The organism is Bradyrhizobium sp. USDA 241 (genome assembly GCF_049739505.1).
Lineage (GTDB): Bacteria > Pseudomonadota > Alphaproteobacteria > Rhizobiales > Xanthobacteraceae > Bradyrhizobium > Bradyrhizobium liaoningense.
The window spans coordinates 675,165-732,835 of the sequence record NZ_JBMGPZ010000004.1; the positions used below are offsets into that span (position 1 = coordinate 675,165).

A 57,671-nucleotide genomic window follows, 5' to 3' on the forward strand; every position below is an offset into this window, starting at 1 on the left:
CGTAGGACGCGCCAACCATCAGCGCGACCACGCCGCCGCAGATCGAGGCGACCAGCGCGTCGCGGCCGAGGCCACTGAAACCCAGGCCACGGAGACGGCCCTTCGTGGCCGTCCGGTTTTGATCCCGCGATATGGTCGGTTCGTGATCCATGCTACCTACATCGGCCGCACTAGCACTGCCGGTCCCTTGACCATGGTGACGGCGAAGAACAGCACCACGAGCACGCCGAGCGCGAGCGCGATTGCGATCGAACGCTGACGACGGCTCTTCTTCTGCGCCTCGGTGAGGACGATTCCATCTGGCTCGGGTTTGTCAGCCATTCCTGCCTCATGCGCCCCCAACCATCGGAGCAAGCGCCCGGTACACGACCTCGGCCAGCAGGGTCGCGAACAGCGCGAACAGATACAGGATCGAGAAGGCAAACAGCTTGCGGGTCGCGCGCAGCGACTGGCTGCGTTCGCGGCGCATATAGACGTTGATCGCGAGCACCAGCATGCCGGCGCCCAGGATCAGCGAGACGATGCCGTAGACGGCATCGAAATAGCCGAGCGCCCAGGGCGCCGCGGCGACCGCGATCAGCACGATGGTGTAGAGCAGGATCTGGAGGCGGGTCGCGTCGGGGCCGGCGACGTTGGGCAGCATCGGAATGCCGGCCCGCGCGTAGTCGTCGGAGCGGAACAGCGCCAGCGCCCAGAAATGCGGCGGGGTCCAGAAGAAGATGATGGCGAACAGCAGCAGCGGCTCGACGTCGACCGTGCCCGTTACCGCAGCCCAGGCCACCACCGGCGGCAGCGCGCCGGCGGCGCCGCCGATCACGATGTTCTGCGCGGTCCAGCGCTTCAGGCCCATCGTATAGATCACGACGTAGAAGAAGATGGTGAAGGCAAGCAGCGCGCCGGCGATCCAGTTGACGAGGATGCCGAGCGTCATCACCGAGAAGAAGGCGAGCGTCATGCCGAACGCCATGGCTTCGGGACGGGTAATGCGGCCGCGCGGGATCGGCCGGTTCGCCGTGCGCGACATCTTGGCGTCGATGTCGCCTTCGAGCGCCATGTTGAGCGCTCCGGAGGCGCCGGCACCAACCGCGATGCAGAGCAGCGAGGTGATCGCCAGCACGGGGTGGAAGTGCCCCGGCGCCATCGCCATCCCGACCAGCGCGGTGAAGATCACCAGCGACATCACCCGCGGCTTGAGCAGTGCCAGATAATCGCCAACCTCCGCTTCGGAGATGCGGGGATTGATGTCGATGGCGTTTTGGTCGAGGACGGACACTTAGATCTACTCGCTTCGTTTCTAGCGCCGCGGCGCCCGTCTCGGGCGCCGCGGGGGATTGCTTACTGCACGCGCGGCAGCACTTCGAACTGGTGGAAGGGCGGGGGCGAGGACAGCGTCCACTCCAGCGTGGTCGCGCCGGCACCCCAGGGATTGTCGCCCGCCGGCACCTTCTTCATGAAGGCGTCGATCACGCAGTAGAGGAAGATCAGGACGCCGAAGCCGGAGATGTAGGAGCCGAGCGACGAGATCAGGTTCCAGCCCGCGAACGCGTCGGGATAGTCGATATAGCGGCGCGGCATGCCCGACAGGCCGAGGAAGTGCTGCGGGAAGAACACCAGGTTGACGCCGATGAAGGTGACCCAGAAGTGCGCTTTCGCGAGCCCCTCATTGTACATGTAGCCCGACATCTTCGGGAACCAGTAGTACCAGCCCGCGAAGATCGCGAACACCGCGCCGAGCGACAGCACGTAATGGAAGTGCGCAACGACGTAGTAGGTCTCCTGAAGCACGCGATCGACACCGGCGTTCGCCAGCACGACGCCGGTGACGCCGCCGATCGTGAACAGGAAGATGAAGCCGACCGCCCAGATCATCGGCGCCCGGAATTCGATCGAGCCGCCCCACATCGTGGCGATCCAGGAGAAGATCTTCACGCCGGTCGGAACCGCGATGACCATCGTGGCTGCGACGAAGTAGGCCTGCGTCGCCGAGGACATGCCGACCGTGTACATGTGGTGCGCCCAGACCACGAAGCCGATGCCGCCGATCGCGACCATGGCGTAGGCCATGCCGAGATAGCCGAACACGGGCTTGCGCGAGAAGGTCGAGACGATCTGGCTGATCATGCCGAAGCCGGGCAGGATCAGGATGTACACCTCGGGGTGACCGAAGAACCAGAACAGATGCTGGAACAGCACGGGGTCGCCGCCGCCGTCGGGCGCGAAGAACGTCGTGCCGAAGTTGCGGTCGGTGAGCAGCATGGTGATCGCACCGGCGAGCACCGGCAGCGACAGCAGCAGCAGGAACACAGTCACCAGGATCGACCACACGAACAGCGGCATCTTGTGCAGGGTCATGCCCGGCGCGCGCATGTTGAAGATCGTGGTGATGAAATTGATGGCACCGAGGATCGACGAAGCGCCGGCCAGATGCAGCGACAGGATCGCGAAGTCGACGGCGGGGCCCGGATGGCCGGAGCTCGACAGCGGCACGTACATGGTCCAGCCGGCACCGACGCCGTTGGCGCCCGGCTCGCCCTCCACGAAGGTCGACATCAGGAGCAGCGCGAACGACGCCGGCAGCAGCCAGAACGAGATGTTGTTCATGCGCGGGAACGCCATGTCGGGCGCGCCGATCATCAGCGGCACGAACCAATTGCCGAAGCCGCCGATCATCGCGGGCATGACCATGAAGAAGATCATGATCAGGCCGTGCGAGGTCACGAACACATTGTAGGTATGTGCCTCGTGGAAGATCTGCACGCCCGGGTACATCAGCTCGGCACGGATCGCGATCGACATCGCGGCGCCGATGACGCCGGCGATGACCGCGAAGACGAGGTACATCGTGCCGATGTCCTTGTGGTTGGTCGAGTAGACGTAGCGCCGCCACCCGGTCGGATGGGCGTGCTCGTCATGTCCGTGGTTTTGCGCGTGATCGCCGTGTGCCGCTGCGCTCGTTGCCATATTCAAATCCTGCCTTGCGTCCCATTCGGACCTTTGGAGGTCCCGCCCTTTTATCGCTTTCAGTCCCTCAAGCCGTCACCCGACGCTCACTGCGTCGGGCCGGCCGCGGAGGCGTAGGTGCTGGTGCCGCCGCTCGCAAACTTCTTCTTCGCCGTCTCGACCCAGGAGGCGAACTCCTGGTCGTCGACCACGCGGATCGCAATCGGCATGAAGGCGTGATCCTTGCCGCACAATTCCGAGCACTGGCCGTAATACATGCCGGTCTTGGTGGCCTTGAACCAGGTCTCGTTCAGTCGGCCCGGAATGGCGTCGATCTTGACGCCGAACGCCGGCAGCGCGAAGGCGTGGATGACGTCCGCGCCCGTGGTCTGGACCCGAATCACCTTGTTGACCGGCACCACCATCTCGTTGTCGACGCCGAGCAGGCGGGGCTGCTTGTCCTGCGCCATCAGCGAGTCGAACTCGAACTTGCCGTTATCGGGATAGGCATAGGACCAGTACCACTGCTTGCCGGTCGCCTTGACGGTCAGGTCCGCCTTCGGAATGTCGAGCTGCAGGAACAGAAGCCGGAACGAGGGCACCGAGATGCCGACCAGGATCAGCACCGGAACCAGCGTCCAGGCCACCTCGATCAGCGTGTTGTGAGTGGTCCGCGACGGCACCGGATTGGCCTTCGCGTTGAACTTGACGACCACGATCACGAGCAGCGCCAGAACGAACAGCGTGATCAGGGTGATCAGCACGAACAGGAAATTGTGGAACCAGACGATATTGTCCATCACCGGGGAACCGGACTGCTGAAGCGTCCACTCCCACGGCGCCGGCTGTCCGAGCTCGGCCAATGCCGCACCACCCGTCCCCAGCGGGACGCCAGCCGCCACCAAGGCGATGGTGGCCAATCCCAGCAATTGCCGGCCCACCCGACCCATCGACATCCTCATGCCGTTCGCGCTCCCCTTACGAAATCACCCCAAGTGCATTCCCCTATTTCCGGGAAACGCTTATTCGATCCGCCAGTCCGACAAACCGCCACGCAAGAATACCTCTAAGAGGAATTGGGGCCAGATCGCTAGAACGCGAAATCAAGCCTCTCAAACCATAATTCTTGATCTATCGCAATGCAGTCTTGAGCTCGGGAGCTATGCGGGATTTTGGGTGACGAGGCGATCAGGCGGCGTGGTTTTCCGGCACTTGGATGACCTCGATGCCGTTTTCGAATCTGACACCTGCGCTGACCTTCGGCAACTGATTTGTGCCTTTCAGCCGCCGCCAGGTCTTTGATGCGGCGCAGAGCAGCTTGAACACCATCAACTTGGCAGTCGTTGACGATAACGAACCTTTCGTGCGCACCGTTCTGTGCCGGACCGTCGCGAACACGCTTTCGATGGGATTCGTCGTCCGCAAGTGGTCCCAATGCTCGGCGGGGAATTCGTAGAACGCAAGCATTGCGTCGCGATCTTTCGTCAGGCACTCGACCGCCTTGTCGTACTTCGCTCCGTATTTCTCGGCAAAGACATCGATCGCCACTTCGGCCGAAGCTCGGTTGGACGCCAAATAGACCTCGCGCAGATCCTTCTTCATGCTGGCCTGTACCGACACTGCGACTTTGTTCAAGATATTCGCGGTTTTGTGCACCCAGCACCGCTGATGTCGCGTGGCGGGAAAGACCTCGTCGAGCGCCTTCCAGAAGCCGAGCGCGCCGTCACCGACGGCGATTTCCGGGGCGATCTTCAGCCCTCGGGTTTTCGCCTCGACGAGCAGTTCGTGCCAGCTCTGCGTGCTCTCGCGCACGCCGACCTGGAAGCCGATGAGTTCCTTCTTGCCTTCCGGCGTCGCGCCGATCAGCACCAGCATGCATTCGCTGTGGTCTTCCATGCGAGCCTGCAGGAAGACGCCGTCCGCCCACACGTATACGTACCGGCGCGCCGACAGATCGCGCTTCTGCCAACGCTCGTACTCGAGCTGCCACTCCGTCGTCAGTCTGGAAACCACCGCCGGAGAAAGATTCGGCGCATCCTTGCCCAAGAGCGCCGCCAGCGCCTCCTGGAAGTCGCCCGTCGAGATGCCTCGCAGGTACAGAACCGGCAAAAGTGCATCCAAGCTCTTCGTGCGCCGTGCCCACAACGGCAGGATCGCCGAGGTGAAGCGGATCCGCTCGCCATCGCTGGTCACCGCGCGATCGCGAATCTTTACCCGGGCGACTTCGACGGCGCCGATCCCCGTCTGGATCGTCCGCACTGGACCATGGCCGTGTCGCACGAGGCGGTCGCGGCCATCGGGAAGCTTCAAGCCCTTCATCGCGGCGAGAAACGCCTCGGCTTCCATCTCGACAGCCTGCGCAAGCAGCTGCCGAGCTCCAGATCGCAAAATATTCGTCAGTGGATCGTCGATCTCATCGGGCTGACGCAGTGGGACAATGTTGCTATGCTCGTTCATGGCGTATCGCTCTCCTTGAGGTTCTGGCAGGCTCGACACCCGCCTCGATACGCCGCCTATCTCATTCCGTCATCACCCAGTTTCCCGCATAGCTCTGAGCTCGGTCTGTCAGCCATCACCGGCAAGATATTTCCTAGCAACATCAAACAAAAATACCGTTTCCCGGGATGCCGCGGCTTGACAGCGGAATTGCCCGCGGTAGGCACTGGCGGATGGCTGCGCAGGAGCCTGATTCGTGGCGGCGGCGCGAGGCGGCGCGGAATTTGCTTGGGAATCGCCTTCAAGACGCCGTCATTCCCGTATCAGTCCGCCAGATTGGCCTGCCAAGCGCGAGCGACCCAGGCGAGCAGAGGGACCGACCCGATGGGGCTTTCGAGATCGATGGCAAAGCCGGCTAGCGGCCTCCCGGCGCTGACCGCCCTCCTGACCGCGATCGTCCTCCTGGCGCTCCCCGGCCTCGCCCATGCGCAGGGCGCGGTGCGCTCCGTCCATGGCGACTGGCAGATCCGCTGCGATACCCCGCCTGGCGCCCAGACCGAGCAATGCGCGCTGATCCAGAGCGTGGTGGCGGAAGACCGCTCCAATGCCGGCCTGACCGTGATCGTACTGAAAACCGCCGACCAGAAGAGCCGCCTGATGCGCGTGGTGGCGCCGCTGGGTGTGCTGCTGCCCTCCGGCCTCGGCCTCAAGCTCGACAACCAGGACGTCGGCCGCGCCGGTTTCGTCAGATGCCTGCCCAACGGCTGCGTGGCGGAAGTGGTGATGGACGACAAGCTGCTCGGCCAGCTGCGCAGCGCCAAGACCGCGACCTTCATCATCTTCGAGACCCCCGAAGAAGGCATCGGCTTCCCGCTCAGCCTGAACGGGCTCGGCGAGGGCTACGACAAGCTGCCGTAGCGGCCCATCGGGCACCGGTGAGCGATCCTATTGTTTCCGTAATGTGAGGCTTGGCGCCCTCGCGGAACCGGTCCGAAACCATTATCTTGCCCCACAGCCACCGATAATGGACGGACGCATGACCAACCCTGCAACAACCTCCCTGCTCGACCGTGCCAATCTCGACCGCGACCAGGTTCGCAGCGAGGTCGCGCGCGGGCTTTCGGGCGCCGACGACGGCGAATTGTTCCTGGAATACAGCCAGACCGAAGCGCTGATGTTCGACAATGGGCGGCTGAAGCAGGCGACCTACGACACCTCGCAAGGCTTTGGCCTACGCGCCGTCAAGGACGACGCGGTTGGCTACGCCCATTCCTCCGACGTGTCGTTGCCGGCGCTGATTCGCGCCGCCGACGCGGTCGCCGCCGTGCGCGGCGGCTACTCCGGCAGCTTCGCCGCGCCGCCCCCGCACACCAATGTGCGGCTCTATGGCGATGACAATCCACTCGATGCGCCCGGCTTCGAGACCAAGGTCAAGCTGCTCGCCGAGATCGACGCTTATCTGCGCGACAAGGATCCGCGGGTGCGGCAGGTCAGCGTCAGCCTGGGCGCGACCTGGCAGGTCATCGAGATCCTGCGGCCCGATGGCGAGAGCTATCGCGACATCCGTCCGCTGGTGCGCGTGAACGTTTCCGTCGTCGCCGGCCAGGGTGACCGCCAGGAGAGCGGCAGCAAGGGCTATGGCGGCCGTGCCGGCTATGCCGAATTCATCGAGAGCAGATCCTGGCGCGAGGCCGCCGACGGCGCGCTGCGCGAGGCGCTGGTCAATCTGGAATCGATTCCAGCGCCGGCCGGCGAGATGGACGTCGTGCTGGGCGCCGGCTGGCCCGGCGTGATGCTGCATGAAGCAGTCGGCCATGGCCTGGAGGGCGACTTCAACCGCAAGAAGACCTCCGCCTTTGCCGGCCTGATGGGTAAGCAGGTCGCGGCCAAGGGCGTCACGGTCGTCGACGACGGCACCATCGCCTCGCGGCGCGGCTCGCTGTCGACTGACGACGAGGGCACGCCGACCAACCGCACCGTGCTGATCGAGGATGGTATCCTCGTCGGTTACATGCAGGACCGCCAGAACGCGCGACTGATGAACATGAAGCCGACCGGCAACGGCCGTCGCCAGGGCTACGCCCATGTGCCGATGCCGCGCATGACCAACACCTACATGCTCGCGGGCGACCGCGATCCCGCCGAGATCCTCGCCTCGGTCAAGAACGGCGTGTTCGCCGCGAATTTCGGTGGCGGCCAGGTCGACATCACCTCGGGCAAATACGTGTTCCAGTGCACGGAGGCCTACAAGATCGAAAACGGCAAGATCGGCGCACCGCTGAAGGGCGCCATGCTGATCGGCAACGGGCCGACCGATCTGCATCGCATCCGCATGATCGGCAACGACCTTGAGCTCGATACCGGCATCGGGACCTGCGGCAAAAACGGTCAGGGCGTGCCGGTCGGCGTCGGCCAACCATCGCTGCTGATGGAACGCATCACGGTGGGTGGAACGGGCGCATGAGCGTGGAAGACAAAGTGACTGTCACCCCCAAGCGGAAAAGCAGCGGCTGGGGTGGCCAACTCGTGCAGCTCGCCGGCATCGTCGCCGCGGTCTTCATCGCCAAGGGCGCGCTCGCCGAGCCGTTCTACGTGCCGTCGGGCTCGATGGAGCCGACGCTGCTGATCGGCGATGCGCTGCTCGCCTCGAAATTCCCCTATGGCTACGGCACCTCGTCGCTGCCGATCCAGATCAGCCTGCCCGAGAGCGGCCGGGTGTTCGCGGAGACGCCAAAGCTCGGCGACGTCGTCGTATTCCGCTGGCCCGGCGATCGCTCGCAGGCCTGGGTGAAACGCGTCGTGGGGCTCCCCGGCGATCGCATCCAGATGCGGCAGGGCCAGCTCTTCATCAACGACCGCCCCGCCGAGCTGAAGCCCGACGGCGTCGGCGCCGCCGAGGACGACCGTGGCGGCAGCGAACCTGCCTATCGCTATGTCGAGACGCTGCCGAACGGCGTCTCGCATCTGATCTTCAAGATGCGCGAGAACGGCCCGCTCGACAACACGCCCGAAGTGACGGTGCCGGCCGGGCATCTCTTCGTGCTCGGCGACAACCGCGACAATTCCGCCGACAGCCGCGTGCCGCTGGGTGCCGGCGGCGTCGGCCTATTGCCGATCGACAACCTGATCGGCCGTGCCGATGCCGTGCTCGGCTCCTGGGATCTCGGCATGCGCGGTCAGCCGGTGTGGACCTGGCTGTCCGGATTCAGGCTTGCCCGGTTCTTCACCGCCGTGCATTGAGCGGAAGTCTCTCCCCTTCACGGATGAACCGTGACGAATTTCTCAGGCTTGCCCTGAGAAATCCCGTCAACGTCGCGATTGCCGACGCCCTCGCGCAGCTTGCGCTGCCGGATGCCTGGCTGGTCGCGGGTTGCCTGGTGCAGACGGTGTGGAACGTGCTCACCGGCCGTGCGATCAGTCACGGCATCGCCGACTACGACGTGTTCTACTTCGATCCCGATACGTCGTGGGAGGCGGAAGACGCAGTGATCCGCAGACTGCATGCGCGGCTCGCGCATCTCGGCGCCAAGATCGAGATCCGCAACCAGGCGCGGGTGCATCTGTGGTACCCCGGCAAGCATGGCCTGCCCTATCCGCCGCTGACGCGCTCGACGGACGGCATCGACCGTTTCCTCACCGAGAATACGCAACTGGGTATCCGACCCGCCGGTGGGAATTTCGACGTCTATGCGCCCCACGGGTTCGATGACGTCGCAAGACTGATCGTAAGGCCCAACCGGGCGCCGAACTTCTCCGCCGCCAATTACGAGGCGAAAGCCGCGCGATGGAAGGCACTGTGGCCCGAGCTCACGGTGATTGCGGCAGAGTGAGCAAGACTCTCCTGTCCCGGACAAGATGCGTCGCGAAGCGGCGCAGAGCCGGCGATTGCAGGACCGCAACGGCCCCGGTTCAGCGGCGCATCACCCCGTGCTGCGCTACGCCCGGGGCACGACTACGAGCATCACCGCACCACGCCCGACGTGAATCCGGCCTTGCGGCGCGGCGGCTTGATCTCCTTCTTCAGGAAACAGCGCGCCTCGCGCCCAGTGTAGCCGGGGCGGGCATAGGTGAAGGCACGGCATTTGTTGTCGGCGGTGCAGGCGGCCTTGCAGGCCTCTACGCTTTCGCCGTCCTTGAGCTCGAAATTGCGCAAATCACCACCCGGGCGGTCGATCGACGTCTCGACGCCCTCGACGCGCGGCTCGATCACGCCGGCGCCGCGCACCCCGGAGATGCAGCAACTTCCCGGCACGCGCAGCGGCACGGTGTTCTTCAGCCAGCAGACCGCCGAGCCGCCTTCGACGTCGGGATAGCTGAAGCTCCAGGAGCGGCAGCGGCGATCACGCTCGCAGAGCAACGCGCAATCTTCGGGATCGCCCGACGTGACCGGCGTGCTGAAGTAGTCGCCGCCGGGGCGATCGAACGCCGTCTGGGCAGGCGCCGGCACGCTCGCAAATGCAAGCGAAAGCAGCATCACACATGCCGCGACGCTGGCCATGACGGCCCCAGACAGGCGGCCCTTCCTCATCGGAACAGCTTTCGAGTTATTGACGACGCTCAGGTTTTTTCGGCCGGCCATTTGATCGCCGCAAACCTGTATGGGCGATGAACGGCTCAAATCCCGATCGTTGGCTTAAGGTCTAGAACGCATACTCCGCGTAGACCGGTTCCACGGAGCCCTTCCAGGGACCGTTGAACTTCTCCAGCATCTCCTCGGCCGGCGTCCGGCCGGAATCGATGATGCGATCGAGCGGCTCGAGGTGTCGGGTCTCGTCGCGGCCAAGCTGGTCGATCCGGCCGCGCCGGCGCAGGCCGGCATGTGCCAGAACAAGGCACTCCTTGGCGATCTCGAACAGATAGCGGTCCTTGATCCGCGCCTTGAAGCCGAAGCGCGGCACGTCATCGCGCAAGGCCTGACGCTCATGCGCGGTCCAGTGCTTCACCATGTCCCAGGCGGCGTCGAGCGAAACGTCGTCGTAGAGCAGCCCCACCCAGAACGCCGGCAGCGCCGGCAAGCGGCCCCACGGACCGCCGTCGGAGCCGCGCATCTCGAGATAGCGCTTGAGCCGCACTTCCGGGAAGATCGTCGAAAGATGGTTGGCCCAGTCCGACAGCGTCGGACGCTCGCCGGGAAGATTGTTGTTGCGGCCCTCGAAGAACGCGCGGAACGAGGAGCCCGACACGTCGATGTATTCCTCGCCGCGCTTGACGAAATACATGGGCACGTCGAGTGCGTAGTCGACATAGCGCTCGAATCCCATGCCGTCCTCGAAGGCCCACGGCATCATGCCCGCGCGCGCGTTGTCGGTGTCGCGCCAGATCTCGGACCGGAAAGAGAGAAAGCCATTCGGCTTGCCCTCGGTGAACGGCGAATTGGCGAACAGCGCCGTCGCCACCGGCTGGAGCGCGAGCGAGACGCGCAGCTTCTTGACCATGTCGGCTTCGGAGGAGAAGTCGAGATTGGTCTGCACGGTACAGGTCCGGTACATCATGTCGAGGCCGTACTGACCGACCTTCGGCATGTAATTGGTCATGATCTTGTAGCGGCCCTTGGGCATCATCGGGATTTCGGCGCGCGACCAGGACGGCGTCATGCCGAGCCCGAGGAAGCCGATACCGAGCGGCGTTGCGATCTCGCGCACCTGTGCCAGATGCGCCATCAACTCGCCCTGGGTCTGGTGCACGTTCTCGACCGGCGCACCGGACAGCTCGAACTGTCCGCCGGGCTCGAGCGAGATCGCGCCGCCACCGGTGACGTCGTAGAGGCCGATGATGTTGCCCTTCTCCATGATCGGCTCCCAGCCGAGCAGGAGCTTCATGCCTTCGAGCAGCGCGCCGATGCCACGCGCACCTTCGTACGGCACCGGACGGTGGCCTTCGAGCGTGAACGGCGTCTTCTCGTGCTCGGTGCCCATGCGGAATTCGGACGGGTCCTTGCAGCCGGCCTCGAACCACGCGACGAGTTCGTCGCGTGACTGCAGCGGCGTCATATCGATCTGGTCTCGCGCCATATCAAACTCTAATCAAAAGGCGCTTCGACCGAACGCGCGCGGTGACAGGGATGGCCCGCGAACCCACCGGTTGCGCGGACGAGCGGTTTGCCGCGCGATCATCGCGACGGCATGCTTTCGTTGACGCCCGCGGGCGGCAGTTTCACCTCGCCGCACGAGCAGCCCAGGCGATCGAGCAGATTGCTGAGCTTGACGGCGTCGGCATCGGACAGTTTCGAGCCGACATACTTCTCGATCGCAGCCGAATAGGCGCCCCACATCCGCTTCTGCAACTCGCGGCCGGCTTCCGTGATCTCGACGAACTGGCCGCGCTTGTCGACCTTGCATTCGCGCCGCGAGGCAAGGCCCTCGTCGACCAGGCGGTCGATCAGCCGCGAGGTGGAATATTGCGGGATCAGCATCTGCCGCTCGAGCTCGACCGGCCGCAGCTCGCCCGAGGGCGCCCGCGACAATTCGAGCAGCGCATCATACCAGGCCAGCGGTGGGAAGCCGGCCTTCTTCAAGTCCTGCTCGACGCAATCGAGCACGCGGCTCTGCACCCGCATCAGGCGGATCCAGGCAGCCGTTGCCTCGGTCGATGGTTTGCGTTTCATGGTCCCGCTCAAGTTCGTCGCCCGTCTCTTACTCCATTTGATGCACCTGCATCAATCTTGACTATTTCAAGCAGATGCATGTAGTTGCTCTTTCGGCCGAACCAAGCATCAGGCGGAATTCCGCGAAACCGCAGGATTCGACCGGTGCCTGCTCGCCGTCCCCCCATGGCCCTCCTGTCAGCCGGCCTGCCCTATGAGATGGTCGAGGTCGAATCGGCGCCAAGAAGCTCAAAAATGGGCGAGGACTGTCTGAAGCTGACCCCCTGGGGCCAGGTCCTGCGCCGGGCCTCGACAGCGGCGAGATCGTGACCGAAGGCCCGGTGATTGTCCAGAAGATCGCCGTCAGGCCTCGGCCGAGGCGCTGGCGCCGGCCCGCGACAGTTCCGAGCACCACAAGCTGAAATTCCTCACCTCCGAGCCGCGCAGGAGCATTGGTCCGCTGTTCGCAGTGCAGGACAGGCGAGGCGACGAAGACTGGGATCGATGATCCGGTTCTCTGCTTGCGCCATTCGCTGAATCCGAAGATTCGCGATGTACTGACTTCAATTTTACGAGCATTGTCTGGGTTAACAATAACTCTTGGTTGTGCACTCAGCGGCCCTCGCCATCCTTGTGAGAGCACGCCACTTGGCTCAGCTTCAGCGCGGGAACACGACGCGGACCACTGGACCGGAAAGCAATTGTGACGGCTGTACTCCTTCTCCTGCTTGCGAGCGCAATCACTGGCCTGGCGACGGGGCTCATCTTCCGAGTCTGGACTCTGCTGCTGGTCTCGCCGGCGACCGCGATCGTTGCAGCAACGGTCCTTCAGAGCTCAGGCTTTGGATTTTGGACGGGCGTTCCAATCGTCGTCGGCTGCCTGATTGCCGGCCAGCTCGCCTATTTGGCGGCGACGTTCTACGTGTACAGAGGCGAGCTCTCAATGCAGGACGACATCGACGGCGAGCCAGGCGAGCACGGCCATCGCGATATCAAGAAGGAGAACGAGTAGGACCAGGCCGAACCACGAGGGAATTTTCCTGCGCCGCCGGAGGAGCCCGCGGCGTCGCCACGACCGACCCAGAAGCAGCAGGGGGGCGTATCTTACCGCAACGCCGGCTGCGCTGTCTTGAGACACAGTGGGGATCATTGCGGGACACCTTCAATGCCAATGGGCCATCCGGGGAAACATCAGCAAGAGCGGTGCCAGGGCGGAGCGTGGCTGCGGCAGGAATTTGGCGTGGATGATCCAGCCCTTCTTCATCGTGAACCATGCGATCGGCGACGACGTCGACATCTCCAGGAGACAGTTGCCTCATGAATATGATCGTCCTCATGACCGCCGGTGCGCCGCTCGCGATTCTCGGCTTGTCGACGCCGGTCGCACCGCAGCGCGATTGCATCTTCATAATCCATCCACAGACCACCTCGGCCGTGTTCGAGAGCAAGGAAGGAAAGATCGTCTTTCCGGACCGGCCGACCGAATATCGGTGCAGCTACGCCAAGACGAAGCGCGGCGCAGACATCGCTTTCATCAACCAGAATGACTGGCGTTTCGAAGTGCGCATCGGCCGCGGCGACGAAGGCAGCTGGACGGCCAGTCTCGCCGGCGAGACCGTATCGGGGCGCGCATTCTCGCCGTTCGGCGACGGAAAATAAAAAGGCCGGATCAATGATCCGGCCTTTGCGTGTCCGGATTTCGCTCACGCTCCATCCGGGCTACAGGTCTCTCTCAGGCCGCCGCCTTCTTCGGCGCGAAGCGGCCGTAGAAGGTCTCGCCCTTCGCAGCCATCTCCTCGAGCAGCTTCGGCGGGGTGAAGCGCGAGCCGTATTTCGCCTCGAGCTTGCGGCAGAGCTCGACGAACTTCTTCGTGCCCATGAAGTCGATGTAGGACAGCGTGCCGCCGGTGAACGGCGCAAAGCCGAAACCGAGGATCGAGCCGACATCCGCCTCGCGCGGATCGGTGATGACGTGGTCCTCCACCGTGCGCGCCGCTTCCACCGCCTGCACCACTAGGAAGCGCTGCTTCAGCTCCTCAATGTCGATCGTATCAGGGTCGAGCTGCTTCGGCTGCAGCGCTGACAAGCCCGACCACAGGCTCTTCTGGCCTTTGCCCTTCTCGGGGTAATCGTAGAAGCCCTTGCTGTTCTTGCGGCCGAGGCGGCCCTGCTTCTCGACCATCTCCACCATCAGCTTCTTCTGATCGGGATTGATGGCGTTGGGGCCGAGATCGGCCTCCGTCGCCTTCATGATCTTGAGGCCGAGGTCGAGCGCGACTTCGTCCGACAACGAGAGCGGGCCGACCGGCATGCCGGCCATCTTGGCGCAGTTCTCGATCATCGCCGGCGGCACGCCTTCCAAGAACATCTCGTTGCCTTCGGCGACGTAGCGGCCGACGCAGCGGTTGGCGAAGAAGCCGCGAGAGTCGTTCACGACGATCGGCGTCTTGCCGATCTGCCGGACGTAGTCGAGCGCGGTCGCAAGCGCGACATCGCCGGTGTTCTTGCCGAGGATGATCTCGACCAGCATCATCTTCTCGACCGGTGAGAAGAAGTGGATGCCGATGAACTTGCCCTGGTCCTTGAAGCCCTCGGCCAGCGAGGTGATCGGCAGCGTCGAGGTGTTCGACGCGAAGATCACGTCCGGCTTCAGATATTGCTGCGCCTTGGCGAAGGTGTCCGCCTTCACCTTGCGGTCCTCGAACACGGCCTCGATGACGAGGTCGACATCCTTCAGCGCGGCATAGTCCGCGGTCGGCGTGATGCGCGCGAGCAGCGCCTCTGCGTCACCAGGCTTGGCGCGGCCCTTCTTGATCTGATCCTCGATCACCTTCTGCGCATGCGCCTTGCCCTTGTCGGCGCTCTCCTGGTCGCGGTCGATCAGGACGACATCGAGACCGGCGCGGGCCGAGACATAGCCGACGCTGGCGCCCATGAAGCCCGCGCCGATCACCGCGATCTTCTTCACCTTGGTCGGCGGCACGTCCTTGGGACGGCGGGCGCCCTTGTTGAGCTCCTGCATCGACAGGAACAGGCTGCGGATCATCGCCGCCGCTTCCTTCGAGCGCAGCACCGAGGCGAAGTAGCGCGACTCCACCCGCAGCGCGGCGTCGATCGGCAGCTGCAGGCCCTCATAGACGCAGCTCATGATGGCGCGCGCGGCGGGATAATTGTCGTAGGTCTCGCGGCGGTAGATCGCGTTGCCGGCCGGGAACATCATCATGCCGGCCTTGGAGAACACCGGACCACCTGGAAGCTTGAAGCCTTTCTCGTCCCAGGGCGCGACGGCCTTGCCGCCGCCCTTGATCCAGTCCTTGGCGGCCTTGATGAGGTCAGCGGCGGGAACGACGGCATGGATCAGGTTCAGCGCCTTGGCCTTCTCGACCGTGACGGGATCGCCCTTGAGCAGGAGCGTCATCGCGTCCTGCGGCGGCACCAGGCGCGGCACGCGCTGCGTGCCGCCGGCCCCGGGGAACAGGCCGACCTTGACCTCGGGCAGGCCGAGGCGGGTCTTGGGATTCTCCGCCGCGACGCGATAGTGGCAGCACAGCGTGATCTCGAAGCCGCCGCCGAGCGCGAGGCCGTTGATCGCGGCCGCCCACGGCTTGCCCGACGTCTCGATCGAGCGCAGCACCAGCGAGAAGCGGCGGCTCTGGTCGAACAGCATCTGGTTCGCCGCGGTCTCGCCCTGCTCCTTGAAGACCTTCGCATAGGCTTGGTTCATGCCTTCGAGCATGGAGAGGTCGGCGCCCGCACAGAACGCCTCTTTCGCGGAGGTGATGACGACGCCCTTCACAGCAGCGTCTGCCGTGGTCGCCTTGACGATCGCCTCGAGCTCGTTGGTCGAGGTTTCGTCGAGCACGTTCATCGAACGGCCCGGGATATCCCAGGTGACGAGCGCGATGCCGTCTGCGTCGGTCTCAACCTTGAAATTCTTGTACGACATGTTGTTGCTCCTCGGTGCCGCAGCCGACCTCAGGCGCGGCGGTTGACGGTGATCTCGTAGGGTGGGCAAAGGCGCCCTTGCGCCGTGCCCACCATCATTCGCGAAGACAGCAGCGGTGGGCACGCTTCGCTTTGCCCACCCTACGGCAGCTCGTCACACCCGCTCGATGATGGTCGCGGTGCCCATGCCGCCGCCGATGCACAGCGTGACCAGGGCGGTGGACTTGTTGGTGCGCTCGAGCTCGTCGAGCACGGTGCCGAGGATCATCGCACCGGTCGCGCCGAGCGGATGGCCGAGCGCGATCGCGCCGCCATTGACGTTGATCTTGGCGTTGTCGATGTCGAAGGCCTGGATGTAGCGCAGCACGACGGAGGCGAAGGCCTCGTTGAGCTCGAACAGGTCGATGTCAGACTTCTTCATGCCCGAGCGCGCGAACAGCTTTTCGGTGACGTCGACCGGACCGGTCAGCATCATCGCCGGCTCGGAGCCGATATTGGCAAACGCGCGGATTTTCGCACGCGGCTTCATGCCGTACTTCGCGCCCGCTTCCTTGCTGCCGAGCAGCACGGCGCCGGCGCCGTCGACGATGCCCGAGGAGTTTCCGGCGTGGTGCACGTAGTTGACGCGCTCGATCTCGGGATGCGACTGCACCGCGACACCGTCAAAGCCGCCCATCTGCGCCATCATGGTGAACGACGGCTGCAGCTGCGCCAGCGACTGCATCGTGGTCGAGGGACGCATATGCTCGTCCTTGGCGAGGATGGTGAGGCCGTTGATGTCCTTCACCGGCACCACCGACTTGTCGAAGCGACCCTCGTCCCAGGCCTTGGCCGCGCGCTGCTGGCTCTGCACGGCGTAGGCGTCGACGTCATCACGCGAGAAGCCGTATTTGGTCGCGATCAAATCGGCCGAGACGCCCTGCGGCATGAAATAGGCCGGCACCGCGATCGAGGGATCCATCGGCCATGCGCCGCCGGAGGCGCCGATGCCGATGCGGCTCATGGATTCGGCGCCGCCGCCGATCACCAGCTCATGCTGACCGCTCATGATCTGCGCGGCGGCGAAGTTCACGGCATCGAGGCCGGAGGCGCAGAAGCGGCTGATCTGCACGCCGGGCACGGCATCGCCGAGACCGGCCTTGAGCGCGGCGAAGCGCGCGATGTCGGATCCGGCTTCACCGACGGGATCGACCACGCCGAGCACGACGTCGTCGACCGAATCTTCCGGAAGGTTGTTGCGGTCCTTCAGTGCCTTCAGCGGCACGGTGGCGAGCGCAAGCGCCGTGACCTCGTGCAGCGCGCCGTCCGCCTTGCCGCGGCCGCGCGGGGTGCGAACGTGGTCGTAGATGAATGCCTCAGGCATGACGCCCTCCTGATGTGATGTTTGAAAGCTATTGGGAAACGGCGGCGGGAGCAGGCCTCAGAAGGCTTCCGCCGGCAATTCCATGATGGTGGCGCAGCCGGCCTGGATGCGCGCGAGATTGGCCGCAGTCTCCGGCAGCATCCGCTCCATGAAGAAGCGGCCGGTGACGAGCTTGGTCGAGAGATAGGGCGTCGCCCCGCTCTCGGCAATCTTCGCCTGCGTCACCTTGGCCATCTTCGCCCACATATAGCCGAGCGCGACGAAGCCGAAGAGGTGCAGGTAGTCGGTTGCGGCAGCACCCGCATTGTCCGGCTTCGCCATCGCATTCTGCATCAGCCAGGTGGTGGCCTGCTGGAGGTGGCCGAGCGAGGTCGAGAGCGGCGTGATGAAGGGCTTGAGTGCCTCGTCGCCGCCATTCTCCTTGGCGAAGGCCATGACCTCGCCGAAGAAGGCCATGATGGCGCGGCCGCCGTCGCGCGGGAGCTTGCGTCCGACGAGGTCGAGCGCCTGGATGCCGTTGGCGCCCTCATAGATCATCGCGATACGCGCATCGCGCACGAACTGCTCCATGCCCTGCTCGGCGATGTAGCCGTGGCCGCCATACATCTGCTGCGCCTGCACCGCGTTGGCGAAGCCGTAGTCGGTGAGGAAGCCCTTCAGCACCGGCGTCATCAGGCCCATATGGTCGTCGGCGGCCTGGCGGTCCTTGGGATCCTCGGAGCGGTGGGCGACGTCGCTCTTCAGCGCGGTCCAGATCACGAAGGCACGCGCGGCCTCGTTGAAGGCGCGGATCGACAGCAGCGTGCGGCGCACATCGGGATGCACGATGATCGGATCGGCCGGCTTGTCCGGCGCCTTGGCGCCCGTGAGGGAACGGCCCTGGATGCGCTCGCGGGCATAGGCGACGGCGTTCTGATAGGCGACCTCGGACTGCGCGAGGCCCTGCACGGCGACGCCGAGGCGGGCCTCGTTCATCATCACGAACATGCCCTGCATGCCCTTGTTCTCTTCGCCGATCAGCCAGCCGGTGGCGTTGTCGTAGTTCATCACGCAGGTGGAGTTGCCGTGGATGCCCATCTTGTGCTCGATCGAGCCGCAGACGACGCCGTTGCGGGCGCCCACCGAGCCATCGGCGTTCACCAGGAATTTCGGCACCACGAACAGCGACACGCCCTTGATGCCGGCGGGTGCACCCTCGATGCGGGCGAGCACGAGGTGGATGATGTTGTCGGCGAGATCGTGCTCGCCGGCCGAGATGAAGATCTTGGTGCCGGTGATCCTGAAGCTGCCGTCGGGCTGGCGCACCGCCTTGGTGCGGAGCATGCCGAGGTCGGTGCCGCAATGCGGCTCGGTGAGGTTCATGGTGCCGGTCCATTCGCCGGCCACCATCTTCGGGACGTAGGTCTTCTTCTGCTCGGGCGTGCCGTGCACCAGCAGCGCCGCGGTCGCGCCCATGGTCAGGCCGCCATACATCGAGAACGCCATGTTGGCGGAAATCTGGAATTCGTTGACCGCCTGGCTCAGCGTCACCGGCAGGCCCTGGCCGCCATATTCGGTCGGCGCCGACAGGCCGAGCCAGCCGCCCTCGACGACCTGCTTGAACGCTTCCTTGAAGCCTTTCGGCGTGGTGACGCTGCCGTCGTCGGCGCGCTTGCAGCCTTCGAGATCGCCGATTCGATTGAGCGGCTGCAGCACCTCCTCGGCGAGCTTGGCGGCTTCGCCGAGGATGGCTTCGCGCACATCGCTCGACGCATCGGAGAAGCCCGGCAGATTGTCGTAGCGGTCGATCTGGAAGACGTCGTTGAGCAGGAAGTTCACGTCTTCGACGGGGGCTTTATAGATCGGCATGGGGTTCTCCCGGCATGGGCCTTGAAATGATGTTCGTGCGGTTCCTGCGGCGCGTTTGCCCGCGAGCTTAGCGGGTTCGGCAACTCAGGGCAGTATCATGATTGGGCAGCCAGCTGCTCCGCCATCAGACGGTGCAGCATGTTGATCGCCTTGAGCGGACGCACCATCACCTTGAAGTGCGTGATGCGTCCCTCGCCGTCGAAGCTGATGATGTCGACGCCGTTGATCTCGATGCCGTCGATCATGGTCTTGAATTCGAGCACGGCGCCGCGCTCGTCCTCCACTCACCCACATAGGTGAAGGTCGGACCGCCGAGCACCTGTTCGGCACTGGAGAGATATTTGAAGGTGATGTCGCGGCCGCGCTGCGGCGTGTGAACGACGGGGCTTTCGAACACGGCATCGGGGTGCAGAAGATCCCAGAGCGCGGTGCGGTCATGGGACTTCATGTAGGCGTACCAGGAATCGAGGCCGGTCATTCTCGGGTGCCTCCCTAAAGGGCTTTCCAGGAGCCTTGGCAAAAAACGCGAAAACAACCCCATGCACAGTAGCGAGAAGGTTGATTCCGCTGGGTTTTCGGGACGAGTCTTTCGCCCGGCCCTTCAGCCGCCTCATATGCACATTGACGCATATGCGCCGATGCGCATAAAGTCAAGCCACAAGGTCGAGAACAGGAGACCGGTCATGGCACTGGGCGACGCAATCCTCGCATGCCTGACGGAACGTCCGATGACGGGCTACGAGCTCGCCAAGACGTTCGATTCCTCGATCGGCTTCTTCTGGAAGGCCGACCACCAGCAGATCTACCGCGAACTCTCCAAGCTGCGCGACCGCGGCTACATCCAGGGCCGCGAGGTCGTGCAATCGGGCAAGCCCAACAAGCTGGTTTATACGCTCACTCCGGAGGGCCGAACAGCGCTGCGGCACTGGGCCGCGCGGCCAAGTACACCGGCCTCGACCAAGGACGACCTCCTGGTCCGCCTCCACGCGCTCGACAGCATCGACATCGAGCCGCTGCGCGCCGACTTGATGGCCCGGCTCGAGCACCACCGCGACCGCCACGCCAATTACGAGCGCATCCTGAAGAAGCGTTTTCCGGACGGCACGGCAGAGGGCAAGCTCGACTTGGGAAACCTGCTCCTGCTCCGCCTGGGGGCCCGGCACGAGCAGATGGTGGCCGACTTCTGCGAGGAAGCGCTCGAGGCGCTGTCGGCGATGAGCGGCAAGGCCACCGTGGTGCCGATGGAGGATGGCAAGCGCGAAAAGGGCTGAGGAATTCCGGCAGGCTGCCCGATCAGGCCGGCTGGAGCGCCTGTCCCGTCAGCGCGCTAGAGCATGATGTATTTACACGGAAACATAGCCTGAGTTTTTGAAGTAGTTGGTGCACTCCTCCTGGGAGAAGAGATCGAGGAGTTCACCAACCTTCCGCCAGGTTGCCTCCACGTCACGAGGTTCTGCGGATCGCATGAGGTGTTTGAGTTTGGCGAAGACCTGCTCGATCGGGTTGAGGTCAGGGCTGTAGGGCGGCAAGAAGATAAGGTGGGCTCCTCTGGCGCGGATAGCTTGGCGAGCCGCTTTGCCCTTGTGGCTGCCAAGATTGTCGAGAACGACGATCTCGCCCGGTGCGAGGGTGGGTGCCAACACCTTCTCGACGTACAGCGTGAAGAGTTCACCATTGATGGGACCATCAATCACCCAAGGCGCACTGATCCGATCATGACGCAGCGCCGCGATGAAGGTCATGGTCTTCCAATGGCCGAAAGGTGCAGATGCTTGGAGGCGCTGCCCACAAGGCCCCCAGCCGCGTAGCGGCGCCATATTGGTCTTGATCCACGTCTCGTCGATGAAAACCAACCGCGTGACGTCAATCCTGCCTTGATGCGCTTTCCATCGGGTCCGCTTACGGGCGACGTCTGGGCGATCCTGCTCGGCTGGTAGAAGCGTTTTTTTTGAAGCTGAGCCCCTCGGCGTGAACAAAAGTCCACACCGCCCGCACGTCTGTCTTGATCCCCCGTGCAGCCAGCTCCTGCGTCAGCTTGCGCAAGGTGAATGGCCCCGAGCGAATGCGTTTGCGCAGCCAGTCGGCGTTGGCATCCGACAGAACCCGCTTCTTGTGGCCGCCGATCTGGCCGGGCGCCAGGCCTCCGGTATCACGCCTTAGGTTCTTCCACTTCGTCACGCACGAGGGGCTGATCTGTAGCGCCTCTGCGATCGAACGAACCGTCTCGCCCGCGTCAGCGCGAGCCAAGGCGCGTTCACGGATGTCTTCCGAATAGGGGCGCGTCATCCATGCTGGCCTCCGCACTCCAGCATGGAGCTTGAATCAGAAATCGCCCGCTCTGGGAACCCCGATTCCAGTCAAAAACATCACGCTCTAGCTGGCTGACGTATTTCAGCGTCTGGAATTCCTGCAAGCCCTCGATCCCGCCCTCGCAGCCGATGCCGCTGTCCTTGTGTCCGCCGAACGGGGTTTCCGGCAAGGACGCCTGCCAGTGGTTGACGATCACATTGCCGCTCTGGATCGCCTCGGACATCGCGGCGGCGTTGCGCATGTCGTTGGTCATCACGTAGGACGCCAGCCCGAACGGCAGGCGATTGGCGAGATGAACGGCCTCGTCCATGGTCCGGAACGGCGCCGTCGCGGCCAGCGGACCGAACGGCTCGACGTTGGACGCCAGGCATTCCTGATCGACATGGGACAGCACCGTGGGCCGGTAGAAATAGCCCCGGTTGCCGCAGCTCCTGCCGCCTGCGGCGACGCGGATCTGGCGCGTCCGCGCATCCGCGACGAAGCGCTCCATGCTCTCCACGCGCCGTTCATGTGCCAGCGGCCCCATCCCGGTCGCGGCATCAAAGCCGTCGCCGACGACGATCGCCTCCGCGAGCTCGGCCAGCTTGGCCGCGAATCGATCATGGATCGATTCATGAACGAAGAAGCGGGTCGGCGACGTACAGACCTGGCCGGCGTTGCGGAACTTGGCAGTCACCGCCGAGACGGCCGCGGCTTCCGGATCGGCGTCATCGAAGATCAGGACCGGCGCGTGGCCGCCGAGCTCGAGCGTCATTCGTTTCAGCGTCTGGACGGCCAGCGCGCCGAGCTGCTTGCCGACCTCGGTCGAGCCCGTGAAGGTCAGGCCTCGGATGACGGGTGATTGCAGCAGCGCCTGCGAGACCAGCCCCGGATTGCCGAACACGACATTGAGCACACCGGCCGGAAGCCCGGCATCCTCCAGCGCCGCGGCGATCGCGAGCGCGGTGGCCGGCGTTTCCTCGGCCGGCTTGATGATCACCGAGCAGCCAGCAGCCAGCGCGCTGGAGATCTTGCGCGCGGGCGTGATCGCCGGCGCATTCCAGGGTGCGAAGGCCGCGATCGGCCCGAGCGGCTCGCGGATCGCAATCTGCTGAACGCCGCGCTGACGGGCGGGAATCACCCGCCCATAGGCGCGGCGGCCCTCCTCCGCATTCCAGGCGAACAGCCCGGCGGCCGTCTCGACCTCGGCACGGGCCTCGGCGATCGGCTTGCCGAGCTCCAGCGTGATCAGGCCTGCGATCCGCTCCCGGCGCTCGATGATCAGCGCCGCCGCCTGCTGCAGGATGCGGCCACGATCGATGGCCGGCATCTGCCGCCATTGCTCATGTCCGCACGCGGCGGATGTAAGCGCCTCGTCCAGATCGCCCGGCCCGGCGCAGGGCAGTTCCCCGATCACCTCTCCGGTCGCGGGATTGCGCACCGGCACGATGTCCCGCCCTTCTGCGGCGCGCCATCGGCCGCCGATGAAGAGTGCGAGCGGGGGATAGTCGATCATCTTGGCGCTCCCGGGGGTACGGGCTGCAGGCTTTCCTGCGGCCCGGCTTGCCAGACGGCTGCTACTTGGCTGCGCCGACCAGCGGGCAATTGCCGTCCTTGAGCGGACGGAACGCCTGGTCGCCGGGCACCGTGGCGAGGATCTTGTAGTAGTCCCAGGGATATTTCGATTCCGAGGGATCCTTGACCTGCAGCAGATACATGTCGCGGATCACCCGGCCATCCTCCCGGATCGAGGCATTGGTCGTGTAGACGTCGTTGATGGGCAGCTTCTTCATCTCCGCGACCAGAGCGGAGCCCGACTCGCTCTTCTTCGCCTCGATCGCCTTGAGATAATGCGTGACCGCGCCGTACACGGCGATCTGCAGGCTGCCGGGCGCCTTGCCCTTGAAGCGCGCCATGAAGCGCTTGCTCCATTCGCGCGTCTTGTCGTTCGCATCCCAGTAGAAACTGTCGGCGAAGATCAGCCCCTTGGCATTGGCAAGGCCGAGGCCGTGGATATCTGGCAGGTTGACCAGCAGCGCCGCGATGCTCTGCCCGCCCGCGGTCAGGCCGAACTCGTTGGCCTGCTTCAGCGAGTTCATCATGTCGGCGCCGGCATTGGCGAGGCCGACCACCTGCGACTTCGAGGCCTGGGCCTGCAACAGGAAGGACGAGAAGTCCGGCGTGTTGAGCGGCGCCCGCGCCGCACCCAGCACCGTGCCGCCATTGGCGAGCACCACCTTGGAGGCTTCCGCCTCGAGCGCCTGGCCGAAGCTGTAATCCGCGGTCAGGAAGAACCAGCTCTTGAGGCCTTTCTTCACCAGCGGAGCGGTGGCGACATTCGCCAGCGCGTAATTGTCATAGGCCCAGTGGACCCCGTTGGGCGAACAGGCCTTGCCGGTGAGGTCAGGCGTTCCGGGACCGGTGGCGAGGAAGACCTTGTCCTTTTCGCGGGTCAGTTGCTGCACGGCCAGCGCGACGCCCGACGAGACCACCTCGGTGATCGCATCGACGCCTTCGGTGTCGTACCAGCGCCGCGCCACACCGAGACCGACATCGGCCTTGTTCTGATGATCGGCCGAGACGATCTCGACCGGCGTGCCGCCGGCCTTGCCGCCGAAATCCTCGACCGCCATCTGGGCCGCCAGCACCGATCCCGCGCCGACATTGTCGGCATAGGGACCGGACATGTCGGTGAGCACGCCGATCTTCACCGTGCCCTTGGCGATCTCCGCCCGCGCGGATCCGAAGACGGACAGCGCCGCCAGAGCCGCAACCAACGCTTTCTTCTTCACGAACGTCCTCCCATACTCTTCTTGAAACCGTTCAATCGATGGTTTTCAGAACGGGCAGCAGATATCCGAGGAACTTCTCCGGATCCTCGCTCATCGGGAAATGGCCGAGGCCCTTCATGATGGTGACGTGGCTGCCCTTGATGCTGTTGGCGACCGCGAGCGTTTCCTCGGGGGTGCACGAATAGTCGTATTCGCCCGACAGCAGGAACAGCGGACAACGCGACGTGTCGATCTGCGCAACGCGGTCTCGAATGTCGCCGTCGAGCTTGTAGAAATACAGATCGCCCTTGAACACGCCGGGCCCGCCCTGCATGTAGTGCCACAGCGTTTCCCAGCGCTCGGCATCGGGCGCATCGGGCCCGACGAGGCCCGAGACGATGGCCGCGCAGACCTCGCCGCCATGCACGTCCGGACGATGCAGGAAGTTGAGATCGTAATACGGATCGACGTGCGCGCCGGCCTGCAGGCCGATGATGGCGCGGAAGCGTTCGGGATGGTCGAGCGCCAGATGCAGCACGATCCGGCCACCGATCGAGCAGCCCATCACGACAGGCCTGTCGAGTTCGAGCGCATCGGCGACGCTCAGGATCATCCCGGTGTATTGCGTAGAGGTGAGCTGGTACTCCTCGTCGTGCCAGCCGGCCGGCGGCGACGATTTGCCGTGCCAGGGCATGTCGAAGGCGATGACGCGGAATCTGGAGGTCACGCGCGCGTCGTTCATCAGGGCGCGGTACTGACGGCCGTCGGCGCCCGCCGTGTGGAGGCACAGCAGCGGAATGCCCTGGCCGGCCTCTTCGACGTAGAGACGGTGGCTGCGGCCGAATAGATCGAGATGCAGATAGCGGCCGATCGTGGCTTCGAAACGCGGGCTCATGCTGCGACTCCCGATGCGCGCATCTTGACCAGCGCTTCCTTGAAGTAGCGGAGGTTGGCCATGAAGACCTGCAGATTGCCTTCGGCCTTGAGGGTGCGCCGCTTGATCAGCGCCATCAGATCGTGTGATCCGGGCTGCGGCTTCGCGCTCCAGAATTTCGTCCATTCCTCCTCGGAGGCCCGCAGCGCGAACGACCAGGAAGGCATGACGAAGGGGCCGCGCACCACGGCGGCGATCCGGCCATCGGCGATCGTGATCAGCCACGCCGTGGCGCCGATCTCGAGCAGGAACGTCGTCGACAGAAAGCGGCCGCGCCGCACCAGGTTCGCGTCCGCGTTCACCCTGTCCTTGAGCTCTTCCATCAGGTGTCCTCCCTTCGCGCGAGCGCGACCAGGGCGTCGACGGCGATGACGCCCTCGCCCACCGGCTTGACGATCAGCGGATTGATCTCCGCATCGACCACCTGAACGCTCTCCTCGCGTGCCAGTCGCGACAGGGCCACGATGGCCCGTGCCAGGGCTTCCATATCGCCATGCGGCCGATTGCGATATCCCCGGAAGATGCGGCTGATGGCGAGGTCGGCGATCATGCTGCGGGCGGTGTCGAGATCCACCGGCGCGAGGCGGATGCTGCGATCGCGATAGATTTCGGTATAGATGCCGCCTGCTGCGAGCAGCACCAGCGGCCCGGCGTCCGGATCGACGCGATAGCCGAGCAGAAACTCGCCAAGGCCCGCCGTCATCGGCTGCACGAGAACCCGCGATGCCGCGTGGCTCCTGGCCCTGGCGTTCTCGGCAATGCGGCGCATCGCGGCCTTGAGCTCTGCCTCGCTGCCGACGTTCAGCACCACGCCGCCGATCTCGGTCTTGTGCGCGATCTCCGCAGACAGGATTTTCACGGCCACGGGGTATGCGAACGGAAGATCGAAGGGCCCTTGTGCGTCGATCTGGATGGCGACGGCCGGGGCATGGGAGACGCCCAGCTTCGCCAGCAGTGCATAGGCCTCGCTTTCGTCGAGCTGCCGCGTCGGGCGCGACGCGACGCGCCGTGACGACGGAGCGGGTGCTGCGGCCGGACGGCGCAGCAGCGCGGCGCTCATGGCGTCGGCACAGGACTCCGGCGTGCGGAACGCGGGCACCCCGGCCGCAGCCAGCATGTTGAGGGCGTCCGGCGCCTCCGGGACCACGAAGGCGGCGAGCGGCTTGGAATGCGCACCGCTGTCGATGACGGGCTTGACGGCCAGATCCGGCTGAAATCTTGCAGACGAGCCGATCACCGCGATGATGGCGTCGAACTCCGGAGCGCCCAGCAATGTGTCGAGCGCCGCCTTCATCACGTCGTAGCGGGTGCCGGCCAGCGTCAGATCGGTGATGCGATCGTGCCCCGCCTTGACGCCGGCGGCGCCGAGCCGCGCGTGGGTTTCCGGACTCGGTGCGACCACCTCGATGCCGCGCATCGCCAGCTCGTCGACCACCATGGCGGCGCCACCGCCGGTCGTGGTCACGACGCCGATGCGGGGAGCGCCCGCTCCCGGCCGCCGCGCCGACACGCGCCGCACCAGCGGCAGCGCTTCGAGCAAGGTTTCGAAATTGAAGATGCGGGCAATGCCGCAATCGGCGAGGAACGCGGCCGCGACGTCGTCCTCGCCGGCCAGCGCACCGGTGTGCGACAGCGCAAGCTCGGCCGCGACCGCGGACCGGCCGAGCTTGTAGGCCACGATCGGCTTGCCGCGGGCCGCGGCACCGAGCGCGAAGGCCCGCAGGTCATCGGCGTGGCGGATGCTTTCGAGGAACAGCATGTAGCCGGTGATCTCGGGGTCATCGAGCGTCGCCGCACAGATCTCACCCAGGCTGAGATCTATCTCGTTGCCCACCGAGACGAGCCCGGCGAAACCGAGATTGCGCGCTTTTCCGCGCGACACCAGACCGCCCAGGAGACTGCCACTGTGCGACGCGACAAAGGTGCCGCCACGCGGCAGATCCGGCTCAGCAAACGCGGCATTGGCGGTGATGACCGTCCGGCGGTGCAGATTGATGGCGCCGAGGCTCGATGGCCCGAGAATCCGCAATCCGCTCGCGGCCCGCAGCGCTTTCAGGCGTGCGAGCAGCTTGCGCCCCTCTTCGTCGGCGTCCGAAAAACCGGACGCCAGGATGGTCGCGACCGAGACGCCGATGCGCGCACATTCGGCGGCGGCGTCCACGGCATCTTCGGTCGGGGTCAGGATGAAGGCATGGTCGGGAACGCCGGGCAGCTCCGCCAGCGCCGGCCACGCCGGTTCGCCCAGCACCGTCTTGCGGCCCGGATTGATCGGATAGATCGCACCGTCATAGCCGGCGCGCCGCAGATATTGCAGCGGGCGCGACGAGGTCTTGGCGGTGTCGTCGGAGGCGCCCACCAAAGCGATGCTGCGCGGCGCGAACAGCGCCTCTGCCAGAGTGGGCCTGGTCGTCTCAGCCGCCACGTCCGGCCTGCCCGCGCTGATCGAACCGGCGGTCGAAGACGGATTCCGCGATACGGTTCTTGAGGATTTCCGTGGAGCCGCCGGCGATCATCCAGCCGCGCGTGCGCCGCATGCAATATTCCGCGAGCGACTCCTGGCTGTAGCCGAGGCCGCCCATGATCTGCACGGCCTCATTGGCCACCTCGAAACCGGCCTGGTTGCAGGCCAGCTTGGCGATCGCGGTCTGATACGGCGAGGGCAGCTCTTCCCTGACATTGGCCGCGCGATAGAGCAGCATCTGGGCGGATTCGAGCTTCAGCGCCATGTCCGCAAACTTCCACTGCAAGCCCTGGAATTCGCACAGATGGCGGCCGAACTGCTTGCGCACGGCGGCATGCTCGCGCGCCAGGTTGAACGCGTAGCGGCCGAGCGCGAGCGAACGGGCCGAGTTGCCGAGCCGCTCCACGTTGAAGCCTGCGATCTGCTTCTTGAAGCCGCCGATGCCGAGCAGCACGTTCCGCTTCGGGATCCGGCAGTTCTCGAAATAGAGCTGGTTCCACTCCTCGCCGCTCATGAAGGCGGTCGGCTTGCCGATCGAGAAGCCGGGCGTGTCACGCTCGACGATGACGGACCCGATCCCGGAGACACCGGGCGCGAAGCGGACGTAGACCAGATAGATCGCCGCATCCGGACTGTGGGTGCCGAACACCTTGCTCCCATTGATGACGTAATCGTCGCCATCCTCTGTCGCCGTCGTCTTCAGTTCGGTCACGGCGGAGCCGGCCTCTGGCTCGCTCATGCCGAGGCTGATGCAGATGTTGCCGGCGAGGAGATCGGGCAGCCATCGCTGCTTCTGCTCCGGCGTCGCGTATTCCACGAAGGTGCGGATCGGCCCGAAATTGCCGGCCTGGACGACGTCGGCGCTGCGCGGGCACACCGACGCGACCTGCTCGATCGCGATCACGGAATCCAGAAGCGTGCCGCCCTGCCCGCCATCCTTCGGATCGAAGGAGATGCCCATCAAACCCTGCTTGCCGAGCATCTGCGCGACGTCGCGCGGAAAGCGCGGATCGTGAGCGCGTGCAAGCGATCCATCCTTCAGGTTCGCTTCGGCAAAGCGGCGAACCGAGTCCGCGAACGCCTGCTGCTCTTCGTTCAGTTCGAAATCCATCGGCCATCACATCGCTGAGACGACGCCGTCTTCCCAGTCAGGGCTTTGACAGACAACTGAGCAAAAGTTATGATAAGATTACATTTTGTAATGATCTAGCATGATACCTCCGCTCAACCCGTTGCACGTTTTCGACGTGGCGGCGCGCCATCTCAGCTTCACGCGCGCGGCCCGGGAACTCCGCGTCACGCAGCCGGCCGTCAGCCGCCAAGTCACCATCCTCGAAGCCTTTCTCGGCGTGCGGCTGTTCGAACGGGACAAGGCCGGGTTGCGGCTGACATCGGAGGGAAACGAGTTTCACCGGCAGATCGCGCCGGCCTTCCGGATCATCGCCCAGGCCACCACGGGCCTGACCGCGACCGGCAAGGCCCAGCCGCTGAAGATCAGGGTCTACACGACGTTCGCGGCGAAATGGCTGATCCCGCGGCTGCCGTCCTTCTATGTCAGCTACCCCAACATCAGGCTGGACATCAGCAACGTGGTTGCGCCAGTGGATTTCGAGAACGATAAGGTCGATCTCGCCGTCCAGTTCGGCTCGGGCAAATGGCCGGGCGCGGAGACCGAACTGCTGTTCAGGGACGTCATCCAGCCGGTCTGCAGCCCGAAGCTGCTGAAACGGACGCGCCTTGCCGAGCTCGACGATCTGCGCAAGGTCCAGCTGCTCCATTCACATTACCGTCGCTCCGACTGGCCGGATTGGCTGATGGCGGTGAAACGGCCGGACCTGCTGACCGATCGCAGCGTGAGCTTCCAGAGTTCGATCCTGACCTACCAAGCCGCCGCCGAAGGCGTCGGCGTCGCGATGGGCCAGCTCTTCCTGCTCCGGAACGAGATCGAAGACGGGACCCTGGTTCCCCTGTTCAACGCACCGCTGGAACGCCCCTCCGCCCATTACCTGGCCTGGCCCAAGAGCCGGCCGATGGCCCGCAAGGCGCGCAGCTTCGTGGCCTGGCTGAAGGCCCAGATCGCCAATGACGTGAACCGCGGGCGGGCCTGATGGGGCCCGTCGGGCGAGCCGCCATTCTGCCCGCCCAACTTTAAGACACCCGCGCCGCATTCCTTAACTCGTTATTTACCGTAACAGGAAAAAGTCGGTTTTCGAGGCAGACGACCCGCGCCAAATTCGATTGTCTTTGCAACCGGGGCGCGTGGGGAGGCTGGAGGCGCCGGGTGGGGCGCCGGAGTCGGAACCGGACAGAGTCATGAATTCGCGCGTATCGTGGAGTGTTGACGGCATCGATCCATCCGTCCGGGAGCGGGCCGAAGCTGCTGCGCGCAGAGCCGGCATGACGCTCAACGATTGGCTGAACTCCACGCTCGGCGAGACGGCCCCGCCGAACTTTCGCGCAGCCTACGACCAGCGTCCGCAGCACATGCCGAGCCAAGCACCCAGTCAGGAGAGCCGCGAAGTCGCCGACATCCACCAGCGGCTCGATGCGATCACCCAGCAGATCGAACGGATTTCCAAGCCCGCCCCGCGCCAAGACTCTTCAAGACCAGACGTCTCGCGCGAGCAGGGCGTCGCGCGTCAGCTCAACGATGCGATCTCGCGGCTCGATGCGCGCCTGTCGCAAATCTCGCGCCCGCAGCGGCAACCGCAGCAGCCGCAGGCCCCACGCCCCGCCCCGGCCGACGCGCGCCAGCGCCAGGCCGATGCGGTCGAGCGCGCGGCCGCGCAGGTCTATCGCAGCTCACCACCCCTGAGCCCGGCTTCGTTCGACGTCGCGGTCGCCGAGATCACCGCGCGCCAGAGCGAGCTCGACGGCTTTGCGCCCAGGCAAATGCCCCCGCGTGCCGCGCCGTCGCTTGCGCCCGCCGCTCCTTACGCGCCGCCCATGGCGCCGCCGGCGCCTGCCTACGCGCCGCCGCCACCGCAGCCGGGACCGGATTTTTCATCGCTCGAGCGCCACCTGCTCAAGATCACGAGCCAGATCGAGTCACTGCAGCGTCCCGACAATACCGAGCAGGCGATCAACGCCTTCCGCAGCGAGCTGGCCGAAATCCGTGCCGCCATCACCGAGGCGATGCCGCGGCGCGCGATCGAATCGATCGAAAACGAGATCCGCTCGCTGCACCGTCGCATCGACGAGACCCGGTCCAACGGCACCGACGGCCAGGTCCTCTCCGGCATCGAGCATGCGCTGTCCGACATCAAGCAGGTGCTGCGCACGTTGACGCCGGCCGAGCAACTCACCGGCTACGACGAGGCGATCCGCAATCTCGGCGCCAAGCTCGATCTGATCCTGCGCGCCAATGACGATCCCTCGACGGTGCAGCAGCTCGAAGGCGCGATCTCGGCGCTGCGCGGCATCGTCTCCAACGTCGCTTCCAACGAAGCGCTGGCACGGCTTTCCGAGGACGTGCAGCTGCTGTCGTCCAAGGTCGACCAGATCACCCGCGCCTCCGGCCACGGCGACAGCTTCGCGGTGCTGGAGCAGCGCATCGCCGCGCTCACCGCCGCGCTCGAAACCCGCGAACGGCCTCAGCCATCCGAGAGCACCGAGCACCTCGAAGCCGCGATCCGCGCGCTGTCGGACCGTTTCGACCGCATGCAGGTCGGCAGCGATTCCGCGTCCACCTTCGCGCATCTCGAACAGCGCGTCTCCTATCTGCTGGAACGGATCGAAGTCGCCTCCGATCCGCACAACGGCAATTTGAGCCGCGTCGAGGACGGGCTGCACGACATCCTGCGGCATCTCGAGCGGCAGCAGGCGACCTATGCCGCGCTGGCCGAGAGCCGCAACTCCGCACCGCCTCCCGATTCCGGCATGGTCGATCTCGTCAAGCGCGAGCTCTCCGACATCCGCTTCAGCCAGGCCGAGACCAACCGGCACACCCAGGACTCGCTCGAAGCCGTCCACAGCGCGCTCGGCCACGTCGTCGATCGTCTCTCGATGATCGAGGGCGATCTGCGCGCGGTGCGCACCGTGCCGGCGCCGCAGCCGATGCCGATGGCCGCTCCGATGGAGCCGGCGCCGATGGCGCGCGAGCCGCGGCCACAACCGCAGCAGCCGAAATACGATCCGAAGCCCGAGCTGCCCAATCCCGCCGCCGCGCAGGGCACGCAGGCCGCCTTCGTCGCCGCGCCGCGGGAATTCCACGCGGCCGCGCCGGTTGCGCCGCCGCCGGTGCCAGCGGCACCGCAGGTCGCACCACCCTTGCCGCCGCGTGCGATCAGCGAAATCCTGGAGCCGCACACCGCGCCCGCGCGGGCCGCGCTCGCGCCGGAATTGCCACCGGATCATCCGCTCGAGCCGGGCACACGGCCGGGCGGACGCCTCGCCACGCCGTCGGAGCGCATCGCCGCCTCCGAGAGCGCGATCAGCGGAATTGCCACCGCGCCGAAAGAGCCGGTGTCGTCGTCGAGCTTCATCGCGGCCGCACGCCGCGCCGCGCAAGCCGCCGCCGCGCAGCCGGAAAAGACCGGCCGAGCCGCCAAGGCAGGGGCTGACCGGTCCAAGGACAAGGGCAAGGACGGCGGTTCGACCATCACCGCGAAGATCCGCTCGCTGCTGGTCGGCGCGAGCGTGGTCGTGATCGTGCTCGGCACCTTCAAGATGGCGATGAACCTGCTCGAAGGCAGCCCGCCGCCGGCGCCGCAGGCCATGGACGATACGTTCAGCCAGCCGGCGCCCATGGCCCCGCCGCCCCCGGTCGAGACCAAGCCCGCCACGCCCGAGCAGATCACGCCGTCGATGACGTCGCCGACGCCGATCGGACGGCAATCCCAGAACAATGCCGCGCCGGCCCCCGCCGCCATTCCGGGCAACTCGGCCTCCGTCGAGATCCCGCCGGCGCCTGCCGCGGCCCCGCCGCCTCCGGCCTCCAGCGACGTCACCGGCGCGCTGTCGGGCACGAGCCGCGCCAAGCTCGGCCTCGTCCAGGTGCCGCCGAGCGAGAGACTGCCTGACGGCATCGGCGGCCCGGCCTTGCGCACCGCCGCGATGAAGGGCGATGCAACCGCGGCCTACGAGATCGGCGTGCGCTTTGCCGAAGGAAAGGGCGTCGCCACGAACTACGACGAAGCGGCGAAGTGGTACGACCGCGCGGCGCAGGCCGGCGTGGTGCCCGCGATCTTCCGCCTCGGCACGCTCTACGAAAAGGGCCTTGGCGTGAAGAAGGACGCCGACATCGCCCGCCGCTACTACACCCAGGCCGCCGAGCGCGGCAACGCCAAGGCGATGCACAATCTCGCGGTGCTCGACGCCGACGGCGGTGGGCGCGGCGCCAACTACAAGAGCGCGGCGCAGTGGTTCCGCAAGGCGGCCGATCGCGGCGTCGCCGACAGCCAGTTCAACCTCGGCATCCTCTATGCCCGCGGCATCGGCGTCGAGCAGAACCTCGCCGAATCCTACAAATGGTTCAGCCTGGCGGCCGCGCAGGGCGATGCGGACGCAGCCGGCAAGCGCGACGACGTCGCCAAGCGCCTCGACCCGCAATCGCTCGCGGCCGCCCAGCTCGCGATCCAGACCTTCAGCGCCGAGCCGCAGCCGGATGATGCCGTCAACGTCTCAGCGCCCGCCGGCGGCTGGGACACCGCGCCGCAGGCAAGCGCCAAGCCGGCGCCGAAGGCCGTCGCGACCAAGCGCTCGGCCTCGGCGGCGAATTAAAGGCGAATAGCTTTCGATCCGACCAAGCGAGCCACGGGCTCGGTGCACCTCTCCCGCTTGCGGGAGAGGTCGGCGCTTACCGCCGGGTGAGGGATTTCTCCTCTTGGGGAGTCTCACTGCGGAGGCACCCTCTCCCCAACCCTCCCCCGCAGGCGGGGGAGGGAGCGCATCTCGCGTATCGCAACGATCGAGCCTTGTTCACGGCTCCTCGTCATCATTCACCACGCTCGAAGTTCCCGGTCCCTCCCCGCTCCGAATTCCGCTATTGAAAGGCGCGGCAATCGTTCCGTCCTTTCCGCGAGCATTCCGCGTTCGTCGATCCGTCTCGCCGGTGCGTGGTCAATGCAGCTCTACCTTCCGATCGCCGATCTGCCGGTCAACGTCTTCCTGGTGCTCGCCATGGGCGCCGCGGTCGGCTTCGTCTCGGGCATGTTCGGAATCGGCGGCGGCTTCCTGATGACGCCGCTGCTGATCTTCATCGGCATCACGCCGGCGGTGGCGGTCGCTTCCGTCGCGAGCCACATCGCGGCCTCGTCCTTTTCCGGCGCGCTCTCATATTGGCGGCGCCGCGCGATCGATCCGGCGTTGGCGAGCGTGCTGCTCTGCGGCGGCGTCACCGGAACGACGCTCGGCGTGTGGGCCTTCACCCAGCTGCGCGCGCTCGGCCAGCTCGACCTGATGATCGCCCTCTCCTACGTCGTGCTGCTCACCACCGTCGGCAGCCTGATGTTCTCCGAGGGCCTGCGCGCGTTGATGCGGACCCGGCGCGGCGCGCTGCCGCCGCGACGCACGCACAACTGGATCCACGGCCTGCCGCTGAAGATGCGGTTCAAGCGCTCGAAGATCTATCTCTCGGTGATTCCGGTCGTGGTGGTCGGCATCGTGATCGGCTTCATCGGCGCCATCATGGGCATCGGCGGCGGCTTCATCCTGGTTCCGATCATGATCTATCTGCTCAGGGTGCCGACCTCGACCGTGATCGGGACCTCGATGGTGCTGACGCTCGTCACCATGCTGTTCGCGACCATGCTGCACGCCGTGACCAACCACCTCGTCGACGCCGTGCTGGCGCTGATCCTGATGGTCGGCGGCGTCACCGGCGCGCAGTTCGGCGCCCGCGCCGGCCAGAAGATCCGCGGCGAGCAGCTGCGGTTGCTGCTCGGCCTGCTGATCCTCTCGGTCGGCGTCCGCTTTGCGATCGAGCTGGTGATCCAGCCCTCGGATCTCTTCACCATTCGCGAGCTGGGAGTGAGCGGATGACGCGCGCGCTTCTCGCAATCGTTCTCGTCCTGCTGCTCGGCGGCGCTGCGCGGGCCGAGCGGCTGATCGTGTCGGTCTCCAACCACCGCGTCACGGTGACACCGAACTATTCCGGCGAGGAGCTGGTGCTGTTCGGCTCGGTCGAGAGGGACGCCACGACGCCCGCCGACCGCACGGCTTACGATCTCGTCGTCACCGTGAGGGGCCCGCGCGCCGACATGGTGACACGGCGCAAGGAGCGCACCTTCGGCATCTGGATCAACACCGACTACCGGCAGTTCCTGCAGGTGCCGAGCTATCTCGCGCTGTTCGCCAATCGCCCCTTCGATGCGATCACCTCGCCCGAGATCGCCCGGCGGCAGCAGATCGGGCTCAACAACGTGCTGCTGACGCAGCGGGTCGGCGGCGATTACGCCGACGTGGTGCCGAACGATGCGTTCCGCTCGGCCTTCATTCGCCTGCGCACCCAGCGCGGCCTCTATCGCGAGGATTCGAGCGCGGTGACGTTCCTGACACCAACGCTGTTCCGCACCGGCATTCCACTGCCGGCGGAGGTGCCGATCGGGACCTATGAGATCGAGATCAAGCTGTTTGCGAACGGAGCATTCATCGGCAAGACCGAGACCGCGTTCGAGATCGTCAAGGTCGGATTCGAGCAGTTCGTGGCGACCACGGCGCGGCACAACGGGTTTCTGTACGGTCTGGCCACGGTGGCGATGGCGCTGATGACAGGCTGGATGGCGTCGATCGTGTTCAGGAAGGACTAGCACACACTTGCGGCGCCACTCTCTCCTCTCGTCATCGCCCGGCTTGACCGGGCGATCCAATATTCCAGAGACGCTCGTTGGATAGCTCGCCTTCACTACAACCGCCGCGGCGTACTGGATGCCCCGGTCAAGCCGGGGCATGACAGTTGAGATTGTGGCGACGTCCTCACGACGCCGCCTTGGCCGGCCGCGTCACCAGATAGATCCCGAGCGCGACCGGAATGATGCCGAGCAGGTCCCGCGCCTCGACGTGCTCGCCGAGCACGAGGAACGCGAACAGCATGCCGAGCGGCGGCATCAGGAAATGATAGGCGCTGGCGGCGGTGGCGCCGCACACCTTGAGCAGATGAAACCAGAGCCAATAGGCGAGGATCGAGCCGCCGAGCACCAGGAACGCGAAGGCGCCGATCAGGCCCGGCGTATAGTCGATCGCATGGATATCGGCGAAGGTGAGCGCGACAGGCGCGAGCACGATGCCGGCGGCGAGGTTCTGCACGCCGTTGCCGATCCACAACGACCCCTTCGGCGCCAGCAGCTTGAACAGGATGGTGCCGGCCACGAGCGAGGCCAGCGAGGCCAGCGTGAAGACGATGCCGTGCAGGGAATCGGTGCCGACCGACAGGCGGTGCCAGACGATCGCCGTCACGCCGATCACGCCGAGCAGGAGGCCGCTCGCCTTGCGCCAGGTCATGCCTTCGCCGAGCAGCATCGCGGCGAGTGCCGCCGTGAACACCGGATTGGCCGAGACGATCAGGCCGCCGAGGCCTGCGGAGACCGATTGCAGCCCGGTATAGCCGAGGCCGAGATAGAGCGCGTTGTTGGCGATGCCGAGCACGGCGAAGATGGCGGCGTCGCGCCAGGACAACGACCAGCCGTCGCCGCGGATCAGCGTCGCGCCCAGGATCAGGATGCCGGCGAGCGAGAAACGCGCGGCGAGCAGGATCAGCGGCGGACAATGGGTGACGCCGATCTTGCCGGCGATGAAGGCGTAACTCCAGAGCAGGCAGAACAGGCCGATGGCGAACGGCAATGTGTTGAAACGGCTGCGGGGCGCGGGAAGCGAGGTGGCGAGCGACATGAGGGCATTCTCCAGAGCCCTCGATCTAGAGAGGCGGCTTGTCATTTGGAAATTAAATGATTAACTCAATGCCAGTGGAATCTCGAATGGAGGCCGCCCATGCTTGATCTGGAGCTCCTGCGCAGCTTCGTCTCGGTGGTCGAGGCCGGCGGCTTCACCCGCGCCGGCGCCCGCGTCCACCGCACGCAGTCGACCGTGAGCCAGCAGATCAAGCGGCTGGAGGAGGATGTCGGCCAGTTGCTGCTGCACCGCGACGGCAAGGACGTGCGGCCGACCGAGGCCGGCGAGCGGCTGCTCTCCTATGCGCGCCGATTGCTCTCGCTCGCCGAGGAGGCGCGAGACGTGCTGCGCCAGCCTGATAGCGAGGGCGCGATCCGGCTCGGCATCCCCGAGGATTTCGCGGCGTACCGGCTGCCCAAATTGTTGGGTGCGTTCTCGCGCTCGCATCCGGGCCTGCGGCTCGACGTGCGCGCCGACCAGAGCAAGCACCTGGCCCGCGATCTCGAACGCGGCGAGCTCGATCTTGCGCTCTACAAGCGCGAGGCCGGCGGAAAGGACGCGATCGCGGTATGGCCCGAGCGGGTGCACTGGGTCACCAGCAAGAGCCATCCGATCGACGTCGACGCGCCATCGGTGCCGCTGATCGGCTTTCCCCTCGGCTGCCTCTATCGCGCCGGCGCCATCCACGCGCTGGAAACGGCCGGCCGCGCCTGGCACATGGCCTATTCCTCATCGAATCTCGCCGGCATCCAGGCCGCCGTCGCCGCCGGCATGGGCTTGAGCATCCTGTCGGAGATGTCGATCCAGTCCGAGCACCGCGTGCTGACAGCGAAGGAGGGCTTTGCGCCGATCAACAAGACCGAGCTCGCACTGATGGCTTCGCCGGATGCGAGCCCGGCAACGCTGCGGCTTGCGGGTCGTCTCGCGGAGTTTTGCGACACGGTGCAGACGAAGGCGGCTTGAGTCCGCTGGACCTCCGACGGCTCTCAATTCGCCGCGGACAGCAGCTTGTCGCCGCACGCATTTGCGTAGAACTTGCCGCCGCATTGGCGCTTGATCGCGGCGCAGCGGGCTGCGGGCGACGCATTCTGCGGGACCGTGAATCCGCAACTGAGACCGTCGGCGCTGCGACCGGATTTGCCGGCGGCAAAGGCCGCGCCGGAGGCGCTGGCGACGAGCAGGGCCGCAGCGGCGATTTCGATCGGCAGTCGCGTCAGCAGTCTCACGGGGATCTCCTCCACACTGATGGCTGAATCTTTCGTAATCTAGCACCGAATCCCGGTTTCTCCGTGCTCGCCCGGGTTCCCAACTCGGCCCGTTCCTTGCATAATTTTGCGCCAGCGCAGTGCACGCGCGCACGGGTGACAGTTCCGGTGCAAGGGCAGGACGCGTAGATTGGTAAGAGTTCTTTCGACCCAGGAAGTGACGGCCTTGCAGGATTCATCGTTCCAACCCAGTTCTCCGGCCCCCGGACAGCCCATCGACGAACTCGCGCTGGCTGAGATCAAGGGCGCGATCCTGGCAAAGCTGCGCCTTGCCATCGGCAAGGATGCCGGCATGGCGACGAAACACGACTGGTATCAGGCCGCGGCGCTGGCGCTGCGCGACCGCATCGTGCATCGCTGGCTGACGGCCGAGAAACACAGCTACGACGCGGGACGCAAGCGGGTCTATTATCTCTCGCTCGAATTCCTGATCGGCCGCCTGTTCACCGACGCGCTCAACAACATGGGGCTGCTGAAGATCTTCGAGGTCGCGCTCGGCGATCTCGGCGTCTCGCTGCCCGAGCTGCGCAAATGCGAGCCGGACGCCGCACTCGGCAATGGCGGCCTCGGCCGCCTCGCCGCCTGCTTCATGGAGAGCATGGCGACGCTGTCGATTCCCGCGATCGGCTACGGCATCCGTTACGATTACGGCCTGTTCCGCCAGATCATCAATCAGGGCTGGCAGCAGGAATATCCCGATGAATGGCTGAGCTTCGGCAACCCCTGGGAATTGCAGCGGCCCGAGGTGATCTACGACGTCAATTTCGGCGGCGGCGTCGAGCATGTCGACGACAAGGGCCGCGACCGCGCGATCTGGCATCCGGGCGAGACCGTGCAGGCGATCGCCTATGACACGCCGATCGTCGGCTGGCGCGGCCATCACGTCAATGCGCTGCGCCTGTGGTCGGCGCGCTCGCCCGATCCGTTGAAGCTCGATGCCTTCAACAAGGGCGACTATGTCAGCGCCAGCGCCGAGCAGGCGCGCGCGGAGGCGATCTGCAAATTCCTCTATCCGAACGACGAGAGCCCGGCGGGCCGCGAGCTGCGGCTGCGCCAGGAATATTTCTTCGTGTCGGCTTCGCTCCAGGACCTGGTGAAACGGCATCTCGCCTCCGACGGCCAGCTGCGTAACCTCGCAGGCAAGGTCGCGGTGCAGCTCAACGATACCCATCCGAGCCTTGCCGTCACCGAGCTGATGCGAATCCTCGTCGACCTCCACAATTTCCGCTGGGACGAGGCCTGGAAGATCACGGTCGCCACCCTCTCCTACACCAACCACACGCTGCTGCCCGAGGCGCTGGAGACCTGGCCGGTCGAGCTGTTCGAGCGGCTGCTGCCGCGGCATCTGGAGATCATCTACCGCATCAACGTGCAGCATCTGGCGCTCGCCGAGGCGCGCTGCCCTGGCGACATCGACTTCCGCGCCTCGGTCTCGCTGATCGACGAGAAGAGCGGACGCCGCGTGCGCATGGGCCAGCTCGCCTTCGTCGGCTCGCACCGCATCAACGGCGTCTCGGCGATGCATTCCGACCTGATGCGCGAGACCGTGTTCCACGATCTCAACCATCTCTATCCCGGCCGCATCACCAACAAGACCAACGGCATCACCTTCCGCCGCTGGCTGATGCTGGCAAACCCGAAGCTGACCGACCTGTTGCGCGAGACCTGCGGCGATGCCGTGCTCGACGACCCCACCCAGCTCTCGCTGATCGAGGCGCGCGCCAGCGACGTCGAATTCCAGAAGGCATTCCGCAGCGTCAAGCACCACAACAAGACGGCCCTGGCGCGCCTGATCGGCGAGCGGCTCGGCATCAAGGTCGATCCGAGCGCGCTGTTCGACGTGCAGATCAAGCGCATCCACGAATACAAGCGCCAGCTGCTCAACGTCATCGAGACGGTCGCGCTGTACCAGGCGATCAAGGACGATCCAAACGGCAATTGGGTGCCGCGGGTGAAGATCTTCGCCGGCAAGGCGGCGGCGAGCTACCGCTACGCCAAGCTGATCATCAAGCTGATCAACGACGTCGCCGAAATCGTCAACAACGATCCCGCGATCGGCGGCAAGCTCAAGGTCGTCTTCCTGCCAGACTACAATGTCAGCCTCGCCGAGGTGATCATTCCCGCAGCCGATCTCTCCGAGCAGATCTCCACCGCCGGCATGGAAGCCTCCGGCACCGGCAACATGAAGCTGGCGCTCAACGGCGCCATCACCATCGGCACGCTCGACGGCGCCAATATCGAGATCCGCGACCATGTCGGGCCCGAGAACATCGCGATCTTCGGCATGGAGGCCGGCGACGTGATGATCCGCCGCAAGCAGGGGCTGGATGCCTCCGACGTGGTTCGCAATTCGCCGAAGCTGCAGCGCGCCATCAACGCGATCGGCGCCGGCGAGTTCTCGCCCGGCGATCCCGGCCGCTTCGAATCGATCGCGCATGCGCTGCGCTATCTCGACCATTACATGGTCAGCGCCGATTTCGATTCCTACTACGAGGCGCAGCGCGCGGTCGATGCGCGCTGGCTGGTCTCGTCGGCCTGGACACGCGCCTCCATCCTCAACGTCGCGCGCATGGCGTGGTTCTCCTCCGACCGCACCATTCGCGAATATGCCGAGGAGATCTGGAACGTGCCGGTCAACCCGACCACGCCGCTGCTGCCAGATCTGCGCAACGCGGCGGGCTGATTTTCCGCGGCGTGAAACGGGCGTTACCTGCGAGGTTATTGATTTAGCAGGATAGCTATCATATTACGGCTTGAGCCTTTTCTGGCCGGAGAAGATCGTGCCTGTCGGCGAATATGTCAGTCCGGATGGGCAGCTTCGATTGCTGGTCATATGTCCCGACGGGGACTGGACGCTGGGTTTCGACGGTTTCCCCTGGCACACGCACGGCAGCATCCTTGCCAGTGTTTCAGGGAAGGACGAGGAAACCGCGATCGAAAACTTCGTGGCCGATCTGACCAGCGGCAAGAGCATCATCGCGGTGAAGCGTATAAATGGCTCGGTGGCGGATGTCTGGGTGGGTCACGGACGATCCGGCGGACGATCTCTCCAGTTCGCAAAAATATGGTCCCGATGATGAGACGATGGAATTTCGTCTTTGGGACGGAAGCGTAGTGAAGGTCTAATCCAATGCACGCCAAGCTCCCGCACCCGTTCGACGACGCCACCCGCGTCACCGCCGGTGATTCCAGCTGGCAGGGGCACACCAGCGACGACTACTGGGCCTTCGTCGGCCCGTTCGGCGGCGCCACCGCCGCGACCATTTTGCGCGCGCTGATCGAGCATCCGCAAGCCGCCGGCGATCCGCTGGCGCTGACCGTCAATTACTGCGCGCCGATCGCGAAAGGACCGTTTGATCTCGACATACGGCTGGTGAAAGCCAATCGCTCCAGCCAGCACTGGAGCGTCGAGCTCAGCCAGGGCGGCGGCGAGGTCGCAACGCTCGCCACCGCGGTGTTCGCCGAGCGGCGGCCGTCCTGGGAACACCGGGTGGCGCAATATCCGGATGCAAAGCCGTTCGAGGAGACGATGCCGTTTCCCAAAATATCGGCCTCCTGGGCCAACCAGTACGAATTCCGTTTCGTCGAGGGCGAGATGCGCATCGGCCCGCCGCAGCCCGAGCTCGCCAGCACCTACTCCAAGATCTGGATCAGCGACCGCACGCCGCGCAAGCTCGACATGCTGTCGCTGATGTCGATGTCGGACGCCTTCTTCGGCCGCATCTTCCACGCGCGCCGCGAGCTGGTGCCGTTCGGCACGGTGTCGCTGACGACCTATTTCCACACTGACAGCGCAGAGCTCGCGGCTGAAGGCATCACGCGCGTGCTCGCGACGGCCGATTCCAAGATCATGCACAAGAGCTACGCCGACCAGAACGCCGAGCTGTGGTCGCCGAACGGCAGGCTGCTCGCGACCACGACGCAGATCGCGTATTTCAAGGCCTGAGGTCTCGCACCGATGTCGTCCCCGCGAACGCGGGGACCCATAACCACAGGGAGTAATTTGGCGAAGACTCATAGTGACCCTTTCTTCGCCGGCACTTGCACTGCACTCCCTCGATAGATCACGCGGTATGGGTCCCCGCGTACGCGGGGACGACACTGAGTGTGTGGTTCGCACAAGTGCCCATAAACAAAAAGGGCGGCCTTGCGGCCGCCCTTTTGCATTTCAAACGCTGCGCGAGCTTACTCCGCCGCCAGCTTCACGTCCGGCGCGGCGGCGCGCACCTCGGCGTCGACCTGGGCTTCGAACTTGGCAAAGTTCTTCTGGAACATGCCGACCAGGGCGCGGGCGGTCTTGTCGAACTCGTCCTTGTCCTTCCAGGTGTTGACCGGGTTGAGGATCTCAGCTGGCACGCCCGGCAGCGCGGTCGGGACCGCGAAGCCGAAATATTTGTCGGTGCGGAATTCGACGTTGCGCAAGCTTCCGTCGAGCGCGGCGGTGAGCAGCGCGCGCGTCACCTTGATCGGCATGCGCGAGCCGACGCCGTACTTGCCGCCGGTCCAGCCGGTGTTGACCAGCCAGCAGTCGACATTGTGCTGGGCGATGAGGTCGCGCAGCATGTTGCCGTAGACCGAGGGGTCGAGCGGCAGGAAGGGCGAGCCGAAGCAGGTCGAGAATTCCGGCTGCGGCTCGTTGCCGAGGCCGCGCTCGGTGCCGGCGACCTTGGCGGTGTAGCCGGAGAGGAAGTGATACATCGCCTGCGCCGGCGACAGCTTTGCGATCGGAGGCAGCACGCCGAAGGCGTCGGCGGCGAGCATCACCACGTTCTTCGGCTGCGGCGCGCGGCCGGTGCGCGAGGCGTTCGGGATGAACTCGAGCGGGTACGCCGAACGCGTGTTCTCGGTCTTGGAGCCGTCGTCGAAATCGACCACGCGGGTGTCTTCGTCGAGCACGCAGTTCTCGAGCACCGCGCCGAAGCGGGTCGAGGCCGCATAGATCTCCGGCTCGGCCTCCTTCGAGAGCTTGATGCACTTGGCGTAGCAGCCGCCCTCGAAATTGAAGACGCCGTTCGGGCCCCAGCCGTGCTCGTCGTCGCCGATCAGCGTGCGGTTGGGATCGGCCGACAGCGTGGTCTTGCCGGTGCCCGACAGGCCGAAGAAGATCGCGGTGTCGCCCTTGGCGCCGACATTGGCCGAGCAGTGCATCGGCATCACGCCGCGCTCGGGCAGATAGTAGTTCAGCGTGGTGAAGACCGACTTCTTCATCTCGCCGGCATAATAAGACCCGCCGATCAGGACGATCTTGCGGGCGAAATCGATCGCGACCACGTTCTCCGAGCGCACGCCGTGGCGTTTAGGATCGGCGCGGAAGCTCGGCATGTCGATGATGGTGAGCTCCGGCACGAAGGTCGACAGCTCGATCGCCTCGGGGCGGATCAACAGCGTGCGGATGAACAGCGAGTGCCAGGCGAGCTCGGTAAAGACGCGCGTCTTGATCCGGTAGGCCGGGTCGGCACCACCGTAGAGATCCTGCGCAAACAGCTTCTTGCCTTCGGCGTGCTTGAGGAAGTCCTGGTAGAGCGTTTCGAACTGCTCCGCGGTGATCGACTGGTTGCCGGCCCACCACATCTTCTTGTCGGTGGTGGCGTCACGGACCGTGAACTTGTCCTTCGGGCTGCGGCCGGTGAACTCGCCCGTGTCGGCGCAGAGCGCACCGTCGGCGGAGAGCACCGCCTCGCCCGCTGCGAGCGAATATTGATAGAGTTGCGGCGCACCGAGATTCCAGTGCACCTGCTTGAGATTCTTTAATCCAAACTTGTCGGCGCCGAAGGCACCGTTGCGCACGCCCGTCTCTTGCACGAAAGAATCCTCCTAGAACCCGCGACACTCAGCGCGACAAGTTTAGCGCCACCGCGGTCACCTTGATCAACGGGCCGTTCGGCCTCGGCTGAACGACGTAATAATCATGAACGCTGGCGTTGCCAAGCTGATCCCGCAAGCTGATCCCGCAGGATTTGGTTTATTCAAGGACCGCGCCAAACGTCGCGCATGTCAGCTCTGAGCAACCGCGGCGAAAAAAGCACGGATGATCGCGCAACCAAATGCGCGTTTGCGCGTTACTCGGGGTTATTGCGATGCACAATCGCCGCAGCGCAATCTTACCTGACCTCACCTTCGCCGATCAGTGCGAACGGCCCCCACATCGCGGGATAGGCATTGCGCGGCGACGAGGCGTCGTCGAGATAGGTTAACATCGCACGGCGCAAGGCTTCGGCACGACCGATCGTTGGTTCGTTCTTGAGCAGCGCGAACGTCGATGTGGTCAGGCGGGTGGCAGCTTCCGAATCCACGGCCCAATGCGAAACCAGCAGCGCGCGGGCCCCTGCATAGAAGAACGAGCGTGCCAATCCCGACAGCGCCTCGGCGCCGGGCTTGTCGCCCGCGATGGTGTTGCAGGCCGACAGCACCACCCAATCGGCGTTGAGCTTGAGCTGGGCCACTTCGCTCGCGGTGAGAAGACCGTCGTCGAGCTCCGACGGCTGATCCGGAATGGAGAGTGCGAGCGAGGGCTCGGCCAGTCCCTTGACGTCGCCGGCAACGAGGCCGTGGGTGGCAAAGTAGATGATGCCGTATTGGGCAAGCGCTGCACGCTTCAGCGTCGTTTCGCTGGCATCGCGTCCGAGATGGATATCGGCCGCGGCGGCACCGACGTCCCTCGCCACCGCATTCAGCTCGTCGGCGGTGTCGGGCAGCTGCGGCAGCGCCTGCGCCAGCCGCGCGCGATCGACGCCTGCGCCGCGCCAGAACTCGGCATAGGCCATCGTCGCGATGCTGCGCGCGGCGATCTTGCCGCTCGCGGCGCGCCGGTCGGCAGGACCTTCGGCTGCAGGGTTGAACACGGGATCGCCGAAACCGGTCATCGGCTTGACGCCGCGGTCCCTGCGGGCAAAGGCGCGCAGCGATTTCAGGCTGATCACCGACGGCAACACCGAGACGGCCTGCCGCCGCAGCAGCCAGGCGGCATCGCGATAGCCTTCGGGCCTGTCCGGGATCGCCGCCTGCGGCTTCTCCGTGACCAGCAGATGAAACGGCAATGCGGTCAACGCGGCCGACGGCACGACCAGCAGGTTGCGCTTGTCCTTGGTCAGCGCCTCGACCGGGCCGAGCAGCGCGGCATAGAGCTCGTTCGCGAGCGCAAGATCGAACAGTCCCGATTTGCCGGAGGCATCATGCGCCTTGCCGACATCCAGCCCCCTGCGGAAAGCGGCCACCTTCTGCGCCAGCGCATCCGCTCCGAGAGAAATCTCCTTCCAGTCGACGCCCTCGCGCGTGATCGCGACGACATAGCTCTGACTGTCGACGACGGAATAGATCACCATCGCCTCGTCGGCCGAGAGCAGCGGCTGGATCTCCTTCACCGTCAGCGGCAGCGGGTTGGAGAGCGAGGCATAGTCGGGAAACTCGACGGCGAGCGTCTTCTGCAATCCGTTGCGTGCGCTCGCGATCGCCGCGATCCGCGCGCGGCTGCGCTGCTCGGCCGCGACGTCGCGCTGCGCGGGCGGCTTCGACACCGCGGCGACGATCGCCTTGTCGAGCGCGTCGGATTCGGCCGCAAGATCCTGATCCTTGCGCACGAGCTCGGCGAGCCGGTCGCTGCCGGCGGCTAGCCGCACTGCGAGCTTGTTCACGGCGGAGGCGGCGGACGATTGCGTGCCGCGCTGGATCGCACCGAGCGCGTCATCTAGCGCCCTGTCGTTCGTGAGCAGCGATTGCTGCCGCGCAGCGAACAGGATCGGCAGCACCACGCGCAGCTGGGCACGATTGGCGGCGAGCGTCTTCTGCGCGAATGGCAGAGCGTCGGCGGTTCGTCCCGACGCCTGTAGGAAATGGGCGAGATTGCTCGCCGAAGTCGCGACATCGGGATGATCCGGTCCGAGTGCACGCTCGCGGATCGCCAGGGCGCGACGATAAAGCGGCTCGGCCTCGGCATGGCGCTTCTGGTGCTGGTAGAGCCCGGCGAGATTGTTGAGCGAGCGCGCGACATCGGGGTGTTCCGGCCCCAGCACCTTTTCGCGGATCGCGAGCGAGCGCTTGATCGGAGCTTCGGCATCGGCGTCGCGATTGAGGTCGCGATCGACCTGACCGATGTTGTTCAGGACGGTTGCGACCGCGGGATGCTCGGGCCCGGCGGCTTTCTGATAGATCGCAAGCGCACGCCGGAACAGCGGCTCGGCGTCGGCAAAGCGCTCCTGCTTCACATAGAGCGTGGCGAGATTGTTCAGAGCTCGGCCGACATCGGGATGCTCGCGCGACAGGCTCTTTTCGCTGACCGCAAGCGCGCGCTTGAACAGCGGCTCGGCTTCAGCGAAGCGGCCCTGCCGTTGATACAGCGCGGCGAGATTGTTCAGCTCGGGCGCGATCAAGCCGGTGTCGAGGCCGAGCGACTTCTCCATCAGCGCGATGGCGCACTTGTAGACCGGCTCGGCCAGATCGTCGCGGCCCTGGCCGGCATGGACCTGGCCGAGATTGTTGAGCGCGGCGGACAGCTCGCGGCCGTCGTTGGCCTTCTCCAGGCTCGCGACCATGGCCTGCGCCAGGGGCAACGCTTCGGCATATTTGCCGGCCTGATTGAGTGCGTTGATCCGCGCCCCCTGTGCGGCGAGATCGCCCTTCTGGGCGAGGGTCGGGGTGGCAAGCAACGCGGTGATCGCGAGCGCCAGACCCGCGGCCGATGCCATACGATGACGCGCCATAACCCCTCTCGCTGCGAGCCCGAAAACCATCACGGTCATGGGTCGCGGCGACGGGGAGCCGCGTTCAAGTCGTTGCGTTCTGGTCCATCTTCATGCGCGCTTCGCCAGCGAGGCGGACCAGCATCTTGCGCAGCGCCGTGCCATCCGTCACCCGCTCCGGGAAGTCCAGCCGCAGCGTGGTCTGGCCGTCCTGCATGTCGAGGCCCTCAGGGTCGCAGCCGGTGCAGCGCCAGTCGCCCTCGGCCGCGTCGAGGAGCTTCGTTGCATAGAGTTTCATGGTGTCGCGATGGTCGGCATTCATGTGCTCGACGGCGCCCTCTTCCGCCGCCAGCAGGTCGTCGGCGCCCATGAGGTCCGTGAGAAACTGATCGGGCCTGAGGTCGACGATCCGGCCGAAGCCGGCAACCAGATGGGTCCCCGTGGGACGGATCCGGAAAAAGGCGAAATCCTTAAACGAAACAAAGCCCTCCGCCGATGGATGGGCACTGAGATACCGTCGCTGCAGCAGAGCCTTACCGGCATCGGCCTCCTCCGCCCGGCCGGACAGCATGATTCGGGCGCCTTCCAGGGGATCGCCGGCCACGCGCTCGTCCAGCATCAGCGAGACCCGGCTGTCGGCGAGGATGTTCCGTGTGTGCACGGCGAGGCGCGAGATCAGCAGGATCGGCGAGCCATCGGGGTGGCTGGCGAGATTGACCAGGGAACAATAGGGATCGCCGCTGCCGGTCATCAGCGTCGCCAGGGCCCCCTGCCGGGACCGCCGCAGCAGCGATTTGGCGAGCTTTCCGGGGTCGAAATCGGGAGTCGGTTGCATCGGCTTTCCCTGGTCAGGTGGTTGCATGAGGGGCCTTGTTTCGGGTAAACGAGAGTCCGGTTATGGGTCGAGATGCGGCGAATCTGCCGTGTTTCGTGGAACTTGGTCACACTTCAGCCCAGCTTGCATTGCTCGGTGACAAGGTTCGAACGCCACTTCGGCACCCATGTATGTATGCGGCGCATCACTGGATTGCTCGCCGTTTCAAGCCACGACCCAAACGGAAAGCAGAAAGCAGAGGCTCATGCCCACAATCGCTTTGGTCGACGACGACCGCAACATTCTCACATCCGTCTCGATCGCGCTGGAAGCCGAAGGCTACCGCATCATGACTTACACCGACGGCGCCTCCGCGCTCGACGGTTTCCGCACCACCCAGCCCGATCTCGCCATCCTCGACATCAAGATGCCGCGCATGGACGGCATGGAGACGCTGCGCCGCCTGCGGCAGAAATCCGACCTGCCCGTGATCTTCCTTACCTCCAAGGACGAGGAGATCGACGAGCTGTTCGGCCTCAAGATGGGCGCCGACGACTTCATCCGCAAACCGTTCTCGCAGCGCCTGCTGGTCGAGCGTGTCAAGGCGGTGCTGCGCCGCTCGGCGCCGAAGGACCCGACCGTCGCGCCGAAGGAGAACGACGCCAAGGCGCTCGACCGCGGCCTGCTGCGCATGGATCCGGAACGCCACACCTGCACCTGGAAGAACGAGCCGGTGACGCTGACCGTCACCGAATTCCTGATCCTGCAGGCGCTCGCGACCCGGCCCGGCGTGGTGAAGAGCCGCAACGCGCTGATGGACGCCGCCTATGACGACCAGGTCTATGTCGACGACCGCACCATCGACAGCCACATCAAGCGGCTGCGCAAGAAGTTCAAGGTGGTCGACAACGAGTTCGAGATGATCGAGACGCTTTACGGCGTCGGCTACCGTTTCAAGGAAGCCTGAGGCGGCGGGCGCCCTTCACGAAGATCGATGTCATCTCCGGTTCTCGTTCCATCGGGACCAGGATCGCTCTAGGATGCGGGGACCTTCGCACGAGCTGTCCTAACGCGGGCGTGAGCATTGCTTGACCGAACGCAGCCTGACTCAGACCAGAGCGCCGGGGATCTTGCATCCAACGGCGTTCCGGAGCACGTCACTGATGAAAAGCCGCGGGGCTGGCGACCGCTGAACTGGCTGAAGCGCGCCGGGCAGTTCTTCTTCGCGCTGTCCTTCTCGAGCCTGACCCGCCGCATCGTCTCGCTCAACCTCGCCGGCCTCGTCGCGCTGGTGGCGAGCATCCTGTACCTGTCGCAATTCCGCGCCGGGCTGATCGACGCGCGCGCGCAAAGCCTTTTGGTGCAGGCCGAGATCATCGCCGGCGCGATCGCGGCCTCCGCGACCGTGCAGACCAACGCCATTACCATCGACCCCGACCGGCTGCTCGACCTCAAGCCGGGCGAGACCTATGGCGGCTCGGACGAGTATTCGCCGCTGGACTTCCCGATCAATCCGGAGCGCGTGGCGCCGGTGCTGCGCACGCTGATCTCGCCGACCAAGACGCGCGCCCGCATCTACGATCCGAACGGCAGCCTGCTGCTCGACAGCCGCAACCTGGAAAACGTGCTGCGCTTCGATCTGCCGCCTCCGGCCGAGAAGCCCGGTTTCGTCGAGCGCGGCATGGTCGCGGTGCGTACCTGGCTGAACCGCGGCGACCTGCCGCTCTATCGCGAGCTCGGGCCCGAGAACGGCAATGGCTATGCGGAGGTGGGCGACGCGCTGCAGGGCCAGAAACGCTCGATGGTGCGGGTCAATGCGCGCGGCGAGGTGATCGTGTCGGTCGCGGTCCCGGTGCTGCGCTCGCGCGCGATCCACGGCGCGCTGATGCTGTCGACTCAGGGCGACGACATCGACCAGATGGTCACCGCCGAGCGCCTCGCCATCCTGAAGGTCGGCGGCGTCGCCGCCGCCGTCATGATCATGCTGTCGCTGCTGCTCGCGAGCACGATCGCCGGGCCCGTGCGCCGGCTCGCCGACAGCGCCGAGCGCGTCCGCCGCCGCATCAAGGCCCGCATCGAGATTCCCGACTTCACGCGCCGCCGTGACGAGATCGGCCACCTCTCCGGCGCGCTGCGCGACATGACCAGCGCGCTCTACAGCCGCATCGAGGCGATCGAGATGTTCGCCGCCGACGTCGCCCATGAATTGAAGAACCCGCTGACTTCGCTGCGCTCGGCGGTCGAGACGTTGCCGCTGGCGCGCAACGAGACCAGCCGCGCGCGCCTGCTCGAGGTGATCGAGCACGACGTCAAGCGGCTGGACCGGCTGATCTCCGACATCTCCGACGCCAGCCGCCTCGACGCCGAATTGCAGCGCCAGGATGCGATCCCGGTCGACCTGCGGCGCCTGCTGACGACGCTCGTATCGGTCGCCAACGAAACCAAGCTCGGCCACGACGTCGCGGTCGAGATGCGCTTCGAGGGCCGCAGCCCGGCCGATACCTTCGCCGTGAGCGGCCACGATTCACGGCTCGGGCAGGTGGTCTCCAACCTGCTCTCCAACGCGCAATCGTTCTCCGAAGCCGGCAGCAAGGTGCGCCTCACCTGCCGCCGCGTCCGCGGCGAGATCGAGATCGTGGTCGACGACGACGGCCCCGGCATTCGCGACGACGCGCTGGAGCGCATCTTCGAGCGTTTCTACACCGACCGTCCGCATCAGGGTTTCGGCCAGAACTCCGGCCTCGGCCTGTCGATCTCCAAGCAGATCATCGACGCCCATGGCGGACGCATCTGGGCGGAGAATCGTCCTGGCCCGCTGGATGCCGAAGGGGCTCCGACGGTTACCGGCGCGCGCTTCGTGGTCAGGCTGCCGGCTCTATGAGCGACGGCGGGCCCAGCGTTCACGCCTCCGCCGTCAAGGTCGGATCTCTGGCGGTGCTGATCCGCGGGCCCTCGGGCTCCGGCAAGTCGCGCCTTGCCTTTGATTTGATCATGGCGGGACGATCGGGCGTGGTCGAAAGGGCCGTTCTGGTCGGTGATGACCGTGTCCATCTGGCGACAGTCGGCCATGAAATTGAGGTGCGGCCCGCGCCGGTCTTGGCTGGCCTGATCGAGATCCGGGGCTTGGGAATCCGTCGCTGCGACTTCGTGGAGCATGCGACCGTCGGTCTCGTGGTCGATCTGGACGCGGCGGACGCGGAGCGCCTGCCTACGGCGGAATCGTTGAAAACCAGCATTTTTGGTGTCGAAATACCGCGAGTACCGGTCGGCCGCGACCATTCGCCCCTCCTCCTGGTTGTTGCGGCCTTGACCACTACCAAGAGTTCATCTTCCGTTAATCCTACCGGCGATTGTTCGAAGGGAATTTGTAACCATATGAACCCCAGTATCGCGACCGAATAGACCGGCGCAGCTCCCATTATCCATCCGTCTATATTCAGGGAGATACGCAACATCCCCTCTTGCGCGGGGGCTCTGGATGGTCAAAGTGGCGCGTTCGTGCGGTGCACCAAAAGCGCCCGCGAGGAGTTTTCCGATGATTGGTCTAGTACTTGTGACCCACGGGCGCCTTGCCGACGAATTCAAGGCAGCGCTTGAGCATGTCATGGGTCCACAAAAGCAAATCGAAGCGATCACGATCGGTGCCGAAGACGATTCCGATCTCTGCCGAAGCGACATCATCGAGGCGGTCAATCGCGTCGATTCCGGCGACGGCGTTGCGATCCTCACCGACATGTTCGGCGGCACGCCATCAAACCTTGCAATATCCTGCATGAGCCGGCCCAAGGTCGAAGTGCTCGCAGGGATCAACCTTCCCATGCTGGTCAAGCTCGCCAAGGTGCGCGAGGAGCGTTCGCTGCCCGACGCGATCGCGATGGCTCAGGAAGCGGGCCGCAAATACGTCACCATCGCCAGCCGCGTGCTCGCCGGCAAATGAGCGGGGAGGCGCCACAAGCGGGGACAGGCGTGCCCGCGGGCGCGATCTCCAAGGATCTCCTGATCATCAACAAGCGCGGCCTGCACGCCCGTGCCTCCGCGAAATTCGTCCAGGCGGTCGAGCGCTTCGATGCGCAGGTGTGGGTGACGCGCGGCGGCGAGACCGTCGGCGGCACCTCTATCATGGGCCTGATGATGCTCGCCGCCGGTCCCGGCACGACGATCACGGTATCCGCCGCCGGCACGGATGCCGAGGCCGCGCTCGCGGCGATCACCGAGCTCGTCGAGAGCAAGTTCAACGAGGAAGGTATCTGAGCCACGCGCTCGGTGCCGTGGGGTGGGCAAAGCGAAGCGTGCCCACCTCTTCCATCGCGATTGCCGAGAGATGGTGGGCACGGCGCTTCGCGCCTTTGCCCACCCTACGAGACCGACAACGCCGCGATCACTTCCCAGGCGCTGCGATATAGACGTTCCAGGTCATCGACGGGCCCGCTCTGCCGTGGGTGAAGCGGCGCGTCGTCATCACGATGCGCTCGGCGTTCGGCGCGGTCTCGGACACCCATTTCTCGAACTTGGGCAGGCGTTCGTCGGTCGCATCGAACACGCCGATGAAGCCGTATCTCTTGATGTCGTCGAGCGAGGTCAGCCCGGAAGCCCAGGCTTCGTTCGGCGTGAACGGGCTGGGGTGATCGGGGCTGTAGAACACCATCGGCTGTATCGTTTCCATCGTTCCCGCGACGACGGCCCAGCGCGAGGCGAAGCGCGCGTGCCAGGCCTGGGTCAGCTCGCGAGCCAGCTCCGAGCGCGCGCCATAGGTCGCGGTGTTGCCGCCATTGGCCGCCATCTCGCGCGCGGCGATCCAGGGCGAAGCGGCGAGCGTCGCAGCGCTGAGCACGAGCCAGATCGCGGCGATGTTGAACAGCACGGCGCCCTGCACCCGCAACGCAGGAATCGCGACCAGCGCGAGCGGGACCAGGAAGAACAGCGAGATGCCCCAATCGGTCTTCATGTAGATGCTGAAGATCAGGGCGCCGAGCGGCGGGCCGAAGGCGACGATGATCTGGATCATCCAGACGTTCAGCGCCTGCGAAAGATTGACGCCGGGATTGCCGCCGCGCGCCCAGGCGCGCGTGACGATGCGCGAGGGGGCGCGCAGCAGCAACTTGATCCACGGCGGCACCAGCGCCATGGCCAGCGCCGCGAGCGCCACCGGCAATGCCAGCAACCCGAAATTATGCAGCATATAGCCGGCGACGAGCTGATGCACCTGACCGCTGTCCTGGAGGCTGTAGGTGTCGCCGGCATAGGTCAGCGGCACGAAATGCGCGTCCGCCAGCCAGACGATGTGCGGGATCATCGCCGCGACCATCGTCGCGATCGCCACCCACGGCGCGGGCGACGACAGGAATCGCAACCGGTCGGGATGGATCAGCGCGGCGAGGCCGATGGCGCCGACCATGGTCAGCACCCAATATTTGGTCATCAGCGCCAGCGCGCCGGCAAGGCCGAGCAGGAGTCCGGATTGCCAGGTCCGCTTCTCGAATGCGTTGAGATAAGCGAGCACCAGGAGCGGCAGCGTGACGAGCTGGAGCAGGTCCGGGTTGTACTTGAAGCCCTTGAAATTGAAGATCGGGTAGAGTGCGATCATCACCACGACGAGGAACGCGCGTCGCGCATCCACCACGCGCAAGCTCACGAACCAGCAGATCACCATGCCGACGCTCACCGTCGCCATCGCCAGCGCATAGGTCGCCCAGTCCGCCGCCGGGAACACCTTGAACCACAGGCCGGCCACCCAGCCCGACAGCGGCGGGTGCTTGCCATAACCCCAGAGGAATTTCTGGCCCCAGCCATAGGCTTCTGCGACGTCCATGTGAACGTCCTGCGTCGCCTTGATATTGATCAGGATGAAGGTCCAGAGCACCGCACGCAGGATGGCGAGCTGGATCACCAGCCACAGGCGCGCCTCGGGACGGACCGCGCAGGCAACCAGCCAGGCCCGGAAGCGGTTGTAACTCAAGCGGGTCTTCGCCCGCGCTCTGGCGGATGGGATCGAGGTGGTGGACATGGGCCGTTGCGTAGCGCGTTTTGGCCTGCGGTGGAATCAGCTTGGCGTGAAGAAAGGCCCTGAAAATACAGCAATATGGTTGCCGCACGGGGATGTGAGTGGTATCCCGCGCCCATGACGACCGTCCCCATTTCCAACATCCGCAATTTCTCCATCGTCGCCCATATCGACCATGGCAAATCGACGCTGGCCGACCGTCTGATCCAGATGACGGGCGGCCTCTCCGACCGCGAGATGGCGGGCAAGGAGCAGGTGCTCGATTCCATGGACATCGAGCGCGAGCGCGGCATCACCATCAAGGCGCAGACGGTGCGCCTCCAGTACCGCGCCAAGGACGGCAAGGACTACATCTTCAACCTGATGGACACGCCCGGCCATGTCGACTTCGCCTACGAAGTCTCGCGGTCGCTGGCGGCGTGCGAAGGTTCCCTCCTGGTGGTCGACGCCAGCCAGGGCGTCGAGGCGCAGACGCTCGCCAACGTCTACCAGGCGCTCGACAACAATCACGAGATCGTCCCGGTCCTAAACAAGGTCGACCTGCCCGCCGCCGAGCCCGAGAAGGTCAAGCAGCAGATCGAGGACGTCATCGGCATCGACGCTTCGGATGCGGTGATGATCTCGGCCAAGACCGGCCTCGGCGTCCCCGACGTGCTGGAAGCGATCGTCACCCGCCTGCCACCGCCGAAGGGCGACCGCGACGCGACACTCAAGGCGCTGCTGGTCGACAGCTGGTACGACGTCTATCTCGGCGTCGTCGTGCTGGTGCGCATCGTCGACGGCACGATGAAGAAGGGCCAGCGCGTGCGCATGATGGGCACTGGCGCGGCCTACGACGTCGAGCGCGTCGGCTTCTTCACGCCGAAGATGACGCAGGTCGACGAGCTCGGCCCCGGCGAGATCGGCTTCATCACCGCCGCGATTAAGGAAGTCGCCGACACCCGCGTCGGCGACACCATCACCGACGACAGGAAGCCTGTTACGGAAATGCTGCCGGGCTTCAAGCCGGCGATCCCCGTGGTGTTCTGCGGCCTGTTCCCGGTCGATGCCGACGACTTCGAAACGCTGCGCGCGGCGATGGGCAAGTTGCGCCTGAACGATGCCAGCTTCTCGTTCGAGATGGAGACCTCCGCCGCGCTCGGCTTCGGATTCCGCTGCGGCTTCCTCGGCCTGTTGCACCTCGAGATCATCCAGGAGCGGCTGTCGCGTGAATTCGACCTGAACCTGATCGCGACCGCGCCGAGCGTCATCTACAAGATGAAGCTCACCGACGGCAGCGAGCTCGAGATCCACAATCCCGTCGACATGCCCGACGTGGTGAAGATCGCCGAGATCCAGGAGCCCTGGATCGAGGCGACGATCCTGACGCCCGACGAATATCTCGGCAGCGTGCTGAAACTTTGCCAGGACCGCCGCGGCGCGCAGAAGGAGCTGACCTATGTCGGCTCCCGCGCCATGGTGAAATACGACCTGCCGCTCAACGAGGTCGTGTTCGACTTCTACGACCGGCTGAAGTCGGTCTCCAAGGGCTACGCCTCGTTCGACTATCACCTGACCGACTACAAGCCGGCGGATCTCGTCAAGATGCAGATCCTGGTCAATGGCGAGCCGGTCGACGCGCTCTCGATGCTGGTCCACCGCACCCGTGCCGAGGGGCGCGGCCGCGCCATGGTCGAGAAGATGAAGGAGCTGATCCCGCCGCACATGTTCCAGATCCCGATCCAGGCGGCGATCGGCGGCAAGGTGATCGCCCGCGAGACGGTGCGCGCGCTGCGCAAGGACGTCACCGCAAAATGCTACGGCGGCGACATCACGCGTAAGAGAAAACTTCTGGAAAAGCAGAAGGAAGGCAAGAAGAAGATGCGGCAGTTCGGCAAGGTCGACATCCCGCAGGAAGCCTTCATTGCCGCGCTGAAGGTGGATAGCTGAGGCGGGGCAGGCCACTTCGGGCGTGACGAGGGTTCGGGTCGATCGGTTATCGGGAGCCCGCAGACAGAAACCTCGAAAACAACCCCATGCACAGTAGCCGACCCCTTGGCAGCACTACCCTTTTTGATTTTCCGAATCCTGTTTGACCTGTCGGGCAAAACACTGACAGAATGCAATGATCGCGCTACGTGCGAGGGGCGATCGAAGGGACGAAGTTGCATCTGCAGAAGCCCCGTTGCCCACTCAGGTGGATTGGTCGCAGCAATCCAACGCGAACGCTCTTCTGTCGCGCTAGCTGGACGCTACCAATTTCTTATATAGATCGAGCATTCCGGGAAGTGTGCGGCGAACTTTCTCGGTGCAGCGGATCGCTTCGGCGCGCAGCCCAAGACGTGCGAGCTTTTCGATAAGTTTTTTGAGCTTATCATCTAGATCGAATGTGGGAGCACTCGAATCTAGCATCTTCTCAAGGAGGGAAGCCGCCCCTGGGGGGTCTGTGTCGACGAGCCTCGTCAGTTCCTCAACCATTTGATCACTACCGTAGTCGGCGTGTACATGCGGAACCACAGCCATCAGTAACGGCATGGTGCGATCGTCTAGCTTCTTTATGTACGGGGACAAGCGGCTCAAGCGCGCCATCAAGTGCTCGGAGATAGTGCCGCGCTCCTTACTCCAAGCAAGGCATCGTTCCCAAAATGCGAGGACTCTGTCTATCTGTACGTCCGTAAGTTCGTCGCGACGAACCCGCCAAAATAGCTCGGCCAGAATCTCAATCTCTTCGACACCTGCGGCGAAGATGGCTCGGACGATCGATGAATCAAGCTGCTCGTCATTCCACAAATAGGCTAAGCCCACCCACTCGACGACGCGCTCTCGGCCATTCTTGTCTTCGAGTCTCGCCGCGAGGGCCTCGGCAAATTCGTTGTGGGCCGCGAGAAGCTGATAGATCGGTCGGCTTGGACCGGCATAGGCTAGGCCACCGACTGCAGCCTTGAAGTTGTTGGGGTATTCTCGTGCAGGAAATATCTTCGCCACATTGGCCGTTAGCCAATCGCGGCTCAAATAGTGGAGATTCGCAATGTAAGACGCCGACAACGTCGAAAATTCGAAGTTTCCGTCGCGGCACTTTGCGAGTTCGTCATCAAATGCACATTTAAGGCTTTCCCAAGCCGCACTATGCGATTTCGTCGTCTGGTCGGCAACGCGACAGGCGCGAAGCGCATGATTGTACATTGCGCCAACAGCATGACCTTTCTCCGTGTTTAGCGCGTGCATCATCGGATCAGAGAGACTGAGATCACTGGGCTCAGTTCGAGCGAGCATCGTTGTGATAATGGCCCAGCCTTGGGGGAGAAGCTCAGCTGGATAGGCTGTCTCGTCGTCGCGCGTCGCATTCTCAAGGAAACTCGCGATCAGCGATCTCATCCACGCACGGGTAGGCACGAGAGAGCTATGGCGGAATCTGGGTGATGACGGTGTGAGGAAGGCGGCGTATCGAGGCGGGTGACGAGCCTGCCAGAACCTCTCGAGGAGAGCGATACGCCATGACCGAGACTACCAATGTTCTTGCTTTCCGTCAGCCGTCCGCGGTTGATGATCCACTGACCGATATCGTTCGTGCCGGCGCGCGGGACCTGCTTGCCAGGGCGATCGAGATCGAGGTTGGCGCGTTTCTGGCCAGCACGGCCAATCTGACGCTGCCCGACGGTCGAGCGCGCCTGGTCCGACATGGGCACGGTCCGGTGCGCGAGATTGCGACCGGCATCGGTCCGGTGGAGGTCGCTCGTCCCAAGGTCCGCGACCGCGGAGCGAGCGGGCCAGGCGACCGCCTCCGCTTCAGTTCGGCAATCCTGCCGCTATGGGCGCGGCGGACGAAGAGCCTGGATGCCTTGATCCCGGTCCTCTATTTGCGCGGCATCTCGACCGGCGACTTCCAGGAGGCGCTCTCGGCGCTGCTCGGCAAGGATGCGCCGAACCTGTCGCCTTCGGTGATCGCCGGCCTGAAGGCCGATTGGCAGGTCGAGTACGAACGCTGGCAGAGACGCGATCTGTCGGCGCGTCGCTATGTCTACATCTGGGCCGATGGCGTGTACCTGCAGGCCCGCATGGAAGATCACAGCGAATGCATGCTGGTGCTGATTGGCACCACGCCGGAAGGCAAGAAGGAGCTGATCGGCTTCCAGGTCGGCGTGCGCGAGAGCGCGCAGAGCTGGCGCGAACTCCTGATCGACCTGCGGCAACGCGGGTTACGGATTGCCCCGCAACTCGCCATCGGCGACGGCGCCCTCGGCTTCTGGAAGGCACTGGACGAGGCCTTTCCCGGCACGCGGCACCAACGATGCTGGTGCCATAAAGTGAGCAACGTACTCGACAAGGTCGCCAAATCCGTGCAGGGCCCCATGAAGAACGACCTGCGGAACATCTATCTGGCCCCACACCGGGCCGAAGCTGAAACCGCGATCGACGTCTTCGTCGAGAAATACCACGTCAAATACGGACGTGCGGTGGAGTGCCTGATCAAGGATCGCCATGCGCTGCTCGCCTTCTTCGACTTCCCTGCTGAGCACTGGATCCACCTACGCAGCTCGAAC

The 57,671-nt window shown here is 65.0% G+C and carries 48 protein-coding genes and 1 pseudogene (2 of these 49 cut by a window edge); 22 read left to right on the forward strand and 27 right to left on the reverse strand.

Annotation, left to right across the window (positions count from 1 at the left end):
• The 6 genes from ABIF91_RS12985 to ABIF91_RS13010 form a co-directional block, all read right to left on the reverse strand.
• Positions 1-151 carry the 5' portion of a cytochrome c oxidase assembly protein gene (locus ABIF91_RS12985; protein WP_028179824.1) on the reverse strand. The gene continues 509 nt to the left of window position 1, outside the view, so the window shows 151 of its 660 coding nt (coding positions 1-151); it begins with the start codon at positions 149-151; the stop codon falls past the left edge of the window.
• A 5-nt stretch (positions 152-156) separates the two neighbouring features.
• Positions 157-321 carry a hypothetical protein gene (locus ABIF91_RS12990; RefSeq protein WP_018644977.1) on the reverse strand — a complete coding sequence of 55 codons (165 nt, stop codon included), beginning with the start codon at positions 319-321 and terminating at the stop codon, positions 157-159.
• Positions 322-328: 7 nt separating this feature from the next.
• Positions 329-1,273 (reverse strand): heme o synthase, encoded by a 945-nt coding sequence (locus ABIF91_RS12995; protein WP_028179825.1) that lies wholly within the window; start codon positions 1,271-1,273, stop codon positions 329-331.
• A 62-nt stretch (positions 1,274-1,335) separates the two neighbouring features.
• Positions 1,336-2,961: a cytochrome c oxidase subunit I gene (gene ctaD / locus ABIF91_RS13000; RefSeq protein WP_028179826.1), complete on the reverse strand. Its 1,626-nt coding sequence runs from the start codon at positions 2,959-2,961 to the stop codon at positions 1,336-1,338.
• Positions 2,962-3,047: 86 nt separating this feature from the next.
• A complete protein-coding gene (gene coxB, locus ABIF91_RS13005) occupies positions 3,048-3,902 on the reverse strand; it encodes a cytochrome c oxidase subunit II (RefSeq protein ID WP_028179827.1) in 855 nt (284 codons plus the stop codon).
• A gap of 226 nt (positions 3,903-4,128) precedes the next feature.
• Positions 4,129-5,397: an IS256 family transposase gene (locus tag ABIF91_RS13010; protein WP_014497957.1), complete on the reverse strand. Its 1,269-nt coding sequence runs from the start codon at positions 5,395-5,397 to the stop codon at positions 4,129-4,131.
• Between the two features lie 363 nt (positions 5,398-5,760).
• Here ABIF91_RS13010 and ABIF91_RS13015 point away from each other — a divergent pair, with 363 nt between their 5' ends.
• The 4 genes from ABIF91_RS13015 (at position 5,761) to ABIF91_RS13030 (ending at position 9,206) form a co-directional block, all read left to right on the forward strand.
• Entirely contained in the window at positions 5,761-6,294 is a 534-nt protein-coding gene (locus tag ABIF91_RS13015; RefSeq protein WP_028179828.1) for an invasion associated locus B family protein, read from the forward strand.
• Between the two features lie 118 nt (positions 6,295-6,412).
• Positions 6,413-7,840 carry a metalloprotease TldD gene (gene tldD / locus ABIF91_RS13020; RefSeq protein WP_028179829.1) on the forward strand — a complete coding sequence of 476 codons (1,428 nt, stop codon included), beginning with the start codon at positions 6,413-6,415 and terminating at the stop codon, positions 7,838-7,840.
• Positions 7,837-8,616, forward strand: coding sequence for a signal peptidase I (gene lepB, locus ABIF91_RS13025; protein ID WP_028179830.1), 780 nt, complete (start codon positions 7,837-7,839; stop codon positions 8,614-8,616). The genes tldD and lepB overlap by 4 nt, the downstream gene beginning before the upstream one ends.
• A 23-nt stretch (positions 8,617-8,639) precedes the next feature.
• Entirely contained in the window at positions 8,640-9,206 is a 567-nt protein-coding gene (locus tag ABIF91_RS13030; RefSeq protein WP_028179831.1) for a nucleotidyltransferase family protein, read from the forward strand.
• A gap of 131 nt (positions 9,207-9,337) precedes the next feature.
• On the opposite strand, the gene ABIF91_RS13035 is transcribed toward ABIF91_RS13030, so the two are convergent.
• The 3 genes from ABIF91_RS13035 to ABIF91_RS13045 form a co-directional block, all read right to left on the reverse strand.
• Complete coding sequence (locus ABIF91_RS13035; protein WP_028179832.1) at positions 9,338-9,904, reverse strand: PAN domain-containing protein; 567 nt, start codon at positions 9,902-9,904, stop codon at positions 9,338-9,340.
• 112 nt (positions 9,905-10,016) lie between these two features.
• Positions 10,017-11,387 (reverse strand): glutamate--cysteine ligase, encoded by a 1,371-nt coding sequence (locus ABIF91_RS13040; protein ID WP_028179833.1) that lies wholly within the window; start codon positions 11,385-11,387, stop codon positions 10,017-10,019.
• A 98-nt stretch (positions 11,388-11,485) separates the two neighbouring features.
• Positions 11,486-11,980, reverse strand: coding sequence for a MarR family winged helix-turn-helix transcriptional regulator (locus ABIF91_RS13045; RefSeq protein WP_028179834.1), 495 nt, complete (start codon positions 11,978-11,980; stop codon positions 11,486-11,488).
• A 682-nt stretch (positions 11,981-12,662) separates the two neighbouring features.
• Here ABIF91_RS13045 and ABIF91_RS13050 point away from each other — a divergent pair.
• Together ABIF91_RS13050 and ABIF91_RS13055 are read left to right on the forward strand one after the other, a co-directional pair.
• Positions 12,663-12,971 carry a hypothetical protein gene (locus ABIF91_RS13050; protein WP_050994948.1) on the forward strand — a complete coding sequence of 103 codons (309 nt, stop codon included), beginning with the start codon at positions 12,663-12,665 and terminating at the stop codon, positions 12,969-12,971.
• Between the two features lie 311 nt (positions 12,972-13,282).
• On the forward strand, positions 13,283-13,618 hold the full coding sequence (locus ABIF91_RS13055; RefSeq protein WP_424579184.1) for a hypothetical protein: 336 nt from the start codon (positions 13,283-13,285) through the stop codon (positions 13,616-13,618).
• 73 nt (positions 13,619-13,691) lie between these two features.
• On the opposite strand, the gene ABIF91_RS13060 is transcribed toward ABIF91_RS13055, so the two are convergent.
• The 4 genes and pseudogenes from ABIF91_RS13060 to ABIF91_RS13075 form a co-directional block, all read right to left on the reverse strand.
• Positions 13,692-15,905 (reverse strand): FAD-dependent oxidoreductase, encoded by a 2,214-nt coding sequence (locus ABIF91_RS13060; protein ID WP_028179837.1) that lies wholly within the window; start codon positions 15,903-15,905, stop codon positions 13,692-13,694.
• Positions 15,906-16,058: 153 nt separating this feature from the next.
• Entirely contained in the window at positions 16,059-17,267 is a 1,209-nt protein-coding gene (locus ABIF91_RS13065; protein ID WP_028179838.1) for an acetyl-CoA C-acetyltransferase, read from the reverse strand.
• Between the two features lie 57 nt (positions 17,268-17,324).
• Entirely contained in the window at positions 17,325-19,115 is a 1,791-nt protein-coding gene (locus ABIF91_RS13070; RefSeq protein WP_028179839.1) for an acyl-CoA dehydrogenase C-terminal domain-containing protein, read from the reverse strand.
• Between the two features lie 95 nt (positions 19,116-19,210).
• Positions 19,211-19,593: pseudogene (locus tag ABIF91_RS13075) on the reverse strand (nuclear transport factor 2 family protein).
• A gap of 205 nt (positions 19,594-19,798) precedes the next feature.
• Between ABIF91_RS13075 and ABIF91_RS13080 the strand changes: the two are divergent.
• Positions 19,799-20,386 (forward strand): PadR family transcriptional regulator, encoded by a 588-nt coding sequence (locus ABIF91_RS13080; protein WP_028179841.1) that lies wholly within the window; start codon positions 19,799-19,801, stop codon positions 20,384-20,386.
• Positions 20,387-20,458: 72 nt separating this feature from the next.
• Here ABIF91_RS13080 and ABIF91_RS13085 read toward each other — a convergent pair.
• The 7 genes from ABIF91_RS13085 to ABIF91_RS13115 all read right to left on the reverse strand — a co-directional run bounded on the left by ABIF91_RS13085 (position 20,459) and on the right by ABIF91_RS13115 (position 28,681).
• Positions 20,459-21,401 (reverse strand): IS630 family transposase gene (locus tag ABIF91_RS13085; RefSeq protein ID WP_100213571.1). Its coding sequence is split into 2 segments (ribosomal slippage): positions 20,459-21,064 and positions 21,066-21,401, totalling 942 coding nucleotides; the frame shifts between segments, so codons are not numbered across the junction.
• Complete coding sequence (locus ABIF91_RS13090; RefSeq protein WP_063829376.1) at positions 21,370-22,920, reverse strand: NAD-dependent succinate-semialdehyde dehydrogenase; 1,551 nt, start codon at positions 22,918-22,920, stop codon at positions 21,370-21,372. Before ABIF91_RS13090 ends, ABIF91_RS13085 begins: the two co-directional genes overlap by 32 nt.
• A gap of 61 nt (positions 22,921-22,981) precedes the next feature.
• A complete protein-coding gene (locus ABIF91_RS13095) occupies positions 22,982-24,196 on the reverse strand; it encodes an ABC transporter substrate-binding protein (protein WP_028178594.1) in 1,215 nt (404 codons plus the stop codon).
• Positions 24,197-24,227: 31 nt separating this feature from the next.
• Positions 24,228-25,070 carry an alpha/beta fold hydrolase gene (locus tag ABIF91_RS13100; protein ID WP_028178593.1) on the reverse strand — a complete coding sequence of 281 codons (843 nt, stop codon included), beginning with the start codon at positions 25,068-25,070 and terminating at the stop codon, positions 24,228-24,230.
• On the reverse strand, positions 25,067-25,432 hold the full coding sequence (locus ABIF91_RS13105; protein ID WP_050994949.1) for an SCP2 sterol-binding domain-containing protein: 366 nt from the start codon (positions 25,430-25,432) through the stop codon (positions 25,067-25,069). Before ABIF91_RS13105 ends, ABIF91_RS13100 begins: the two co-directional genes overlap by 4 nt.
• On the reverse strand, positions 25,432-27,531 hold the full coding sequence (locus ABIF91_RS13110; protein ID WP_028178591.1) for an acetate--CoA ligase family protein: 2,100 nt from the start codon (positions 27,529-27,531) through the stop codon (positions 25,432-25,434). The genes ABIF91_RS13105 and ABIF91_RS13110 overlap by 1 nt, the downstream gene beginning before the upstream one ends.
• Entirely contained in the window at positions 27,521-28,681 is a 1,161-nt protein-coding gene (locus tag ABIF91_RS13115; protein ID WP_028178590.1) for an acyl-CoA dehydrogenase family protein, read from the reverse strand. Before ABIF91_RS13115 ends, ABIF91_RS13110 begins: the two co-directional genes overlap by 11 nt.
• 100 nt (positions 28,682-28,781) lie before the next feature.
• On the opposite strand from ABIF91_RS13115, the gene gcvA reads away from it, so the two are divergent.
• The 4 genes from gcvA (at position 28,782) to ABIF91_RS13135 (ending at position 35,318) form a co-directional block, all read left to right on the forward strand.
• Positions 28,782-29,678 carry a transcriptional regulator GcvA gene (gene gcvA, locus ABIF91_RS13120; RefSeq protein ID WP_028178589.1) on the forward strand — a complete coding sequence of 299 codons (897 nt, stop codon included), beginning with the start codon at positions 28,782-28,784 and terminating at the stop codon, positions 29,676-29,678.
• A 205-nt stretch (positions 29,679-29,883) separates the two neighbouring features.
• The gene (locus ABIF91_RS13125; protein WP_424579185.1) at positions 29,884-33,291 is read left to right on the forward strand and encodes a hypothetical protein; all 3,408 of its coding nucleotides are present in this window, start codon (positions 29,884-29,886) and stop codon (positions 33,289-33,291) included.
• Positions 33,292-33,633: 342 nt separating this feature from the next.
• A complete protein-coding gene (locus ABIF91_RS13130) occupies positions 33,634-34,551 on the forward strand; it encodes a sulfite exporter TauE/SafE family protein (RefSeq protein WP_028178587.1) in 918 nt (305 codons plus the stop codon).
• Positions 34,548-35,318, forward strand: a complete 771-nt coding sequence (locus tag ABIF91_RS13135) for a TIGR02186 family protein (RefSeq protein WP_028178586.1) — start codon at positions 34,548-34,550, stop codon at positions 35,316-35,318. Before ABIF91_RS13130 ends, ABIF91_RS13135 begins: the two co-directional genes overlap by 4 nt.
• Before the next feature lie 166 nt (positions 35,319-35,484).
• Here the strand turns inward: ABIF91_RS13135 and ABIF91_RS13140 are convergent, their stop codons facing one another.
• Positions 35,485-36,396: a DMT family transporter gene (locus tag ABIF91_RS13140; protein ID WP_028178585.1), complete on the reverse strand. Its 912-nt coding sequence runs from the start codon at positions 36,394-36,396 to the stop codon at positions 35,485-35,487.
• A gap of 99 nt (positions 36,397-36,495) precedes the next feature.
• On the opposite strand from ABIF91_RS13140, the gene ABIF91_RS13145 reads away from it, so the two are divergent.
• Positions 36,496-37,359 carry a LysR substrate-binding domain-containing protein gene (locus ABIF91_RS13145; RefSeq protein ID WP_028178584.1) on the forward strand — a complete coding sequence of 288 codons (864 nt, stop codon included), beginning with the start codon at positions 36,496-36,498 and terminating at the stop codon, positions 37,357-37,359.
• 23 nt (positions 37,360-37,382) lie between these two features.
• Here the strand turns inward: ABIF91_RS13145 and ABIF91_RS13150 are convergent, their stop codons facing one another.
• Complete coding sequence (locus ABIF91_RS13150; protein WP_028178583.1) at positions 37,383-37,622, reverse strand: hypothetical protein; 240 nt, start codon at positions 37,620-37,622, stop codon at positions 37,383-37,385.
• Between the two features lie 205 nt (positions 37,623-37,827).
• Between ABIF91_RS13150 and ABIF91_RS13155 the strand changes: the two genes are divergently transcribed.
• From ABIF91_RS13155 to ABIF91_RS13165, 3 genes are all read left to right on the forward strand, one after another.
• Positions 37,828-40,344: a glycogen/starch/alpha-glucan phosphorylase gene (locus ABIF91_RS13155; RefSeq protein WP_028178582.1), complete on the forward strand. Its 2,517-nt coding sequence runs from the start codon at positions 37,828-37,830 to the stop codon at positions 40,342-40,344.
• Positions 40,345-40,441: 97 nt separating this feature from the next.
• Entirely contained in the window at positions 40,442-40,738 is a 297-nt protein-coding gene (locus ABIF91_RS13160; protein ID WP_245285454.1) for a hypothetical protein, read from the forward strand.
• 53 nt (positions 40,739-40,791) lie between these two features.
• Complete coding sequence (locus tag ABIF91_RS13165; protein ID WP_028178580.1) at positions 40,792-41,607, forward strand: acyl-CoA thioesterase; 816 nt, start codon at positions 40,792-40,794, stop codon at positions 41,605-41,607.
• Between the two features lie 239 nt (positions 41,608-41,846).
• On the opposite strand, the gene ABIF91_RS13170 is transcribed toward ABIF91_RS13165, so the two are convergent.
• The 3 genes from ABIF91_RS13170 to ABIF91_RS13180 form a co-directional block, all read right to left on the reverse strand.
• A complete protein-coding gene (locus ABIF91_RS13170) occupies positions 41,847-43,463 on the reverse strand; it encodes a phosphoenolpyruvate carboxykinase (RefSeq protein ID WP_028178579.1) in 1,617 nt (538 codons plus the stop codon).
• Between the two features lie 299 nt (positions 43,464-43,762).
• Complete coding sequence (locus ABIF91_RS13175; protein WP_028178578.1) at positions 43,763-46,357, reverse strand: tetratricopeptide repeat protein; 2,595 nt, start codon at positions 46,355-46,357, stop codon at positions 43,763-43,765.
• A gap of 64 nt (positions 46,358-46,421) precedes the next feature.
• Positions 46,422-47,171, reverse strand: a complete 750-nt coding sequence (locus tag ABIF91_RS13180) for a HugZ family protein (RefSeq protein ID WP_028178577.1) — start codon at positions 47,169-47,171, stop codon at positions 46,422-46,424.
• 244 nt (positions 47,172-47,415) lie between these two features.
• Between ABIF91_RS13180 and ABIF91_RS13185 the strand changes: the two genes are divergently transcribed.
• From ABIF91_RS13185 to ABIF91_RS13205, 5 genes are all read left to right on the forward strand, one after another.
• On the forward strand, positions 47,416-48,117 hold the full coding sequence (locus tag ABIF91_RS13185; protein ID WP_008542552.1) for a response regulator transcription factor: 702 nt from the start codon (positions 47,416-47,418) through the stop codon (positions 48,115-48,117).
• A gap of 117 nt (positions 48,118-48,234) precedes the next feature.
• The gene (locus tag ABIF91_RS13190) at positions 48,235-50,031 is read left to right on the forward strand and encodes a sensor histidine kinase (protein WP_028178576.1); all 1,797 of its coding nucleotides are present in this window, start codon (positions 48,235-48,237) and stop codon (positions 50,029-50,031) included.
• Positions 50,028-50,552, forward strand: coding sequence for an HPr kinase/phosphorylase (locus tag ABIF91_RS13195; RefSeq protein ID WP_424579186.1), 525 nt, complete (start codon positions 50,028-50,030; stop codon positions 50,550-50,552). Before ABIF91_RS13190 ends, ABIF91_RS13195 begins: the two co-directional genes overlap by 4 nt.
• Before the next feature lie 133 nt (positions 50,553-50,685).
• Positions 50,686-51,087: a PTS sugar transporter subunit IIA gene (locus ABIF91_RS13200; RefSeq protein ID WP_024339151.1), complete on the forward strand. Its 402-nt coding sequence runs from the start codon at positions 50,686-50,688 to the stop codon at positions 51,085-51,087.
• Positions 51,084-51,401, forward strand: a complete 318-nt coding sequence (locus tag ABIF91_RS13205; RefSeq protein WP_028178574.1) for an HPr family phosphocarrier protein — start codon at positions 51,084-51,086, stop codon at positions 51,399-51,401. The genes ABIF91_RS13200 and ABIF91_RS13205 overlap by 4 nt, the downstream gene beginning before the upstream one ends.
• A gap of 127 nt (positions 51,402-51,528) precedes the next feature.
• Here the strand turns inward: ABIF91_RS13205 and ABIF91_RS13210 are convergent, their stop codons facing one another.
• Entirely contained in the window at positions 51,529-53,154 is a 1,626-nt protein-coding gene (locus tag ABIF91_RS13210) for a glycosyltransferase family 39 protein (protein WP_028178573.1), read from the reverse strand.
• 114 nt (positions 53,155-53,268) lie between these two features.
• Here ABIF91_RS13210 and lepA point away from each other — a divergent pair, with 114 nt between their 5' ends.
• The gene (gene lepA, locus ABIF91_RS13215; RefSeq protein ID WP_028178572.1) at positions 53,269-55,080 is read left to right on the forward strand and encodes a translation elongation factor 4; all 1,812 of its coding nucleotides are present in this window, start codon (positions 53,269-53,271) and stop codon (positions 55,078-55,080) included.
• 291 nt (positions 55,081-55,371) lie between these two features.
• On the opposite strand, the gene ABIF91_RS13220 is transcribed toward lepA, so the two are convergent.
• Positions 55,372-56,505 (reverse strand): hypothetical protein, encoded by a 1,134-nt coding sequence (locus tag ABIF91_RS13220; RefSeq protein ID WP_028178571.1) that lies wholly within the window; start codon positions 56,503-56,505, stop codon positions 55,372-55,374.
• Between the two features lie 119 nt (positions 56,506-56,624).
• On the opposite strand from ABIF91_RS13220, the gene ABIF91_RS13225 reads away from it, so the two are divergent.
• Positions 56,625-57,671, forward strand: partial view of an IS256 family transposase gene (locus tag ABIF91_RS13225; RefSeq protein WP_038952271.1) — the 5' portion only. The gene runs 222 nt beyond the window's last position; only the first 1,047 of its 1,269 coding nucleotides appear in the window; it begins with the start codon at positions 56,625-56,627; its stop codon lies beyond the right edge, outside the window.

Excerpts from the sequence above, each read along its gene's own strand:
- ABIF91_RS12990 (WP_018644977.1), bottom strand. The coding sequence starts at position 321 with ATGGCTGACAAACCCGAGCCAGATGGAATCGTCCTCACCGAGGCGCAG.
- ctaD (WP_028179826.1), bottom strand. The coding sequence starts at position 2,961 with ATGGCAACGAGCGCAGCGGCACACGGCGATCACGCGCAAAACCACGGA.
- coxB (WP_028179827.1), bottom strand. The coding sequence starts at position 3,902 with ATGAGGATGTCGATGGGTCGGGTGGGCCGGCAATTGCTGGGATTGGCC.
- ABIF91_RS13010 (WP_014497957.1), bottom strand. The coding sequence starts at position 5,397 with ATGAACGAGCATAGCAACATTGTCCCACTGCGTCAGCCCGATGAGATC.
- ABIF91_RS13015 (WP_028179828.1), top strand. The coding sequence starts at position 5,761 with ATGGGGCTTTCGAGATCGATGGCAAAGCCGGCTAGCGGCCTCCCGGCG.
- tldD (WP_028179829.1), top strand. The coding sequence starts at position 6,413 with ATGACCAACCCTGCAACAACCTCCCTGCTCGACCGTGCCAATCTCGAC.
- lepB (WP_028179830.1), top strand. The coding sequence starts at position 7,837 with ATGAGCGTGGAAGACAAAGTGACTGTCACCCCCAAGCGGAAAAGCAGC.
- ABIF91_RS13030 (WP_028179831.1), top strand. The coding sequence starts at position 8,640 with ATGAACCGTGACGAATTTCTCAGGCTTGCCCTGAGAAATCCCGTCAAC.
- ABIF91_RS13035 (WP_028179832.1), bottom strand. The coding sequence starts at position 9,904 with ATGAGGAAGGGCCGCCTGTCTGGGGCCGTCATGGCCAGCGTCGCGGCA.
- ABIF91_RS13040 (WP_028179833.1), bottom strand. The coding sequence starts at position 11,387 with ATGGCGCGAGACCAGATCGATATGACGCCGCTGCAGTCACGCGACGAA.
- ABIF91_RS13045 (WP_028179834.1), bottom strand. The coding sequence starts at position 11,980 with ATGAAACGCAAACCATCGACCGAGGCAACGGCTGCCTGGATCCGCCTG.
- ABIF91_RS13055 (WP_424579184.1), top strand. The coding sequence starts at position 13,283 with ATGATCGTCCTCATGACCGCCGGTGCGCCGCTCGCGATTCTCGGCTTG.
- ABIF91_RS13060 (WP_028179837.1), bottom strand. The coding sequence starts at position 15,905 with ATGTCGTACAAGAATTTCAAGGTTGAGACCGACGCAGACGGCATCGCG.
- ABIF91_RS13065 (WP_028179838.1), bottom strand. The coding sequence starts at position 17,267 with ATGCCTGAGGCATTCATCTACGACCACGTTCGCACCCCGCGCGGCCGC.
- ABIF91_RS13070 (WP_028179839.1), bottom strand. The coding sequence starts at position 19,115 with ATGCCGATCTATAAAGCCCCCGTCGAAGACGTGAACTTCCTGCTCAAC.
- ABIF91_RS13080 (WP_028179841.1), top strand. The coding sequence starts at position 19,799 with ATGGCACTGGGCGACGCAATCCTCGCATGCCTGACGGAACGTCCGATG.
- ABIF91_RS13090 (WP_063829376.1), bottom strand. The coding sequence starts at position 22,920 with ATGATCGACTATCCCCCGCTCGCACTCTTCATCGGCGGCCGATGGCGC.
- ABIF91_RS13100 (WP_028178593.1), bottom strand. The coding sequence starts at position 25,070 with ATGAGCCCGCGTTTCGAAGCCACGATCGGCCGCTATCTGCATCTCGAT.
- ABIF91_RS13105 (WP_050994949.1), bottom strand. The coding sequence starts at position 25,432 with ATGGAAGAGCTCAAGGACAGGGTGAACGCGGACGCGAACCTGGTGCGG.
- ABIF91_RS13115 (WP_028178590.1), bottom strand. The coding sequence starts at position 28,681 with ATGGATTTCGAACTGAACGAAGAGCAGCAGGCGTTCGCGGACTCGGTT.
- gcvA (WP_028178589.1), top strand. The coding sequence starts at position 28,782 with ATGATACCTCCGCTCAACCCGTTGCACGTTTTCGACGTGGCGGCGCGC.
- ABIF91_RS13125 (WP_424579185.1), top strand. The coding sequence starts at position 29,884 with ATGAATTCGCGCGTATCGTGGAGTGTTGACGGCATCGATCCATCCGTC.
- ABIF91_RS13130 (WP_028178587.1), top strand. The coding sequence starts at position 33,634 with ATGCAGCTCTACCTTCCGATCGCCGATCTGCCGGTCAACGTCTTCCTG.
- ABIF91_RS13135 (WP_028178586.1), top strand. The coding sequence starts at position 34,548 with ATGACGCGCGCGCTTCTCGCAATCGTTCTCGTCCTGCTGCTCGGCGGC.
- ABIF91_RS13140 (WP_028178585.1), bottom strand. The coding sequence starts at position 36,396 with ATGTCGCTCGCCACCTCGCTTCCCGCGCCCCGCAGCCGTTTCAACACA.
- ABIF91_RS13145 (WP_028178584.1), top strand. The coding sequence starts at position 36,496 with ATGCTTGATCTGGAGCTCCTGCGCAGCTTCGTCTCGGTGGTCGAGGCC.
- ABIF91_RS13165 (WP_028178580.1), top strand. The coding sequence starts at position 40,792 with ATGCACGCCAAGCTCCCGCACCCGTTCGACGACGCCACCCGCGTCACC.
- ABIF91_RS13175 (WP_028178578.1), bottom strand. The coding sequence starts at position 46,357 with ATGGCGCGTCATCGTATGGCATCGGCCGCGGGTCTGGCGCTCGCGATC.
- ABIF91_RS13180 (WP_028178577.1), bottom strand. The coding sequence starts at position 47,171 with ATGCAACCGACTCCCGATTTCGACCCCGGAAAGCTCGCCAAATCGCTG.
- ABIF91_RS13185 (WP_008542552.1), top strand. The coding sequence starts at position 47,416 with ATGCCCACAATCGCTTTGGTCGACGACGACCGCAACATTCTCACATCC.
- ABIF91_RS13195 (WP_424579186.1), top strand. The coding sequence starts at position 50,028 with ATGAGCGACGGCGGGCCCAGCGTTCACGCCTCCGCCGTCAAGGTCGGA.
- ABIF91_RS13200 (WP_024339151.1), top strand. The coding sequence starts at position 50,686 with ATGATTGGTCTAGTACTTGTGACCCACGGGCGCCTTGCCGACGAATTC.
- ABIF91_RS13205 (WP_028178574.1), top strand. The coding sequence starts at position 51,084 with ATGAGCGGGGAGGCGCCACAAGCGGGGACAGGCGTGCCCGCGGGCGCG.
- ABIF91_RS13210 (WP_028178573.1), bottom strand. The coding sequence starts at position 53,154 with ATGTCCACCACCTCGATCCCATCCGCCAGAGCGCGGGCGAAGACCCGC.
- lepA (WP_028178572.1), top strand. The coding sequence starts at position 53,269 with ATGACGACCGTCCCCATTTCCAACATCCGCAATTTCTCCATCGTCGCC.
- ABIF91_RS13220 (WP_028178571.1), bottom strand. The coding sequence starts at position 56,505 with ATGAGATCGCTGATCGCGAGTTTCCTTGAGAATGCGACGCGCGACGAC.